The sequence below is a fragment of the Methylotenera sp. E1MeOHC1 genome (genome assembly GCF_058745595.1).
The window spans coordinates 230,686-288,356 of record NZ_CP196025.1 but is presented as its reverse complement, the minus strand read 5'-3'; the positions used below and the strand labels follow the sequence as shown (position 1 = coordinate 288,356).

Genomic DNA, 57,671 nt, shown 5'->3' with positions numbered 1-57,671 from the left:
GTGCCCCACCCTCAGCAAAATCTCCGCCCAAAATACCAGACTCTTGGTTTAAAAGTTTAGCTAGCTGCGCGACTGACAGTGCGTAGTTAACCGAGCGATTCCACTGCATAATGATGTCAAAATTATCAAACACCATAAATGCAGGCCCTTGCCAGCCTTGTGGCAACAAGAGAGAAGCCATCGCTGTGCCGTTCAACAATATATCAGGGACTTGCGCATCGACAGCATGATTACTCACCACCACCTGTGATGCTACTGGATTCACTTTCTCGGCCACAGTATCAACATCCGCAGCTACCGACTCTTCACTACTTTCAAGCGGGTAAGCTTGCACCCCTAATTTAGCCCATGCTTGTGGCGTTTTCTTGATCGCCAACTGCGCACTTTGCCAATCAAAGCTCGCGGGCAATTTGACCTCCAGCATCACAGGTGCACGTGCTTGCCAGCCGATACTCGCAAGATAATGTGCGGCGGAGGCAAAAGCATCTGGCAACGAATTGGTCACATCTATCAGCCCATCCGCATCACCATCCACGGCGTAAAGCATAAAGGTAGTCGGCATAAATTGCATGTTGCCAAAAGCACCAGCCCAAGAACCTTTAAAGCGCTCAGCGTCAACATAGCCAAGGTCTATCATCAGTAGTGCATCTAACAATTGTGCTTTAAAGAAATCAGCGCGGCGCCCTTCATAAGCCAGCGTAGCTAATGCAGACAGAATATCAATATTGCCTTGCACATTGCCGTATTGAGTCTCCATACCCCAGAATGCAATTAGTATCTGCTTGGGGACACCATACTGTGCTTCAATCTGTGCCAACAGCGCCTCATGCTTAAGCAACAAGACGCGTCCTTTTTGCACTTTTCTATCGTCAACACGTTGAGCAAAATAATCTAAAAATGGACTGATAAACTCAGGCTGCGCCCTATCCAGTTTAATCACGTTCGGCAAATACACTGTATGGCTTACAAAGTTCAGTGTAGTTTCATCCGCCATACCAAGCGCCTTGGCTTCATATCTAATATTTTCAAGCCAAGTATAGAAATCCTCTTTCGCCAACGCATTACTAGCAAACAGCAACGTATAGCTCATCAACATTAATTGTAAATATTGCAGCATAGTCGGGCGTTTAATCATGCGCCAGCTCCGATAACAGCGCTTGATAGCCTACTTGGTAGTTTGGATATTGCAGCACAAAGCCTGCTGCCAGCATGGCTTGGTTACTTAGCCGCTTTCCGCCATCGGCTACGGTCGCCGCAACGGGCGTTAATTTTAATTGCGCTGCTATCCAATTAAGTACTTCATACTGCCTGACAGGTTGAGAGTCAGTCACAATATAACAAGGCTTAATCTCTTTGCCAGCAAAAACCTGCTGCATTAAATGCACCACAAAATTGGCAGCATCATCCCGGTGGATGCGATTAGTCCAGCCATCGTTAGCTGGCCAACGCTCTGGTGCTTTTGCCAGATTAATCATGCGCAAACGCCCTGGGCCATAAATACCAGATAGCCTGAGTGCCGTAGCGCCACAAGATAGCGTATTTAATAAAGACTCAGCCTCCAGTAAGCGTTCACCACCAAAATCGGCTGGAACGGCAGCGACCATCTCATTCAATAGCTCATCTGTTTGCTGGCCATAAACGCGCGTACTTGAAACAAAAAACACATGTTTCAATTGCAGATTGTCACACTGCGTTAGCAATACATTGCGCAGCCCATCCACATAAGCCTGCTGGTATTGCGCATCGGTTTGACCACTAGCAGCTACGCAATACACTAGAACATCGGGGTGAATCATGCGTAAGGCATCTAACGAAGTAGGCATCGTCACATCGGCTTGAATCATTTGCGCCTGCGCTGCTTCCCTTAGCGTTCTGGCAACAGCGTACACTTCTGCGCTGGAATCAGTTAGGCGTTTGGCTATGGCGCTGCCTAAATCACCATAACCTACGATTAATACTTTTGATGGCGGCGTATTATGCATGTTGCTGCAGATACCTTTCGGCAAGAAATAGCGCAACGATAGTCTTGCTATCGGTAATTTTACCTTGCAGCACTAATTGAGTCGCCTCTGGTAACGATAGATCAAATACCTCTAAAGCTTCATCCTCATCACATTGGCTAACGCCGGCAACCAAGTTCCGTGCCAGATAGATATGTATCACTTCATTAGAGTAGCCAATACATGGATGCTGCTCGCCGAGTTTTACCCAATCATTGGCAACATATCCCGTTTCTTCCAACAACTCTCGCTGGCCAGTCTGTAATGTCGCTTCATTTGCATCTATCTTGCCTGCTGGCAGTTCAATGAAGACCTGATGCAATGGGTATCTAAACTGACGCTCAAAGACGATATTGCCATTAGCTAATACGGCAACAATGACCACTGCACCCGGGTGCGTTACATACTCACGCTGGCTGACATTGCCATTCGGCAAACGTACTTGATCGCGCTTAACACAAAGAAAGTCGCCTTGAGCTAAATTCTCTGTACTAATGCAATGCTCAGTCAAGTCCATGAAAAACCCTTTTAATTGCTGATGTCAAAATAGTGATGTGCTGCAAACCTGTAGCAGGTTGGATAAAAGCAATAATTGATAGAAGATAATAGCAAAAGACTAAAACTTCAAGTAAGGCGGATGATTAACCGATTTTAAGCGCTAACACTAGCATCGGCAGATACTAGCGCAGCGATTAAATGGAAGGATTAGATTGTTCTCTTCCACAGCACTTTATACACAAAGCCTGGGAATGCAAAAACCAAGAATAAAAAGCTGGTGACCGCATAGAACTCCCAGTCCTGCGGTGCAGCCTGACCGAAGGTTGCACGCTCTGCATACTGCGCTAGAACACCCACCAAGAAGTAGAGGATGATAAGCTCAAGCAAGCACCAAGCTATATTTTTGGTGCCAGTTGCAGCCTTGAGCGGAATAATATAAAACAGCTTATCTGAAAACCAAGGCAGGTTCGCAGCCAAGAACATAATGCCCAGCAATACCCAAATAGTCATTTAACTTAAACTTCTGCTGATAGCATAGAAACAAATAGTCATTAACCCTTGCGGCATGATGCCAATCGCTAATAAAGCTAAAGCATTCATGCTTAGAATAACGCGCATATCGAACGGCGCAGTAATCGGGCTATTATCTTCTGGCTCATCAAAGTACATCAATTTGATAACGCGTAGGTAGTAAAACGCACCTATCACTGCCATTAATACAGCAAATACCACCACCCACAAGAAGCCAGCCTGCAACGCTGCCTGTAACACAGCGAACTTGGCATAAAACCCCAATGTTGGTGGAATACCTGCCATGCTAAACATCACGATTAACATTAAAAACGCCACCCAAGGGCTGCGCTGATTCAGGCCTTTTAAATCACTTAAGTTCTGTGCTTCAAAGCCCTTGCGTGATAGCAGCAAAATAATACCGAAACCGGCCAGCGTCATTACCACATAGCTCGCGATATAGAACAAAGCAGAGATATAACCGTTACCACTTGCACTCATCAAGCCCAGTAACACAAAGCCCACGTGAGAGATTGTAGAGTATGCCAACATACGTTTAAGGTTAGTTTGGGCAATTGCCGTCACGTTACCTATTACGATAGAGAGCACCGCCATAATTAACAGCATTTGTTGCCAATCTACAGCCATCGTCTGTAACGATTGGGCTAGCAAACGAATCACAAAAGCGAAAGCTGCTAACTTAGGCACGGAGCTAATCAACATGGTCACAGCAGTTGGTGAGCCTTCGTAAACATCTGGCACCCACATCTGGAACGGTACCGCACCCAATTTAAATGCCAAACCAGCTACAATAAATACCAAACCTAATACCAACACAGCATGGATGCCACTGCCATTCATCAACACATGGTTAATGTCAGAGATATTTAAGCTACCAGTCATACCGTAAATCATACTCATGCCGTACAGCAGCATGCCTGATGCCAAAGCACCCAGCACGAAATACTTCATGGCGGCTTCAGTCGCGAGATGATTATCACGATCGAGAGCAACTAAAGCGTATAGGCTAAGAGATAGCAACTCTAAACCAACATACAGCGTGAGCATGCTCTGACCAGATACCATGATCATCATCCCCACTACGGAGAACAACACCAGAGCATAAAACTCACCACGGAACATATTGCGTAATTGTATGTATTGTCTGGTGTACACAAAGATTAATGAAGTACCAATGTATATCATTAACTTCAACACATCAGACATTGCGTCATCGACAAAAGCGCCTGTAAATGCATACCCTACGCTTGGTACATGTGTAGTCACTGTGAAATAGGCAGCTAACAGTAAGCCCAGCTGAGAAAGTCCATAGATAGCAATGCGATTAGACTGTTTTAAAAACAAATCTGTAATCAATACTAGCATCGCCATCCCTAACAGGATGATTTCAGGTAAGGCGGTAATGAGGTCGTAACGTATATTTTCCATGACTTATAAGCCTGCTGGCAGCTTGCTATTTGCTAGATGTGAAAGAAGTTGAGTAACCGTTGCATTGGTCATATCTGTGAGTGGCTGCGGGTAGATACCTACTGCCAGCACTAATACAGCCAAAATCGCTAATATTAAAAACTCACGTTTGTTTAAATCTTTAAGTGCTTGCACATTGGCATTGGCAACTTCGCCGTAAAACACACGCTTAACCATCCATAAAGTATAAGCAGCACCAAAGATTAAGGTAAATGAGGCCAAGAATGCGTACCAGAAGTTGACTTGGATTGCGCCTAAAATCACCATAAACTCGCCAACAAAACCAGAGGTACCAGGTAAACCACTGTTGGCCATTGCAAATAATACTGCAAACGCTGCAAACGCTGGCATCGTGTTTGCCACACCACCATAAGCATCGATCTGGCGGCTATGTACACGGTCGTACAGCACGCCTACACACAAGAACATGGCCGCTGAAATAAAGCCGTGAGAAACCATCTGCACAACAGCGCCTTCTAGCCCTAAGTTATTAAAAATAAAGAAACCTAAGGTCACAAAGCCCATGTGTGAAATTGAAGAGTAAGCAATCAACTTTTTCATGTCTTTTTGCACCAGTGCTACTAATGCAATATACACAATCGCAATCAGTGACAAAGTAATCATGAAGCCTGATAAGTAATGCGCAGCATCTGGTGCAATAGGCATAGCAAAGCGTAAGAAACTGTAACCACCTAATTTCAGGGCAATTGCCGCTAATACGACTGAACCGCCAGTTGGCGCTTCGACGTGCGCATCCGGCAACCATGTATGCACTGGCCACATAGGAATTTTTACCGCAAATGCTGCAAAGAACGCCAAGAAAATAAGCACTTGCACGTTTAAAGGCATCGGCAATTGGTAGTAATCTGTAATCGCGAAGCTACCGGTTTGATGGAACATATAGATAAACGCAACCAGCATCAACAGTGAGCCAAGCAGTGTGTACAGGAAGAACTTAACCGTTGCATATACACGGTTAGGGCCACCCCAAATACCAATCACTAGGAACATTGGGATAAGCATCGCCTCCCAGAACACATAGTAGAGAATTGCATCTAGGGTACTGAACACACCAATCATGAGACCACTCATGATCAAGAATGAAGCCATATATTGCGCCACACGCTTCTCGATTACTTCCCATGCTGAAATCACAACAATCACAGTAGTAAAGCTAGTGAGTAAAATTAGAGGAATCGCAATACCATCAGCACCTAAGTGGTAATGGATATTGAAAGACATAATCCACAAAAAGCGTTCCTGGAACTGAAATCCGCCATCTGCAAAGTTAAAGTGTGTATACAGCGGGATTGTGACCAAAAAGCTCACAACACTGCCAAACAAAGCTAACCAGCGTGTGAGATTAGGCTTGCTGTCATTCGCGGTAAAGAGTACCAACACGCCTGCCAAGACTGGCAGCCAGATGGAAAAACTAAGGATATGTTGCAAAAAATATTCAAGCATTTTTTATACTTTAGAAAAGAATTAAATCTTTAAAAGACCAAGAGATAGCATTAAAAACACGCCAATAATCATCGCGAATGCATAGTGATAAATCAAACCTGTTTGTAGCTTGCGCACCACACCAGATAACTTGCCAATAAGATTGGCTGTACCGTTCACCATAGCACCATCAATCACTTTAACATCGCCGATTTGCCAGAGTTTATTACCTATAAACCTTGAGCCTGCAGCAAAGAAACGATCGTTAAAACTATCAAATCCGTATTTGTTTTCTAAAATCTGATTAATCATGCTGAATTTAGCCTGAATCGCCGCAGGAATATCAGGACGCTTCATGTAAAAGTACCATGCAAGCACCACACCAGATGTAGCTAATGCAAACGGCAGTGTCATCAATCCATGAACAGCCATGCCTACGGGTGAATGGAAAATGGTATGCCAATGGTGTGCAAGCTCATGCATTGCAGGGTGCGCATGTGCATCGACAAAAATAACGCCTTTAAAGAAGTCACCAAACAGCATCGGTTCTATTGCAAAGTAACCAATCGCTAACGATGGTACTGCCAACAAGATTAATGGCAGTTTAACTACCCAGCCCGGCTCGTGCGGGTCATCGCTTGGGCTTAAGCCATGATGATGCTCTTCATCGTGATGGTCGTCATCATGGTGATGCGCATCATGTTTAACTTCACGCCATTTCTCTTTACCGTGGAACACCAAGAAGTACATACGGAAGCTATAAAAAGCGGTGACAAATACACCGGTTAACACGGCAAAGTATGCAAACCCACTACCAGCTACTGTAGAGAACTTAGCTGCCTCGATAATACTGTCTTTAGAATAGAAACCTGACAACAACGGTGTACCAATTAAAGCTAATGAGCCAATCAGAGAGGTAATCCATGTAATCGGCATGTACTTTTTAAGATTGCCCATGTTGCGGATATCTTGATCATGATGCATGCCCATAATCACAGAACCAGCACCTAAGAATAGCAGTGCCTTAAAGAATGCATGGGTCATTAAGTGAAAAATAGCTACTGAGTAAGCTGATGCACCTAATGCCACTGTCATATAGCCTAATTGCGACAGCGTAGAGTAAGCCACCACACGCTTAATATCGTTCTGAATGATGCCCAAGAAGCCCATAAACAATGCAGTGATACTGCCGATAATAATCACGAACGATAATGCAGTTGAAGATAGCTCAAACAATGGTGACATACGCGCCACCATAAAGATACCAGCAGTTACCATCGTTGCGGCATGGATCAACGCTGAAATTGGGGTTGGGCCTTCCATTGAGTCCGGCAACCATACGTGTAAAGGCACTTGTGCAGATTTACCCATTGCGCCAATAAACAGCAAGATGCAAGTCACTGTGATCAACGACCATGATGCATTGCCAATCAGATTAATTTTAGTGTCTGCCATAGCAGGCGCTACTGAAAACACGGCAGCGTAATCAAGGCTACCGAAGTGATATAGCACTAAGCCTATGCCAAGCAGGAAGCCAAAGTCACCTACACGGTTCACTAAGAATGCTTTTAAGTTAGCATAGATAGCGGTTGGGCGTGTGTACCAGAAACCAATCAATAAATAAGAAACCAAACCTACTGCTTCCCAGCCAAAGAATAGTTGCATGAAGTTATTGCTCATCACCAACATCAGCATTGAGAAGGTGAACAGCGAGATATAGCTAAAGAAACGTGCGTAGCCTTTATCTTCGTGCATATAGCCGATGGTATAAATATGGACCATTAATGAAACAAAGGTTACCACTACCATCATCATGGCACTTAGCCTATCGATTAAGAAGCCGATTTCAAATGAGAAATTTCCGCTCTTCAACCAAGAATATACAGTCTCATTATATGGCTGGCTAACCATGGCGTCTTTTAGCACATACACTGACAAGGCAAAAGAAATCGCCACACCAGCTATGGTCAGCACATGGGCAGCGGCTCTAGGCAGATACTTGCCAAACAGGCCGATAATAATTGCGGCCAATAAAGGAAGCAAAGGGATTGCAAGATAGATTTGTTGCATACTCATGCTAAACACTTAGCCTTTCAAACTGTCTAAATCGTCAACGTTGATGGTGCGTAAATTTCTGAATAGCACCACCAATATCGCTAAACCGATAGCAGACTCTGCAGCAGCTACCGTTAAAATGAAAAACACAAAAACTTGCCCTGCAATATCATTCAGATAATGTGAGAAAGCAATAAAGTTAAGGTTAACGGCCAACAACATTAACTCAATCGCCATCAATAAAATAATGACATTTTTACGATTTAGAAAAATACCAACCACGCTAATCGCAAACAGCAATGAGCCTAAAATCAGATAATGAGATAAACCGACCATTATTTAGCCCCTTTATCATCAGCCTGCGCTGACGCATCGACCACATCATTTTTTTCCACGACAGCATCCATTTTTACAATTCTTAGTCGGTCTGCTTTTTTAACCAGCACTTGTTTAGCAGGATCCATAGACTTGCTGTCTTTACGATCACGTAAGGTCAGTGCAATAGCCGCCACAATCGCCACTAGCAAAACAACTGACGCCAATTCAAAGGGCAGTAGGTAATCGGTATATAACACGCGACCTAGCTCAGCCGTATTGCTGTAATCAGCAGGATGAGCAGCGGGTGCAGCAACCACATCAGTACCAAAATTACGTGCGCCTACAATCATTACCATTTCTACTGCCATCAAGCCACCAACAGGCAAGGCCACCGGCAAGGCTTTCCAGAAACCTTCACGCAATTTATCTAGATTGATATCCAGCATCATCACCACAAACAAGAACAGCACCATCACCGCACCCACGTACACCAACACCAGCGCGATAGCTAGGAACTCGGCCTCTAGCAGTAGCCAGATGCCTGCCGCCGTAAAGAACGCCAATACAAGGTACAGTGCCGCATAAACAGGATTACGCGTGGTAATCACACGTAATCCTGCAATCAGCAGGATGATTGCGAGCGTATAAAAAACGATGTCTTGAAAATGCAAGCCAAAAAATGTCATATTTTTAAATGGTTATCTGTTAAAAGTACTTAAACGATGTATGAAGGCTTTACTATTAATAATTAGCACCAGATGCTTAAACTTATTATTGTTTAACTAAATAGTTTGTTATCTAAACTGCTTACTATCTATATTGCTTATCTTGCGCTCGATCAGCAGCAATTTGTTTTTCGTGCTTATCGCCTACCGCTAATAGCATCTCTTTGGTATATAGTAAGTCACCACGCTGCTCACCGTGGTAATCAAACACGCGTGTCTCTACAATAGAGTCCACAGGGCATGATTCTTCACACAAACCGCAGAATATACATTTAGTTAGGTCAATATCGTAACGCGTGGTACGACGCGTATTATCTTCACGCTGCTCAGACTCAATCGTGATAGCAAGTGCGGGACACACTGCCTCACACAACTTACATGCGATACAACGCTCTTCACCATTTGGGTAACGACGCAATGCATGCAAACCACGGAATCGATTTGATTGAGGGGTGCTTTCCTCTGGGTATTGAACCGTAATTTTAGGTGCAAAAAAGTAACGGCCTGTAAGTGCCATACCCTTTAGCAACTCCCATAACATTAAGCTGCCTAATGTTTGTTTAATCGATTTAATCATAATTTAATTTATTCAAAGCCTAATCACTAACACTAGTGAAACAAATGAGCCCAAGGAGTTTGCATCATGCCACCTACAAACACGATCCACACAATAGTAATTGGAATAAACACTTTCCAGCCTAAACGCATAATCTGGTCATAGCGATAGCGCGGAAAGGTTGCCCTAAACCATAAGAATAAGAATAAAAGGAAGCCAACTTTAGCCAGCAACCATAAGAAACTATCTGGAATAAACGGTACAGGCGATAACCAGCCGCCCAAGAACATCAACGCTGCCAGCATTGACACTAGAATCATGTTTGCATATTCAGCCAAGAAGAATACAGCAAACGCCATACCTGAGTACTCAACGTGGAAACCCGCAACAATTTCAGACTCACCCTCGGCTACGTCAAACGGTGCGCGGTTAGTTTCAGCAACTGCACTAATAAAGTAAACAATAAACAAAGGGAACAATGGGATAAAGTACCAATGCCAGAAACCGCCCTCTTGTCCTAAAACAATTTTGCCTAGGTTTAAACTATTAGCACACATCAACACGCCTACCAGTGCAAAACCCATCGCAATTTCGTATGAAACGATTTGTGCGGCTGAACGCAAGCTACCCAAAAATGCATATTTAGAGTTAGATGCCCAACCCGCGATAATAACGCCATATACCGCCACAGAAGTCATGGCAAGAATATACAGCAAGCCTGCATCTACATCCGCGAGTACCATATTCAAATCAAACGGCACAACAGCCCAAGCTGCAAATGCGGGAGCAATTGCCAATACTGGCCCTAGTAAAAATAAGGCTTTATTGGAAGCGGTAGGTAAAATCACCTCTTTAAATAGTAGCTTGATACCATCTGCTAGCGGCTGCAATAAGCCAAAGTAACCAACGCGGTTAGGCCCAATACGCACTTGCATATAACCGATTACTTTTCGCTCGGCTAAAGTAAGGTAGGCCACAGCGCCCATCAACGGCAATACAATTGCAACAATTTTAATCAAAGTCCAGCCAGTGATTTCAACTGCTGGCCAGTAACTACCGAATAGATTTGATAACCATTCCATTAGGCACGCACTTCCGTAATGTTTTTATTAATATCTTGTAACTGCTGTAGAGATAGCTTTTCAATCGTGATATCGCCCATCAAATCACCAAGGCCAACCGTCGCCTCGTGCGCAGCTGCCACACGTACACAACCCATCGCTACATGATCATCCAAACGTACGGTTAATACAGCACTACCCTTATCTTGTTTCACCAATACATGGTCACCTTCAACCAAGTCTAAAGCTGCTAACTGGCGGCCGCACATACGTGCCATTGGTTTGATGTTATATTTGGTTTTTTGTAATGGTGGTGAGCGTCTTACAATCGGGTCAGACTCGTATTGCGGCACTTCACCAATACGTTGTAGACCATCATGTTTGATATTCACTTGAATCTCAACGAGTTCTCTCAAGTTGTTATTCAGGCTACGCCAAACCACAGCAGATGGTTTCTCGCCTGCAAAAATCGCATCTTTAACTTGCTCGCTAGATTCAAAATCAAACCCAGCTAAACCTAGCGTATTCGCTAATACACGCAACACTTTCCAAGCTGGACGGGCTTCACCTAGAGGTCTCACCGCTGCGGCAAAACTCTGTACACGGCCTTCCATACTCATGAAAGTGCCTGATGTTTCTGTGAACGGCGTGATAGGTAATAAAATATCAGCATTATCTAATGCTTGTGATTTATAAGCAGTCAATGCAACCACACACTCAGCTTTTTCCATCGCGGCTTTTGCTAATGCGGCGTGCTGACAATCAAGTTCAGGCTCAATATTCAATAACAAATAAGCTTTACGTGGCACTTCAAGCATCGCACGTGCATGCATGCCAGTGCTAGATGGCATTACGCCCATCATATGCATACCAGTGCTATTTGCTGCGGCTGGCAATATGCCGCCTTTAGCACCAGAAATGCCGCCAATGGCCTCTGCCAAGCTGTACATTTCTGTAAAACGTGGGTCACTTAATGCCATGTTACCCAAGAAAATACCAACTTTTGGCGCGATTAAATCATAGTCTTTACCTTGACCAGCCAAACTCTCTGCAATTGCCTGTGTGTTTGGGCGTACTTTAATATCATCCAATAGCGCAGTGAGTGATGGTGGTAGGCATAGTGACAAACGTTGCAAGCCAGACATCGCTTTTAATATTTGCCCCAGCACATTCACCATGTCGTTTGGTCGCACAATCACTTTATGCGCAATATCCATCAACGGATCATTATCTAATGGACTCACCACAGACAACTCTGCACCATTCGCTACCGCCCTACGGAAGCGCTGCGCCAATAGCGGATGTTCATTGCGTAAATTAGAGCCAATCACAATAATACGGTCTAATTCTTCAATTTCATGGATATTGCAACCCATCCATGGCGTGCCTAAACGCTTACCATCTAGTCTAAAGTCAGTTTGACGTAAACGATAATCAACGTTGCCGCTGTTTAAACCATTTGCCAATTTTTTAGCTAGGTAACCCTCTTCCATCGTGCTGTTTGGAGAGACAAGCACACCTAAAGCCTCACCGCCGTGTTCGTTAGTGATGTCTTTCAACTGACCTGCAGCGAATTCAAGTGCAGTTTTCCAATCTGTTTCCACCCAAGCACCATTGTGCTTAATCATTGGCACTTTAAGGCGGTCAGGACTATTAAGGCCTTCGTATGAGAAGCGATCACGGTCGGACAACCAGCACTCGTTGATGCTTTCTTTTTCACGCGGTAATACACGCATGACTTTATTGTCTTTTACATGCACTTCGATATGCGAGCCCAAGCTATCATGCGCAGCAATACTTGGTCTACGGGTTAACTCCCAGCTACGTGCTGAGTATCTGAACGGTTTGCTTGTTAATGCGCCAACTGGGCACAAGTCAATAATATTGCCAGACAATTCTGAGTTAACACTCTTATCTACATAGGCAGTAATTTCAGCATGCTCGCCACGACCAATCATGCCCAACTCTTGCATGCCGCCTACTTCTTTTAAGAAGCGCACACAACGCGTACATTGAATACAACGCGTCATGTCGGTGCTGACTAATGGGCCAATGTTTTTGTTAAATACCACACGTTTTTCTTCAGTGTAGCGAGAGCCGCTCACACCGTAAGCCACAGCAACGTCCTGTAAATCGCACTCGCCGCCTTGATCGCAAATTGGGCAATCTAACGGGTGATTAATAAGTAAAAACTCCATCACGCTTTGCTGCGCTTCGATCGCAGCTTTTGAGCGTGTGAATATCTTCATACCGTCGGCAACTGGCGTTGCACACGCTGGTAATGGCTTGTTAAATTTCTCTACCTGCACCAAACACATGCGACAGTTTGCTGCCACCGACAATTTAGGGTGGTAGCAAAAACGTGGAATCGCAATACCGACCTTATCAGCCGCATCAATAATGGTGCTGCCGTGCTCGACTTCTATCGATTTACCATCTATTTCAATATTCAACATTATGTATTTTTACCGTCTTTACAGTTATTTACCGTCAACCATGCTCTTGCCGTGTTGAATATAGTATTCAAACTCAGGCCTGAAGTGCTTAATAAAACTTAATACTGGGGTTGCCGCCGCCTCGCCAAGCGCACATATCGTACGACCTGCAATATTGTTACTTACATCCGTGAGCAAATCTAAATCTTCCATTTTGCCCTGACCTTTAACAATACGGTCAATCACACGATAAACCCAACCCGTACCTTCACGGCAAGGCGTACATTGACCACAGCTTTCCTCATAGAAGAAATAAGCCAAACGATGTAATGTTTTCACCATGCAAGTTGTATCATCCATCACAATCATGGAGCCAGCACCTAAGCTAGATCTAGCTTTGCTTAAACCATCGTAATCCATGGTCGCGCCTAAAATTGCTGATGCAGGCATTACCGCAGTAGATGGTCCACCAGGAATCACCGCCTTCAATTGGCGGCCTTTCCAAATACCGCCAGCCAAAGCTAATAACTCGGTAAATGGCATGCCCATGTTAACTTCGTAATTACCTGGTTTTTCTACATGACCAGAGATAGAAAACAATTTGGTACCGCCAGAATTTGCAACACCTAAATCAGCAAATGCCTGACCGCCATTTTGCATAATCCAAGGGATGCTGGTGTAGCTTTCTGTATTATTTACATTGGTGGGTTTACCAAACACACCATAACTTGCTGGAAATGGTGGTTTAAAGCGTGGCTGGCCTTTTTTGCCTTCAATGGACTCAATCAGTGCAGTTTCTTCACCGCAAATATAAGCTCCATAGCCGTGTACTGCATACAAATCAAAACTGAAATTTGTACCGAATAGATTTTCGCCTAGATAACCAGCCGCTTTTGCCTCATGCAACGCAGCCTCAAAAATTTCATAATCCTGCCAGATTTCGCCATGGATATAGTTATAGCCTACACGTGCACCTAAGGTATAAGCTGCAATTGCCATACCTTCAATCAATTGATGCGGATTGTAACGAATGATGTCTCGGTCTTTAAAAGTACCAGGTTCGCCCTCGTCTGTATTACAAACCAGATATTTCACGCCATCAAAATAGCGCGGCATGAAACTCCATTTAAGACCAGTAGGAAAGCCAGCGCCGCCGCGACCACGTAGACCTGAAGTTTTTACCTCAGTAATAATATCGGTAGGCTTAACTTTTTCAGAGACCACACGTTTTAGTGCGGCATAACCACCCAACTTCAGGTAGGTTTCTAATGACGCTGGATTTTCCTCAGTCAACGTACGTAGCGTAACTAAAGTTTGTCCAGCCAAATCTGTTTTCACAACCGGTTTGCTAGAAGCGACCATTATTTAAGCCCCTCTATAATTGCATCCACTTTATCTGTGGTTAAGAACTCGTGCATTTCAGTGTTATTGACGTGCATTAAGGGCGCACCACCACAACAGCCCATGCATTCACCCTCTTTTAAACAAAACTTACCGTCTGCTGTCACTTCATTAAAGCCTACGCCAAGCTTGCCCTGCAAGTGACTGACGATTTCATCGGAACCGCGCAGCATGCATGAAATATTAGTACAGATGGTTACCTTATATTTACCCACTGGCGACAAATCATACATATTGTAAAAAGTTGCCACTTCCATTGCTGCAATTTCAGGCATGCCTAAATATTGCGCCACCTCTGTAATACTTTCTTTTGACAACCAGCCACGTTCAGTTTGCACGATACGTAACGCACTCATCACCGCAGCCTGCCGTTGATCAGCAGGATATTTGGTCAACTCATAATCTATTTTTGTGGTTGCTTCTGGGCTTAACATACTAATTGATTCCTACTCCATGCAGCGCAACAGCGCACATGGCAATGACGAAAATGCTAATAACAACGAAGAAATGTTACAGACTACGTTCATCGGTCGATTTCCCCGAAAACGATATCTTGGGTACCGATAATGGCCACTAAGTCAGCAATCATATGACCTCTAGTCATTTCATCTAAGGCCGCTAAATGCGGGAACCCCGGTGCTCGGATTTTCAAACGATATGGCTTATTGGCACCATCTGACACCATATAGATACCGAACTCACCTTTAGGATGCTCAACCGCTGCATACGCCTCACCAGCTGGCACATGAAAACCTTCTGTGAAAAGTTTGAAGTGGTGAATCAAGTCTTCCATGTTGGTTTTCATACCTTCACGGTTCGGAGGCGCCACTTTATTATCTGATGTAATCACAGGGCCTGGATTTTTACGTAACCAATCCACACACTGCTTGATGATGCGGTTAGATTGCCTGAACTCCTCCATACGCACCAAGTAACGATCGTAACAATCGCCATTAACGCCTACTGGAATATCAAAATCTAAATCTGCATACACTTCATAAGGCTGCTTCTTACGCAAGTCCCACTCAATACCTGAGCCGCGTAACATTGGGCCAGTCATACCAAGTGCTAAAGCACGCTCTGGGGTTACCACACCAATGCCAACGGTACGTTGCTTCCAGATACGGTTATCCGTCAACAATGTTTCATACTCATCGATATAAGTCGGGAAACGGTTGGTGAAGTCTTCAATAAAATCTAAAAGCGAACCTTGGCGGTTCTCGTTTTGCGCTTTAACTGTTTTAGCATTGCGCATGGATGACACTTGGTATTGCGGCATTGAGTTCGGCAAGTCGCGATAAACACCACCTGGACGATAGTAAGCAGCGTGCATACGCGCGCCAGAAACCGCCTCATACACATCAAACAAATCTTCACGCTCACGGAACGCGTACAAGAACACCGTCATTGCACCTACGTCCAGCGCATGGGCACCCAACCACAACAAGTGATTGAGCACACGAGTAATCTCATCGAACATCACACGAATATATTGCGCGCGCACAGGGACTTCAAGCCCCAACATCTTCTCAATAGCCATGACATAAGCATGCTCATTGGACATCATGGACACGTAATCCAACCTATCCATGTACGGTACGCTTTGTAAATAAGTACGGTTTTCAGCTAACTTTTCAGTGCCACGGTGCAACAAGCCAATATGCGGGTCAGCACGTTGAATCACTTCACCATCCAACTCCAACACCAATCGCAACACACCGTGCGCTGCCGGGTGCTGCGGGCCAAAGTTCATGGTGTAATTTCTAATTTCAGCCACGGTGCGCTCCTTCATTACGAATCACGCGTGGCACGTTATTGCGCAACTCAATAGAAACCGGCTGGTAGATTACACGTTGCTGCTCAGGGTCATAACGCATTTCGACGTTACCTATCATAGGGAAATCTTTACGGAACGGGTGACCAACAAAACCATAGTCAGTCAACAATCGACGCAAGTCTGGGTGGTTTTCAAACATAATGCCATACAGGTCAAACGCCTCGCGCTCAAACCAGTTAGCCACAGACCAAACATTTACTAAAGTAGGCAAGATTGGGAAGTCTTCATCTTTAGCAAAAACTCTCAGACGCACGCGATGATTCAACGAAACAGAAAGAAAATGACAAACTACCGCATAACGCAAGCCATCGTAACTACCTTCACCGTACTCTTGATAATCTACGCCACACAGATCAATTAATTGCTCAAATTTTAAAGTAGCATCATCACGCAACAACTGACAAACAGCGAGATAATCTTCGGCACGGCACTCGATAGTAACTTCACCAAGAGCAACCGTTTGCTTGGTAACTTTCTCACCAAGTACCGTCTGCAAACTGGCTAATAGCTGATCTAATTTAGCTGACATAATTTTGTTCTTAATTTAACAGACCCATTAACTTAACGGGCGATAGTGTTTGTACGTTTAATTTTATTTTGCAACTGAATAATGCCGTACAACAACGCCTCTGCTGTAGGCGGACAACCTGGCACATAGACATCAACAGGAACAATACGATCACACCCGCGCACAACCGCATAAGAGTAATGATAATAACCACCACCGTTAGCACACGAACCCATGGAGATAACCCAGCGCGGCTCAGCCATTTGGTCATACACTTTACGCAATGCTGGTGCCATTTTATTGACTAAAGTCCCAGCCACAATCATCACATCAGATTGTCGTGGACTAGGACGGAATACGATACCAAAACGGTCAAGGTCGTAACGTGAGGCGCCTGCATGCATCATCTCAACCGCACAGCAAGCCAAACCAAAAGTCATCGGCCATAACGAACCGGTACGGGTATAGTTAATCACCGTATCCAGTGTAGTGGTGACAAACCCTTTTTCTAAAACACCTTCAAGACTCATGATTCAATTAATCCCATTCCAATGCGCCCTTCATCCACTCGTAGATGAAGCCAATCACAAGCACGCCTAAAAAAACCATCATAGCAAGGAAACCAAACAAGCCTATTTCCTGCAACACAACAGCCCACGGGAATAGAAATGCAATTTCCAAATCGAACAAAATAAACAGGATAGCAACAAGGTAGTAGCGCACGTCAAATTTCATACGTGCATCTTCGAAGGCTTCAAAGCCACATTCATACGGGGAGTTTTTTGCAGAGTCAGGTCTGCTTGGGGAGACTAGTTTAGATAGGATTAGCGGGCCAACACCAACTGCCAAACCCACAAGAATGAACAACAATATTGGAAAATAATTTTCTAGCACTAACAAACCCCAGACTAAATTACTAAAGAATTTGCAACAATTAAAAGCAAAGCACTATTGCCGGCAGAACCAACCAACTTTGAGACTAGATATTCACTACTTTCAACCAAAAAATCAAAACTGCTAAATGGTGCCGACGGAGAGACTCGAACTCTCACGACTTTCGTCACTACCCCCTCAAGATAGCGTGTCTACCAATTCCACCACGACGGCACATGCTTAAACTACATGATTATTTTGGCACAGCCTCTGTATTGGTTGTTTCAGCTGTAGCAGCTGAAACAGGTTTAGCAGCGTCAACCGCCTGAGTTGACATTGCTTTAACCACACTACCGCTACTAGCTTTATGACTAGACAAGTAAGCCAAAGTTAAGCTGGTAACAAAAAATACGAATACAAAGCCCGCCGTTGCGCGACTCATAAAATTAGACGAGCCAGACACACCGAACAAACTACCAGATGCGCCGCTACCGAAAGATGCGCCCATATCAGCGCCTTTACCATGCTGCAACAACACCAAGCCAATTACACCAGAAGCCGCCAACACATGAATTACTAATACTATATTTTCCATTTTTTACCTTATACACCACCGCAACACTCAGACTCAAACCTTACCAAATCAACGCGTTGACTGGTACAAAACCTAAGATGCCGCCTGGCAAATCCCTTCAAATTCTTGTGCGCTTAATGAGCATCTACCAATTAAGCCACCATCTATATCCTGCATATTAAATAATTGTACCGCATTTTGTGGATTTACGCTCCCCCCATAAAGGATTTTCAAGCTGGCTGCCGCCTCTTGGTTATGGCTTGCAATCCTATGCCGAATAAACTCGTGCATACTCTGTGCCTGATCTGGCGTAGCTGCCAAGCCGGTGCCAATTGCCCAAATAGGTTCGTAAGAAACAACCGTGCCAGCAAACACATCCGCACCGTATAGGTTAATAATGGTATCAATCTGCTTTGCAACCACCATTTCCATCACGCCAGCTTCACGTTCGATTAGGGTTTCACCTACACATAGTATTGGCACCAAGCCATGTGCTTTGGCTTGCATAAATTTAGCGGCAATATTTTCATCAGACTCGCAATAAGCGGTTGCGCGCTCTGAGTGTCCAATAATGACGTGGGTAGCGCCAAAGTCTCTCAACATGCTTGCACTTACTTCACCAGTAAACGCACCGACTACGTCTTTACTTAGATTTTGGGCACCCCATGCGATGGGGGTGTTTTGCAAAAGACTTTGCGTTTGCGCAAGGTACGGATATGGGACACAGACAATCACTTCAACATTTTTGAGTGTATTTAATCGATCAATATAAGCTTGCAGAAGCTGTTGATTCGTTGCTAAGTTGCCATGCATTTTCCAATTGGCAACTACTATTTTTCTAGGCATGCTACCCCTAATTTTTCTTGAGTTTTAAACTAAAAGTATATGGCTTACGTACTTTAGGCCGGCGAGTTTAAGGGTGACTTTATCACCGTTATTTAATTCGCAACGACCGTGCAGCATTGTAACTTAATTTTAGATGATGGGATTTAGGCAAGAATAATAGTATGATTAATCATGATAAGAAAACTTGCAGCTATAGCCCTACTCGTCATTTCACCTTGTTTTCATGCATTTGCTGACACGACATCTAATGGATTTTGGGATGATGTTAAAAACACGTTATCCGAAACATGGAACAGCAATGAGTATGAGCTATACGTGCCTGTCAGCACATGGCACAACCGCCAGTTCTATGATAAAGAAAAAATAGATGGCTACAATGAGCAACCATGGGGCCTGGGAATTGGTAAATACAGGTACGATATCGATGGTGATTGGCATGGCATATACGGAATGGTGTTTGCGGACTCACACAACGAGATGGAGCCTGTAGCTGGGTACGCCTTTCAAAAAATGTGGCATGCAAATAATGATTTTCGCTTAGGGGCTGGCTACACGATAGGTGCAACTTTACGTCAAGACTATCACTACCTGCCAATACCTGTGATTGCACCTGTTGCTTCTATTGAATATAAACAATTCGCGGTGCAATCTACTTACATTGTTGGCGGGCAAGGTAATGGCAACATTTTATTTACCTGGCTCAAATGGCAACTTAAATAGCACTGGGTGCATTTTCCGCACCTCTCGCTGCTGACTTAAACAACAGCCTAGCATAACCCTATCGCAACAGGCTTGAATGCCTTGCCCAATCAATCTTGGCTTAATTGATTAATTGCGCTGCGTACCGCAGTTACCAGCTCTGACGCAGTCAAACCGAGCGGCCCTATACCTTGCTCGACTAGAAAATCCGCCGCCGCGCCATGTACATAAACGCCAAGCTTAGCTGCATGAGTCGGCATCAAGCCCTGCGCGATTAAACTTGCGATAACGCCAGTCAACACATCACCGGTGCCGCCAGTAGCTAGCGCTGGATTACCAGTGCTATTAATAAAATAAGTACCATCTTGCTCAGCAATCACTGTACCCGCACCTTTAAGCACGCAAATTACTTGCAGTGACTGTGCCAATGCAATAGCGGTTTCAACACGTTGGTTTTGAATATCTGCCGCGCTAATAGCCATTAATCTCGCCGCCTCACCTACATGCGGAGTGATGACCGTTTGGGCATACCGACTTTTCAACAACTCAGCAAGATGATGATGTTGAGCGACTAAATTCAACGCATCCGCATCCAGTACTAAAGGGCATGCCTGCGTGAGCCAAAAAGTTAGTACGGTAATAGCTTTATCTGATTGACCCAAGCCCGGGCCGATTGCCACTACATCTAACTGCGGCAATGCTGCAATCGCATCTGACGTACGCATCATGATTTCTGGATGCAGAAAATCCACCGGAGGTGCTGTGTCACAAAGCATAGCGGCGTAAACCCTGCCTGCTCCAGACAGTAATGCAGCCCTTGTCGCCAGCAATACCGCGCCGACCATGCCGCAATCTCCGCCAATAATCGCAACACTGCCAGATGTGCCTTTATGCGCATCGACTGCACGCACCGGCAGCGTGGATTGCAACATTGGCTTGGTAAGTAAGTGTGGGTCTATTTGCATAGCGCGATTAAACGTTTACATGCCTGATATTTAATTGTACTTTTTGCGCACCGTTGTAGCTATTAGTTTGCAATTGATAGGCCGCTTGAATCTGAGTATCTAAAAACTCGGTTTGATTAAAATAAATCGCATCAATCACAGCTGCCGACGGGCTAGATAGTGCCTTCAAGCTGAGTTTCAAATGTTTTTCAGCCAATATACGCTGATTAACCACCTCAAACTCATCATAGAACAATGGCGGCGGAAAACCCTGCCCCCACACCTGATTTTCTAGCGTTTGCGCGATAGCGTAGGTCATATCACTCGCGCTTAAGCTACCGTCAACTTCTAGTACGGCCTCTAAATCCGCCTCGGTCAGCAGGCTTCTGACTACCGCTTCAAAACTCAATTTAAATACATTGAAATCTTCAGCTTTTATTGTCAACCCAGCAGCCATCGCATGACCGCCAAACTTCAATATCAAGTCAGGCTGATGTTTACTGAGTAAATCCAAAGCATCACGCAGATGCAAGCCGGCAATTGAACGCCCAGAACCCTTAAGCAAACCTGAACCTCCATCGGCAAACGCAATGACTGGGCGATGGTGGCGCTCTTTAATGCGGGACGCTAAAATCCCAATCACGCCTTGATGCCAATCAGGCTCATAAATACTAATGGAGTATTGATCTGCAATCGCGATATCATCAAGCGACACATTTGCGCTCTCTTGCATATCCGCTTCTATACTGCGTCTTTGCTTATTTAAATCATGCAGTTGCTGCGCGAGAATGACTGCATCTTTTTCAGTGCCTGCCAACAAGCATTGAATGCCTAAGGTCATATCATCTAATCGACCAGCTGCATTTAACCGTGGTCCCACATAAAACCCTAAATCTTGCGCCATGGCTTTTGCTGGCTCGCGCCCCGCAATTTGAAGTAAAGCGGCAACGCCATGACTACATGCGCCGGCACGGATTCTGCGCAAGCCCTGCTCTACCAAAATGCGGTTATTTTCATCCAGCTTCACCAAATCCGCAACTGTACCCAAAGCGACTAAATCCAGGAGTTCGGTTAAGTTTGGTTCAGTACTGGACTGGTAAGCGCCTTGATCACGCAACTCTGCTCGCAAGCCTAGTAAACAATAGAACATCACCCCCACACCCGCAAGATTTTTGCTGGGGAAAGTACAGCCGTGTTGATTAGGGTTGACAATGCAGGCGGCCTCTGGCGTTTGTGAACCAGGTAAATGGTGGTCAGTAATCAATACTTGCATACCCATTTCGTTGGCGACGGCTACGCCATCGACACTGGCGATACCATTATCTACCGTTACTATCACATCTGGCGCTTGCGTTGCTGCAAGCTTGACGATTTCCGGGGTGAGGCCGTAACCGTACTCAAAACGATTAGGCACCAAAAAATCTACGTTAGCGCCAAATAAACGTAAGCCTTTTACGGCAACAGCAGTGGCTGTGGCGCCATCTGCATCATAGTCACCAACCACTAACAGTTTTTTATTGGCTTTAATTGCCTCAGCCAGCAACTTAGCCATGGTCTGGTTATGCGTAAGCTGCTGCGGCGGCAGCAATGCACTCAAATTAATACTAGTTTGCGCAACATCGGACACCCCACGGGCAGATAACAAACGAGACATCAGCGGCGAGATACCAGATGATTGAAGGCTCTGCACTATGGCAGCAGGCGCATTACGTTGTGTGATGGAGGTCATACTAAATAGGCACTCATAGGTTTAGTTGTTCGCCAGAACTTATAAAGATCAAGCGGCCTGATTGTTGCCACTAAGGTTTTTTCATAGCAGGCTAGGTTAAGCACCAGTTGCGTGATACTACGATTTTTTAGCCCGTTTAATAAAGCCTGAAAACTATCTTCAGCCAGCAGTAAATCCTGCGCTAATTGCAAACGTACATGCGTGCGCCCCGCCACATGCGACATCACACTTTGTAATGATGCGGCTATATCTTGATACGCCAAGTCAGAGCGCTTAGCTAAGCCTTTATAAAAAGCGCTGTTTCCGACCAAGCAATCAATATCGCTATCAGGCTTTACAGTTGCAGGCATCACTCCACCACCAGATAGCCAAATGCTATTCACCGCAACCTCACCTGCGCCTTCACGCTCAGTATTAGCAGCATGTGCATGTAATAGCATCTGAACTTCATTCAAGTACGCCACCCATTCGCTTGCTGTACTACCCAGTGGCATAAAGTGGGCAACATTTTTACCCATCGCTATTGCTGGCAGTGCAGTTTTAATTTGTGGCGGTTGCGTTAAAGACACGTACCATGCACCAGACTCACCTAAAGAAAACTTTAAACCATCTTGTGCAAAGTGCGCATTAAAACTGGCAATCATCGCTTGCGCATGCGCTCGCGATACCGGTAATGGACAAGGCTCACTTAAGCTAAAACTGTCACGCTGCAGCACCAAATGCACAGGGTCAGCACGCAGCCAGTAGTCCGCACCTACATCCAACCCATCTTCCGCCGCGGCAATAGCAGCAATGGGGTAATCTGGCATAAGCTCTAAACCGCTTTGCGCACATACTAATGCTTCCAGCGGCAAATCCTCTTCACTAACGCTAGCTTTAGCGAGTAAATACGCCAGCACGCTACTTTGAGGCTTTGCAAACAGTTGCCCCGTCGATACACAGTCTATAGTAAGCTTCACTAAGTTATTTTCAGTTGATAGTTAAGCACTAATTTTACTTGCAACCAGCCCGATATGGGGTAGATGACATAAAAAAACCTAGTAGCATTTACTGCTACTAGGCTGAATCACAAAGCAAGTACATGGGGCAACCATGCGCCATTAGCTCTTAGTAATAACGGCGGTCATCTCCATCATAGCGGTCGTAACGCTCCTGATCTTTCCAATCGTGCTTTTTATGGCCACGATAACCTCGCCATTGGTCATTGCCACGGTAACCCGGCTCAATATAGCTGACTTGTGATGTTGTATAACGGTTTGGCGCCACCATCACATTTACATCCACAAAACGTCCAGGGTGCTCAGCTGTCACCGTGTTATATGTTCTGCCGTTGTACTCATAAGTAACAAAATAACCTGTATTCACAGTTTGCCAGCGGTCTACTTGATAACATACATCTACAGGCACGTTACGCGTTACCACTTCATTAGGACGGTTATTTGCGATACGATCACCCGCAATAGCGCCAACACCAGCACCAACTGCTGCGGCAGCAACACGACCACTACCTCTACCTACTGTATTACCTAACAAACCACCAGCAATACCACCGATGATTGCACCCGTGATAGAGCGATTACCTTGAGAATAGCTCTGTTGCTGATACTCGGTACGACACTCTTGCTGTGGCGTATTGATACGCTCGGTTTGCGGTGTGACTGAAATCACACGTGCAGTATCAACATATTGATCACTGGCCAACGCTGGCGTTGCAAACACTGCTGCGATTAATGCAGGCACAGCCATCGCCACGCGCGTGCTATTAACAACGTTCAACTTAAAATTACGCATTTTACTTCTCCTCTATTTCTAGAATTTATTAAGCCACTGAATCAGGCCAATTAGTAGCGGCCATGCTCAGTTAACGCGATTGATTTAAATTGGCTTACCTGCAATTGTTAATAATTTGTAACTAATGATTTTACTTAGCGAAAGCCACAAGGCCTTAAAGTGACTTACTCATCACTTTCTACATCCATATCAGGAATATGATTAAACGCGATACGCATCGGTGCATCCTTGAGCGCCTCATGCGCGCCGCCAAAGTAAATTGTGTTTTTGCCAAACTTTGAATTAAGGCTATCAATTGCCTGACTTAACTTCTTCTCACTTTCTAACGGCGCTACCTGGAACAAATCACGCGCCACTTCATCAGCCGTGACCAGCCCAGAAAAAGACACGCCAACCGCATAAGGTTCGGCATTAGTTGTTGGATATTGCTGCATAAAAGTTTCTAGCGCTTCAATCAGCCTTAAAGTGTTATCGGTGGGTGACAGCGCACTTTCTTTTTGCCAGCTCGGCTTATTTCTAAACTTCACCTTAACGCTGATTCTTGAAGCAAGTAAATCGTAGCTACGCATACGCATGCATGCCTTTTGTAGCAATCTGTGCAACACTGCTCTTACGCCAACCTCGTTGCGCTGCTCAGGCGGCATCACATGTGAATGCCCTAAACTACTACGTGCATTTTTCACATAATATGGCTCAATACCGCGCAACTTATCATACATACGCTCGCCTTCTACACTACCCCACGCCACCTGCAACTGTTGCCGATTAGCAGCATACAACTGCTCCACAGTCGTAATCTTATAGCGGTTTAAACGCGCCTCCATCTGCTTACCAATCCCGTTTAAATCGCGTAACCTTAAGCCATATAGTCGCTGCGGTAGCTCATGCGGCGCTATCAACACGCAGCCATCAGGCTTTTGCATGTTAGACGCTACTTTTGCCAAAAAAGTATTAGGTGCAATGCCAATAGAGCAACGGATAAAATCCCCAGCTTTTTTCGCAAGCTCAGATTTAATCTTCGCCGCCAACTTCAGCGCATTTTCTGGTTGCTGCTGACTACCTGTAAGCTTACAAACCATCTCATCAATAGAAAGTACTTTTTCTACATGCGTACAGCTTTCTACAATATCAATTAAAAAATGATGATACTGCACGTAAACGGGTGGCCTCGCTTCTACAAACATGATATCTGGGCAAAGCTTGCGTGCCTCACTGACCAGCGTACCGGTTTTAATACCAAACGCTTTTGCTTCATAGCTGGCAGCAATACAGCAAGTGGTTTCTGCCATCACAGCGAGCACACCGATAGGCTTACCTCTCAATTCAGGCACCAACTGCTGCTCAACTGAGGCAAAATAAGAATTAAAATCTACATATAAAGCGTTTAACTGCATGGATAATGGCGATTAGAAATATTTAGAAAAAATGAATGTTTAGCCCGATGTTATGACTAACAATACAGCAGATAATTAGCGCCAAGCATAAAATACAGCTTAAACACTCAAAGCATTATTATAAGGATTACATCATGAGTCAGGAACAAATTGCAGTATTTGCCGGCGGTTGCTTTTGGTGCACAGAGCCAGTATTCAGCCAGCTTAACGGCGTAAAAAAAGTCGCATCAGGCTACATCGGCGGCCACACTACCGACCCAACCTACAAGCAGATTTGCAATGGCGATACCGGCCACGCAGAGGCGATTCAAATCACTTACGATGAAGATTTAATCAGCTTTGAAACACTGCTGGAAATATTCTTTGTATCGCACGACCCCACCACGCCGAACCGCCAAGGCAATGACATTGGTACGCAGTATCGCTCTGCCGTATTTTGCCAAAATGAAGCACAACGCACGGTAACTGTGAATATGATAAGAGCATTAGATCAACAACATATCTGGGCTAACCCAATTGTGACTGAGGTCAATGCTGCTGAAGTGTTTTACCCGGCAGAAGATTACCACCAGTACTATTTTGATAAGAACCCAAACCAGCCTTATTGTATGGCAGTTGCCGCACCTAAAGCGGCAAAGATTCGGGCTAAGTATGCGCAGCTAATTAAGGATTAAGCATGTTAGGCTTAGTGTTAATCGATTACAGCAATTGGTAGACTTGAACACTAGTTTATATTAGATATTTTTGCACCAGTTATAAAGAAGAATCAATGAAGCCTTTCCTCATTGATTCACTGTCACTGCTTCGATATTATTATGTCTAGCAGAGAGGGCGGCTACCATAACCTTTACTTATACAAGATATTGCAATTAACTTTGTATTAGATTGATTAATAAAAGTCCTATGATTATGTTAATAATCACAATCAAAACAAATGAAACAGCGTTACTCACCATACTGTTTCTTAATATTTTTCCCGTATCACTTAGATATTTATTTGAAAAAGCCAATGGTGATAATACAAATACCGTTGATAAAAACATTTCTTCATTTTTATGCGAAATCATCTTTAAGAAATCACCGTATCCCTGCGATAGAAATCGCATGGCGAGCGCAATATTGCATATTAAAAAACTCACATCTAGTGCCAAAATAATCCTAAACAAAACTGAGTTTGATACGCTCTCCATGGCAAAAAATACTGCAATTGACACAAGACACAAAACACATACAAACGCGCCACTCAATAACCTCCTACTAATAAAACTCATTCCCAATCCTTAATTGCCACTACACTTTAAACTCATACGAAGGTAGTAGCGTGTTTCATTAATCACGCAAACTACTTTTTTTGCATGACACTCAATCGTTGCAACAGGCACCTGTCAACTCAACAACAAAGCCAAATTGCAAACAGAATGTATTAAACATACATGCTACTCAATTCTGAATACCTTCACTGTAAATTGTTGTTAACTGAATAGTTAACAACAATGCAGTCAACAACAATTGACATAGGTACAGTACAAATAATTTGTAGACTAAGCGTTTGATTAATTGCAAAACAAGACTATTAAGATAGTGTCTAGTAAACTAGTGGCAATTCACCCATTAATCACCACTATGTCTCTTGGGAGGTCTTTTTTACCGAGACGTTTACCGTGGGCATCGTATATAAAATCTGTAGCCTTCGTCTTTTTCACCAGACTTTCTAAGGTTCTGTAATCTGCCCACATCCATGCTTTATCTGAGGTGCGGTCTATTTTTGACTCCCATTCTGGAGCTAGATAAAGACCAGTGCCAATCAAAGTTTCCCCATATGTGCTCACAAGTGGCCATATGCCTGTCTGGTTTTTACGTCGGAAGCCAATCAAGCCCAAAAACAAATCAATGGGGTCAGACTCCATTGATTTCTGTTATTAGCCATTATTCCGTTTAAATTCATCTGATTTTCTATCCCCACCTTTAGCCAACTTACCACCTCTGCGGTTAAGCTGACCTGCAATTTTCTGCTTAAAATGCTCGCTGCCTAAAACCCATGCTTTATTTGTAGCCTCACGCATCTGCGTTAAACAGATCTCATCTATCTGCCCAGTAAATAAACTGCGATATTGTGTTTGCCTTGCTGCCTCATCTTGCCCTAGTGCGTAATACATGGGTTGTGGAGTAATCAACGCATCATATTGACCTAATGCATTTGCACGGTAGCTACTCCAAGGATATTCTGACGGGTGTTGTACCATATTCGCCCGTACGGGGTTAAGTTCAATATATCGATAACATAACAAAGCATAGGTATCGCTATCAATCAGACTGGCTTTGTATCGACCCTCCCATAACGTACCACTGCGTTTATAGGTGTAGTTGAAGTATTGCACGTAATATCGCCCCAGCATTTGCATCATTTTAGAGATGCCGTCTGTTTTGTTTGGGGTGGCAAGCAAGTGTAGATGGTTCGTCATCAATACGTAGGCGTGAATGTCACACTGATGCTTTTTAGCGGCATCGGCGAGTTTACCCAAAAAGAAGCGATAATCTTCTTCGGCAATAAATACAGGTTCACGATTATTGCCACGAATAATAATGTGTTGTGGATGACCAACCAACACAAAACGAGGAAGACGTGCCATGACAATGATCTGCTATTTGAATTAACGAAGCGCCAAGAATAAAAGCATATTTGGACGGAATCAATGGAGTCTGACCCCGTTGATTTTTACCCGTTAAAACCTGTAAGCATTAAATAAGCAAAAAAACTAATGGCTATAATCCAAGAAAAAGCTATAAGAATGTTTTCTTTCGGATATTTTTCTATTCTTTTTACAGTCCTAATAAGCCAAATTAAGGTTATTAGTAGCAATAGTGGGTCTATGTAAAAGAACATTAGTGAGATGGCTATATAAGAATCCAAATCATCACACAAGCTTGGATAGTCACAAGAGTAAATCCTCCCAAAGAAAACAGTTATAACCCCCACAATTTTTATGAGAAGGCATATAGCAGATAATATTAAATAAGCTTTCCGAAACATATATTCTCTCTAGATGCTGATACTGGTCTATTTCTTATGTGCTGATAAATTAGGGGTACTGTATATCTGCTTAATTAGTGGATTTACTTGGCTCCCTACACCAAGACTCTGGCAGTTTTCAAATTTTCCGCAGTCTTTAACAGGGGAGCGCACCAAGCTAGTGGCTTCCGCTTTAGTTACGCTTCCAATTGCATCGTATAAAATGAACTTTCCGTATTCAGTTTTTGTTACCTTCTCAGCTAAATTTGTAACTGTGCTACTGCTAACACGTGGGGTTGCTGTTGCCCCTGCTGCTACTTTAAATAAGGTACTTACATAGTTTTTATAAGCATTAGCGTTTGTATTTGGGTTGTCAGGCTCTTCGCCATTTTTAGCATGTCCAAATTTAGGGTCATAATGCGTTCCATATTTTTGCACATGCGCAAAAGAGTCGCCGAATGAGTGTAGCACTTGTTGTACAACTGGTTGCGACAAATAAAGGTTTTTTGTCGTCGGGTCGTTTTCGTATTGTTTCAATCAATGGGGTCAATCAATGGGGTCAGACTCCATTGATTCATATTTTTAGCCATTACTCTGCTTAAACTCATCTGACTTTCTGTCTCCACCTTTAGCTAACTTATCAGTTCTGCGGTTAAGTTGGTTGGCAATCTTTTGTTTAAAGTGCTCACTGCCTAAAACCCATGCTTTATTCGTTGCCTCGCGCATCTGCACTAAACTTATCTCGTCTATTTGAGCGGTAAATAAACTGCGGTATTGTGTTTGCCTTGATGTCTCATCATGCCCTAATGTGTAATACATGGTGTGCGGAGTAACCAACGCATCATATTGACCTAAGGCATTCACACGGTAACTACTCCAAGGATATTCTGACGGGTGTTGTACCATATTTGCCCGCACGGGGTTAAGTTCAATATAACGATAGCATAGCAAAGCATAGGCATCGCTATCAATTAAGCTGGCTTTGTACCTGCCCTCCCATAGTGTGCCGCTACGTTTATAGGTGTAGTTGAAGTATTGCACATAATATCGTCCCAGCATTTGCATCATTTTAGAGATGCCGTCTGTTTTGTGTGGGGTGGCTAGCAGGTGAATGTGGTTGGTCATCAGCACGTAGGCGTGAATATCGCATTGATGCTTTTTAGCAGCATCGGTGAGTTTGTCCAGAAAGAAGCGGTAATCTTCATCAGATGTAAATACTGGTTCACGGTTGTTGCCACGAATGATAATGTGTTGCGGATGGCCAACCAATACAAAACGAGGAAGACGCGCCATGATAATCATCGACTCTTTGAGTTAATTAATGAATAGGTAAGGATAACAGCTTGCTTTGCTAGAATCAATGGAGTCTGACCCCATTGATTACAGATGCACGCTGTTGCCTGCGAGTAAGGCGCCTGTGTTGCTAAGGTCGCCTGCTTTGAGCTTGGCGTACACTTGGGGGACTAAGGCTTGCGTGGTCGTGCCATCAGGTAGTGTGATGGTTTGCTCAACTAGCCAGACGATGTCACTGGTCAGTTGTGCGACTTGTAGGTCACTCAGTGCTATCCCTAGGGTTAAGTGGAGGGCTTTAGCAAAGGTGACGCCATTCATCATCAAGGCTTGGTATTGCGCTTCGTCATCGGCATAGCCTACCAAAAAGCGTTGCCCTGTGAGTTGGTTGATTTGTTCGCGAATGAGCTTTTGTTCGTAGAAGCCGTCGCCTAGGCGTTTGCTGCCTGAGCTTACTCGGTAGAGTCTTTCTGTTTGTAGATGAAGGGTGTGGCGTTTTAGCATTGGTGAATTAAATTAGGTTTCCATGCGGCGTACTGCGCTTTGCGCGAGTATCGCCTTACTTAGTGCTAGTTAGCCTTTGGTACCCATTGACCATCTTCATTGATTTCCAGATTCTTATAAGGGTCGATGTTTTGCAAATAAACATCCATATCAGGAATGCGCCAATCTTCATCACCACAAAGCTCTTTCCATATCCAAAGGTAAAAGGTGTGATAGTCACCTTTGATGTACTCCTTGACTGGGTGTTCATAGCATGGGTAAAGAAAGAACTGCCCTACATTGCCTATCCAGTCAAACGCTTCGTTATCGTTCAGGTTGATGAGGAAGCGCAGGCCTTCTTTGAAACGTTCGTACCAGTTACACCTGTCCACTCCTTTTTCAGCATCGGACTTGCACTCCAAAAAAAGTGGACGAGTATATTTCCGTATTACTTTCCTTACCGCTTGTTCGTCATCCGGTTCAATTGCCCAAAGTTCCTGTTCAGTCGGGCCGGATGGACACCCCCCCAATGCACGAGTAAGTAAGCCTTTCACATCCCAACACGCCCCAACAATGAATTCATCTTTATCTATCATAGCTATTTATCTCACTAATTGTAGTTTGGGGTCAATAACGGGGTAAGCCGTATATGGCTTACCAATGGTTGTGTTGAAACGCACCTCAACCATGCTAGCTCCCATATGTTGCGCCGTGCCTTTGGTATAACCATCCCCTACAATTCTGCCCATGTCGAATTTAACTACTCCATCTTTGTAAAAACTCGGATTCGCCAAATACATTTTCTCCGCCTGCATAATTGCATCGGACATATCACTATTTGAAGCCCAACGCGTAGCATCACGTAAAGTACGTTCTGGCGTTGCATTAGGCATATCAGGCAATATGCCACGCACAGCCCGATCTATCAATTGCTGGTCAGTCAACTGCTCACCATGCCGTGATACAAAGTGTCCTCCCGATGTGGTTTCAAGTTGCAGCAGCGCTTTAGTGATTGCCAAATCTTCCGCCGCATTGATAGCATCACTACTCAAGCCCGCAGCTTTTGCACTAAGTCTAGCATCAGCCCCTGCTTGGGTAATAGCTTTGCCCATCGCACCAGCACCAATAGTTAGCCCAGCACCACCCAGCGCATCACCTGCTGCTACTTCACTCGCAAATATCCCCGCTTGGTTCGCGCATAGTGGCAGATTAGCTAAACATGCCTCTACGGAAACACCTATTTTAGCGGCAATCTCTGGTGCGGCACGCACTAGAACTGCGCCGACTTCAGCACCAGTTAAAATCCCTAAACCAAGTAAACCCAGTTTGGCTAATGGTGCACCAGCGGCATTGTTTTTGGCTTCAATCTGCTGCGGTGTTAAACCATAGTTGGTGTCTAGCAGCTTGTTGGAATAAAGCGAAATATTCTGACTATTGATACTTGAGTCGTTGTATTCTGCGGCATGTTGTGTGGAATAGTTTCTGTAATCCCATGTAAAGCCAGTAGTAGTATCTTTACCGCTCATACCGATAATAGACGTTACTAATTGGTCTTGTTTACCTTCGTCATAAGTATTGGTAGCTGCGTTCACCCAGCGCAATAATTGTCTTTCAATACGCGCTATGGCTTCTTCTTCAGTAATAATTTCACCATTTTTAGCAGCGGCATCCTTCAGGGCTTTTGCGTATTTCTTAGCAAGGTCAATTTCTCGTACATGCAACTGCCTATTATTAGTATCCACCACCAGTGCTGTGGTTGCCCCTGCGGTGCCGCCGATAGCACTACCGATGCCTAGGCTGGTGAGTTCAGCCAATGCTTGTGATATTGTATTGGCACCTTGTTCACCTAAGCCTGCATTTTGCAAGGCTTCTGTCACTTTGCTTTGTAAGTCATTCAAGAGTGGTGCTGCACTTGCTACCACGCCTGCTCCTGCCGCTCCACTGAGGTCTCCTGTGAGTAAGCCGCCTAGTGCTGTGTGTAGTGCAATGCGGTAAATACCACCTTCATCCCATTTTGCAGCTTCTTCTGGGTTGGTGTTTTTAAGTTCATTAAACTTATTGCTCGCAAAGTCCCCCACCGCCTTCGGCGCTACCTGACTAAACGCTTGGGTGATTTGTATCTGTGCGTTGAGTTCTCGTTGTATTTGTTCTTTATCAAATATCGGGGTTAAGGTACCAGCGAGGTTGTTGCCTTGGCTGTCTACTGCTATTGCTGAGGTGTTGCCTTGTGCATCGGTAGTAAATTGAGTTTGCACATCACGGTTAAGTGTGGCTAGTGTGGTTGTAGTGTCTTTGCCTGTGTTTGTTTGTTGCGTGGTGGTGTCGGTGATGTTGACAGTGCCTCCACTAATGCCACTGACGGTGATGCTATTGCTGTCGTCACTTAAGTTTGCAGTGCCTGCACTTGCAGTTGGGCTATTTTTATAGCCTGTTCCATCAGGTTGTTGGTTAAGTCCTACCCCTGCACTAACACTTAGTCCTTTGGCGCTGAACTCTGCACTGTTCTCAATATTTGAAGTAGTGAGGGTTTGTGTACTCAGGGTGTTTTTATTGTCCTGTATCGCTTTATCCGTAGAGGAAATCACCGCCCCTGTGAGGTTGGTATTGCCATTGACGTTAACTTGAAACCCACCATCGCCAGCCATGATTCCGCTTTGTTCATTCACACTGGCATAGTTGGATTTTGTTTTACTACTGGAGGCACTGATAGACCCACCATAGCCACCTGCACCTATCGGGATGCTGACACTGATACCTGCACTCTTTTGCTTGTCTTTGTATTGGTCTGTGTCTTGTAGGCTTTCTATACTGAGATTGCCTGACCCACTGGTACCCACATTGGCAACCACTTGATTACCTGTGACTTGCGCACCTTTGATAGTGGTATCGGTACCGCTTTCCAATGTGACTTTGTCGCCATCCTGATTACCGCTTTGAATAATGGTTTCTGTCCAGCTAGTACCGTTGCCGGTGGTTTTGCCTTTGCCTTGTGAAGCACTGGCAGTGACGGCAAAGCCATTGGAGCCAAAACTAACGCCTAGGCTGGCGCTGCTGGATTTGTTTTTTCCATCAAGGGTGTTTGTATTTTGTGCTGCTTGTAGGGTGATTTTATCGTCAGCTTTAAGGGTGACATCATCATTGGATTTTACTTGGCTACCAATGATATTAATGTCAGAGTCTTGACCAGCACCACTGGCGACAATGGTAATGTCACCACCTGCGTTGAGTGTGCTACTTTGTGCAGTGCTACTGGTTTGCGTGGTTTTGCTGCTGCTTTTTGAGGTTCCAATGGAGAGGCTGATGTTAATGCCTCCTACTTGATCAACTGCATTCGCTTCACGCACATTAGTCATGTCGTTAGGTCCAGTATTTCCAGCAGTTGGAACATTACCATACTGGTCCACTTTGCCTAATGCATCAGAAGCATTCATCGCTGCCAATGCTGTAGTACCCGCAGCTAAGGCTTGCATTCTACCGTCACTGGTTTGGCTGGCGGCTTGGCTCATTTGCTGCGCTGTTTGAATGGCGCTGATGACTGGGTTACTAATCGCTAGCGTTAATCCAGTTTGCTTAAACTTGGTCTCTTGTACGGTTTGGCTGGTGTTTTGTGAGGCGATAATATTCACTTGCTGCGCGTTAATGTTGATGTCGCCTTGCGGGGTTAATATATCGCTCGCTTGTTGGGTATAGGTTTTACCACTGCTGATATTGACATCGCCTTCTACACTGCCGACCGTACTGCCAGTTTGGCTGGTGCTTTGTGTAGTTTGTTTAGTGCTAAGCTTACTGGTGCCTAGGCTAACGCTAGCGCCGCTTGTGCTGAGGCCGCTGGATTTAGTTTTACGTTCGTGTAGCTCATAAGCAGTGTTTTGTGCATTTGTGATATTGATATTATTATTGGCGTTTAAGGTTGTACCGTTATCACTGACGATATTGCTGCCACGTACAGTCAGGTCGTTTCCTGCTTGCAAGGTGATATTATCTGCGCTGAAGTTACTGCTGATGCTGTTGTCAGACTCAAACACATCGCGCTGGGTTTTGGTTTTGCTACTGAAGGTGCCGCTTTTCTTCACTTTGCGTGCTGTATCAAAGTTGCTGGTTTCTCGGCCTTCGGTGATGTTAATGTCTTTACTTGCAGTGACCTTAATCGCGCCTGCTTCACTGGTGACACTAGCGGCTTTTGCATTAAAGTCGTTGCCTGCGTTGAGGGTGATGTCGCCATTGGTTTGGATGGTACTGCCGATGTCTTGCGTGCCGCCATGTTTTACGTAGTTTTTGGCGTTACGGATACTGCTGTTCTGCTCTGCGATGGTCACTGTACCAAGGTTAATATCTTGGGCTGCATTGATTTTCGTCACTGCACCTTCGCCACGGTTGATGATGGTAGCAGCCATCAGGTTGGCATCATTCCCTGCATTAGCGACTAGTATCGCATTGGGGTTATTCATGTATAGTCCAGCAACCCGGTCTAGGTTAGTGCGGCTAAAACTGCTGGCACCGCTGCTGTTTTGACTGCTTTGCGTAGTGCTACGCAGGTTGATATTGTTACCTGCTTCTAGCAACATGGCATCTTTAGCCATGACTTGACCACCGATGATATTGATGTCATTGCTGGCTTTGAGTAGCGTAGCGTCTGCTTGTATCTTCCCGCCTAGATTTTGGATGTTTTGCGCATCAAGGCTGATAAAGTTGCGGCCTACAATAGTGCCTTGGTTAACAAGGTCGCCAGATAATTGCATGGTGACGCTGTTGCCAGCCATGATGCCTGTAGTGGGCTGGAGGTCCCCTGCTTGTAGTTTAACGTAGACTTGTGGCACTAGCGCCTGAGTGGTGCTGCCATCTGGCAAGGTGACGGTTTTTTCTACTAGCCACATGATGTCGCTGGTTAATTGGGCGGTTTGCGCTGCGGTGAGCGCTACCCCAGGAATCAGTTGTAATGCACGTGCAGTAGTAATGCCGTTATCCATCAAGGCTTGGTACTGGGCTTCCTCTGAGGCATAGCCAGCTAAAAAACGCCGCCCTGTGAGCTGATTGATTTGTTCGCGAATAAGTTTTTGTTCATAGAAGCCATCGCCTAGGCGTTTTTGCATGGTAGCAGGATCAGACGCTAATTGGCTCAGCATATAATCGGAGCTTAGCCAGTTACGGTAGTTAGTAAAACGTGGGTTGCTTTCTATCAGATAGCTCGCGGCTACGTTTGGGCTAGGTTGAAATAGGCTCCCAGTCGCTACTGGCACAGCCGCTGAAGTAACTGTAGTGCCGCTGCCAGTGGGTGTAGTACTACCCTCTAATCGGCTAGTCGATAGATTATAGGTAAGTACGGTATTGGCTGGGTTGTATGCACCAATCACATCGACATCATAATCATCGTCATTACCGTCCCAGTCATAATAATAGGCAGTACCGCTATAGCTGGTGGTAGTTTGGCCTTCTGAATTTAAGTTTTGGACTGTGGCGCCACTTACGTCAAGATTGCCACCAGCAATGATCTGGCTATCGCTATTGAGCACTGATCCGCTGAACGTCATATTTCCACCAGCAAGTATCTGCCCAGGTGTGGAGGAAACTACTTGCGTCTCGTAGGTGGTTTTGGTGCCAAGGTAGCGCGTGTATTCACGGAAATTATATGGAAGACCATAAGTTGAGCCGTAGCGCCACTCGACATTGACATTACCGATTTGAAAGGCTGGATAATCCCCACTTTCTAAAATCACGCTTTGATGCCTTGGAGTAAAACGATCAAAGCCGCTGGTTCCAGTCTGCACCACTTGTGTGACCAAATCAGCATTTAAGTTCTGTAAATCGGTTACCGCGAAGGTGGCATTTCCAAGTGCCTCAATGGTTGAGCCATCATTGATGAGTGAATCAGCAGACCCGATGGCTGCGTGATTATTGTCTAGGCTACCGCCAATGGCAAGATCACCAATACTGAACATCAGGCCATTGCTGCGATTTTCAATGGTGGTAGCGCCAATATCAAGTTGAGTACGGGCTGCAATAGTCGCACCAACTGTATTGCTTAAATGAGCGACTTTTACGGATAAATGATCGCCAAAGATACTACCAGTTTGGGTATTGATGAGTGTGTCAGCGTTAACAAGCGTATCAACGCCATCAATCAAGCCGCGGTTTGTGAGCGTAGCTGTCGCGTTGACTTCAGTGTCAGCGCCGACGATTTCACCTAAAGCAGTATTGATGATATTTTGCGCACTGATATTAAGTGATTGACTGGCAAGCAAGGTAGATTGATTAGTAATATCGCCTGTGGTTTGTAGGCTAAGGTTACCGCCAGCTTGCAGTTCGCCAGTGTGGGTATAGTCTGAAGCGAGGTTAATGCTAATGTCACCATCAGCTTTTACGCTGCCACTGCCAGCTAACGCAACTGTATCCAGCTGAATATTGGTTTTGGCACTGAGACTACCTGTATTTTGCAATAGCCCGTCGGCAGTAATGCTAACCTCACCCACGCTAGCGCCTATCGTACCAGCATTACGCACGCCAAGACCTGCCTCGGTACCTACCATACTGATTTTACCTGCGTACATGCCGCCTAAAGCAGCTACATCAACCGCAAAAGCAGGGGCAGTACTGCCGGAATCTGGGCTTATAACGGTGACGCTGGTGTGGTGACCGTCTTGATCCACGCTCACTTGATTGGTACCTGTGGTGACATTCAATGCGTTCGCCCAAATACCAGCGTTAATCTCAACGGCACGCGCTATCACATCGGTAAAATTGGTTTGTGAGGTGTCTAAACCGTTACCATATATATTAATGTTACCGCCCCCCACACGATAGCCTAATAAACTACCACCGTTCAGAATAGGCGTACCAGTAGTTAAGGTGGCACGATGCGCATTAATAAAACCACAGCCATTACAGCTAATACCCGCTGGGTTGGCAATCACCACTTGAACGCGACTGCCTGCTACTTCGATATACCCATTAAGTAAGCTAGGGTTTTGGCTGTTCACTTCATTCAGAATCACTTTTGCAGCGCCGCCTGCAAGATAGGGGTTGGCCTGCACCCATCCACCTAACTGAGTTTCGATATTGGCGCGGCTATTATTAAGAATGACCCCATTACTGTTTACATCAAACTGACTGTAGGTATTGCGTGAAACGCCAGCAGCACTCGGAGTTTGTATATTGACTAACGGGGTGCCGTTGGCGGCATTCATCACCATTGGACGTTGAGAGCTAGGTGCTGCTTGATCGGCAACGATATCAGCGCTAGCCGCTGCTATGTTCAGAGGGTGCGGAATTATCACTGCCATGCCAAGGGCAAGCATGAGATTAAAAGCTATCGGTCTTAAGGTATGGCTTTGTTGTAACGTTGGTAATCGAATGATACTTGTTGCAACGGTTTTGTCTGCGGCGGCTTTACCCAGATGTGATTTAACATTTTCTGCGACAACCATCATACCGCCGCGCACAGCGTTAAAAATTATACGGTAGCGATGTTTATTCATCAACAATTTCCTTTTAAATACATCGTGTGTAAATACAAGAGCTAACCAACCCTATACCAGTGCCATTTTATTGCAGACCGGTTTCAGCTAAGAACCGACCAAAACACTCATTGACGATAACTGCAGCACTAGCATCTACTGCTTTGTAGTTTTCTGCTTTCCAGTTCTCTAGTGGCATTTTTTCCTTTGCAGTGCTACCACAGCTGACAGTCTTAATGGCCTGTCGCTTACCCTCTTTTTGTTCCAGCAAAGTTACCTGTAGGTGATAGTTCAATGCGTAATCTTGACTCGTAAGAAAAGATACGTAGCCCAACTCCCATAATGGTGTGTTAACAGCAATCGTCAGCTCGCGTCCTGCCGAAGCCGAAGCTGGCGAACGATTATCAAAATATTCAGAAAGTTTTCTGGCAAGGGCCAAGTCAGCACCTTTACCCGCACTTACGGCATAACTATCAGGTAATGCTTTTGAGAGCTCTCTGCCGAATGTCTGACCAATGTTCATGTTGTTTTGTAGCTGCTGCATGTTTCTAGCATCCCCTGCACTACCGGCCACACTCCCAGCTACAGACGACACCACAAAGTTACCGATCGCTTGTGCTTTTGTACGCTCTGCAAGCTGCGCCGGTTTAGCGATTGGCGCAACAATTATGCGGCTATTTAATATCGAATCCTTTAGTGCATCTTTCGATGTTAATGGTGTTGTTGAACACGCAGTTGCTGTCAATGCTAGTAATGCTGACAAGGTGAGTTTATATGCTGGTGCTTTCATTGCTTGATTGTTCCTATTGTTAAACTTAATGAAAAATGTGTGGGTAGATCTAATATGAATAATTGAGGTTAAAACCAGCCGTGGTGCTATGCGTTTCAAACCCTTGCGGCTTGTTAATTGGCTTTGCCACAAATACGTCGTAACTCAAATAGCCGAAACGACTACCAAGCCCGCCTCTTAAACCAAGGGCTGTGCCGGCTAAGTATTGACCAAGCAAGTTTTTGGCGGATTGACCGCCCACCTCACCATAATCCAGCCCCCAATACATTGCCTGACCAGAGCTAGCGATTGATGCAACAATCTCGTTGCGTATAAACCAGCCATGGTCAGCTAATAGGGTTTGCTGACCATCAAAACCACGTACAGTAAAACGGTTACCAATGCTAAATCTGTCTTGTGGCGTAAGTGGGGTGTAGTTAGCTTGCCCGCGTAAGTTGGCGCTGTATTGCAAAGCCTGTGCACCCCAAGGTGCATTAACATTAAATGGCACACTTAAGCTTAAATCACCGATTAACATCTCCATGCGTGATGTACCTTCACCAAACTCCTCTTCAGGCGCTTTAAGTGAGTTTTTAGCGCCGGTGCCACGACGATAGGCAAGGTTGTAATCTAGAATGGCACTCCATAGATACCAACTTTGATTAACTCCTAGCTCCCAACCAGCGGTACGACGTCGCTGCACTTCAATTTCAGTATCATCAATGTAGTTACTAGATTTACGTAAAAAACCTTTTAGTGAGATAAAGGTCTTGTTGATTTTGTTACGGTAGACTAGCCGCGTTGCTTTCACATCACCCTGCTGGGAAATACCACTAAATACATAGCGTTGGTTAGTGCCGGCTACCGTTTGGTGGAATGTGCTGTGCGATGCATTTGTACTTAATAACCAATTGTTTACGGGAATAGAGTAATGCGCACTATGGCTCTCATTGCCCCTTCTCCCTGAATCGCCACCGCCTAGATCATGGTTGTAATTCACGTAAAATAAGTCATTGAGTGATAACAAATTATCGCCTGATAGGGTAATGCCGCCTTGATACTTGCCCGTGCTATTGACCCCGCTATCATCCAGATTAAGCGACACTCTCAATGGAAAGCGCTGGTGGTAGCTAATCACCAAGTCACTCAAACCTGGCTGAGATAAATACTGCTCCCCTTTCAAGCCAGACTGTGCCGGCTCGATTTGAATATCCACCTCAGCGGTAGGAACACGTTTAAAGTTTTCTAGCGCTTGCTCAATATTACGTAGATTAATAATATCGCCCGTATTGATTGGCACACTGTTCCAAGCTGACACTCGCTTACTTGAATCTGGTGTAAAGCGCACCGAACCCAATCTACCAGGAACGATGGTTAATTGAAGATGGCCTGACTTGAGGTCTTGTGGAGTCGCTAATACGCGTGTGGTGACATAGCCTTGTGCGATGATGGCATGTTGAACGCGCGCCATCACTGCATTAATACCCACCGCACCAAGGCAACGCCCTAGAATTGGCTGGTTAACTTTATGCGCATTGGTAAGTACTTCATCTAAGGCAAACTGAAACTTGCTGGCAGCATCCCCTATCAACTCAATTCGATGAATAGTAAAACAAGGGGCTCAGTTTCTGGGATCTGATCGTTGACTGTTGTAGCAGCGTCTTTAAGCTTTTCAGCAGCTTCGCGCGCATCTGGCTTAATTTCTTGCTGTTGCCGTAATAAGCGCAGGCGCTCTTGCTGGCGGTTTTGCTCTTGTGCGTTAGTGTCTGCTTGATTAATTGCCTCTGCAGATAATAGTTGTAACGGTGCAAAAAAGCACAGCGCAGCAAGGCAGCGCCTGATTGTTTTAATTGTTATTATTTTCATAAAGCTCTGATAGCGATTAGCGCTATTTTTATTTTTTGAAAATAATATCCGACAACATCAGGCTGCAGTTGTCCCGAACTACAAAGTTAACAATTGTTTACAATACACGCCAGCTTACAATTGAACACACCATCACAAGGGATTGATTAATTGAGGATAAGATACACTTTGGAATAAACCAACAAACACAATAGCAAACATAGCGCTTAATCTTTTGAGCGCTATGTTTACCCTAACGATGCATCACACTAAGAAAAAACTGTGATTAAGAAGAGCTTGTTATTACGGGCACACCTATTGACGCTAAAGTTAATTAACCAGCGTACCGAATACTTTTTTCAACAAACTGCTTGCTTGGCCGACAGGGTCTTTACGGATAGCAGCTTCTTCTTTCGCCATCATTAAATAAACACCATCCAGTGTTTTTTGGGTGACGTACTGCTCTAGATTAGCTTGCTCTTTTTTAACAACACCGTACTTGCTGCCCATCTCTGCAAATTTATTGTATTGCTGAGCAAGTTGTACGTTCTCTGTGGCTTTTTTCACGATTGGTAAAAACTTCTCAGCCATGGGTGCTGAGGTGGTTTTTTTGAAATATTGTGTTGCGGCATCATCGCCACCAGTTAAGATTGCTTTGGCGTCAGCAACACTCATCTTTTTAACTGAATCAACCAGTAAAGCTTTTGCTTCTGGCACGGCCGCTTCTGCCGCACGATTCATTTTAAGCACCAACTCGTCAGCCTGCTTACCCATACCAAACATACGCATGGCTTTTTCGGCTTTTTGCATCGTCTCGGGCAGTGGAATTTTAACTTCTTTATTGCCGAAAAATCCGTCTGTTGCACTTAGCTGGCCAACTGCCTTACCCGCAGCTTGAATCAGCGCCTCTTTTAGCCCGCCGCTTGCCTCTGTGTTGCTCAAGTCATTTACACTTAAAGCGTTTGCATGCGTTGCGAACAATATAAAACTTAAAACTGCCACTAGGTAGCGCATAGACTTCTCCATTCATTATCCCCAATTGGGATTAAAAATTAACGATACTATTCTAATTGCATAGTATGACAATTAATTGATGTTAACAATACAACGCAATGGATAGCTATGCGCTAGCCTGCTAGTTATTTTTTGGCCTTAGGCTTAGCGTGCGGAGTGACATGCCAAATTTCCCTTGCATAATCGCCAATGGCACGATCACTTGAAAACTTAGCCATATTCGCTACGTTTAAGATAGCCATACGCGTCCAGTCATCTGGATTTTGATATAGCTTACCTACGCGCTCCTGTGCTTCGATATAGCTAGCATAGTCTGCCAATAACAAGTACTGATCGTTATTTAACAAATTATCAACAATCACTTTATAACGGCTAGGCTCATCAATCGAGAAATAACCATCCGCAATCATGTCCAGCACGTGCTTGAGCTCTGGGTTGTTATTGTAATAATCGCGAGGCTGGTAACCGCTTGCTTTTACTTCAGCCACTTGTGGCGTCGTTAAACCAAAGATGAAGATGTTTTCATCGCCCACCTCCTCTTTAATTTCCACGTTGGCACCATCTAGCGTGCCGATGGTTAGTGCACCATTCAAGGCCATTTTCATATTGCCGGTACCACTCGCCTCTGTACCTGCAGTAGAAATCTGCTCAGAAAGGTCACTGCCCGGAAATAAAATCTCAGCAGCTGAAACTTCATAATTTGGGTAGAACACTACTTTCAACTGATCGCCTACGGCAACGTCTTCATTCACAATGGTGGCAACATCATTAATCAAACGAATAATATGTTTTGCCATCCAGTAACCAGGTGCTGCTTTACCGCCAAAAATAATGGTACGTGGCGTAATCCCTTTATCACCGCGACGAATACGGTTATACAAGGTAATCACATGCAACACATTAAGCAGTTGGCGCTTGTATTCATGAATACGCTTGATTTGTACATCAAACAAGCTATTTACATTTAACTTAACGCCGGTTTTAGCTTCAATTTTTGCAGCTAATCTTTGTTTGTTGGCAAGCTTCACTTGCGCAAATGCTTTTCTAAAATCCGCATCATCAGCGAGTGGCGTAATTTTTTTAATTTGCGTTAGGTCTTTCTTAAAGCCTGAGCCAATCGCTGCCTCAATCAAGGCAGTTAAGCCCGGGTTAGCCTGATTTAACCAGCGACGCGGTGTAATACCATTAGTCACATTTGTCAGTTTTCCTGGGAAAATTCTGTCAAAATCAGCAAACAGCGTGCTCTTTAACAGCTCACTATGTAAGGCCGCTACACCGTTTACTGTGTGACTGCCAACCACTGCCAAGTGTGCCATACGCACGCGGCGGCCGTGATCTTCATCGATAATCGACACACGTTTCAACAGTTCAGGGTCACCAGGGAAGTGGTGGTTTACCATCTGTAAGAAATCATGGTTGATTTGATAGATAATTTCCAAGTGACGCGGCAACAGGCGGCCAAACAGATCTACTGTCCAAGTTTCTAGCGCCTCGGGCATTAAAGTATGGTTAGTGTAAGCAAAAATCTTAACCACCAACTCCCAAGCAAAAGCCCACGGTAATTGGTATATATCCACCAATTGATACATCATTTCGGCCACGCCGATAGAGGGGTGCGTATCGTTGAGCTGAATCGCTATTTTTTCTGGCAGAATTTTCCAGTCATCTTGTGTTTTTATGTCATGCGTACTTAAAAAGCGACGCAAAATATCCTGAATAGAAGCAGAAACAAAGAAGTATTGCTGTTTTAAGCGCAGTTCTTTACCCAGCACCGACGTGTCATTCGGGTAAAGTACTTTTGAAATATTCTCGGTCGCATTACGCTCTTCTACCGCTTTTTCGTAATTACCGTCATTAAAATGCCTTAAATCAAACTCGCGCGCGGCTTTAGCTGACCATAAACGCAGATTGTTTACAGTATCTGTACCATAGCCTGGCACCGGCACATCATAAGCCATCGCAATCACATGCTCAGCATCCACCCAATGCTGAACCTCTTCACCCAGATCATTCGGATACTTAACCACATGCCCGTGGAACTTGATGTTATAAGTTGCTTCAGGACGCTGGAATTCCCATATATTGCCATAACGTAGCCAATTATCTGGGTTCTCTACCTGCTGGCCACTTTCAATCGTTTGCCTAAACATCCCATATTCATAACGAATACCGTATCCCGCTGCCGGAATATCCATCGTAGCCATTGAATCAAGAAAACACGCCGCCAAACGGCCCAAACCACCATTACCCAGTGCTGCGTCGGTCTCAAACTCTACCGCGTTCTCCAAATCACGGCCTAATGCAGCCATTCCGTCTTTAAGCTCTTCATTAATGCCCAAATTTAGTGCGGCATTACTCAGCATGCGCCCAATCAAAAACTCTAATGACAAATAGTAAACTCGCTTCGGGTCATCGCGATAATAGGATTCTGCCGTCTGAACCCAACGCTCTACGACATGATCACGTACGCTATAACTTGCGGCGTCATACCAGTCACGTGGCGTTGCAGCCTCACTGGTCTTGAAGCTAGAGTATATTAAATGATTTTTCAAAGCCTGCTGAATTGGCCCGAGTTTAGGGATTGCAATCGACTTAGCTTTGACTGTTTTCTTAGGTTTAGCTTTAGTTTCGGCTGGAGTTTTCATTTTATATAATCTTAAATTATTGAATGGTATTGTTATTTTAGCAAAAATTGAGCCAGCTTTATGACAGTTCTCTGAAAGTTACACGGTACGCAGTGGTTTTGAACGACAATAAAAAAACCGCCGAGCTTACGCGGGGCGGTTTTCTATTTAACAACAATAAGTTAGCTAATTAAACTATTCATACGTTTAACAAAACTAGCAGGATCTTCCAAAGTACCGCCTTCTGCCAGCAGTGCCTGATCAAACAACACATGCGTTAAATCTGCGAATACTGCCTCTGCAGATTCAGCTTCTAGGCGTTTTACCAATTTGTGACTAGGGTTAATTTCTAAAATCGGCTTACTTTCTGGTGCATTTTGACCAGCCGCTTTTAAAATACGTGCTAAGTTGCCAGACAAATCTTGCGCATCACTCACCAAGCATGCAGGAGAGTCTGTTAAGCGATGGGTCACGCGCACGTCTTTTACTTGGCTGCCCAATGTTTGCTTAATTTTCTCAACCAAGGTTTTTGATTCTTCTTCGATTTTCTTTTGAATCTCTTTTTCAGTTTCAGATTCGAGCTTGCCCAAATCCAAATCACCCTTAGCGATTGATTGCAGTTTCTTACCTTCAAACTCAGTCAGGCTACCAAGCAACCACTCATCCACGCGGTCGCTCATTAGCAATACTTCAATGCCTTTTTTACGGAAAATCTCTAAGTGCGGGCTGTGTTGTGCTGCGGCAAAACTGTCGGCAGTAATGTAGTAAATCACATCTTGCTCAGCCTGCATGCGTGAAATGTAGTCTTTAAACGATACGTCCTGTACGTCAGTATCAGCCTTGGTTGAAGCAAAACGTAATAAGCCTGCAATCTTTTCCTTATTTGCGAAGTCTTCGCCTGGGCCTTCTTTTAGCACACGACCGAACTCATTGTAGAACTTAGCGTAGTCTTCTGGCTTGTTTTCAGCCATATCTTCTAACAAACCAAGTACCTTTTTCACTGAACCAGCTTTAATCGCATCCACATCGCGGCTAGACTGTAAAATCTCGCGCGATACATTCAACGGTAAGTCAGAGGTATCAATCACGCCACGTACAAAACGCAGATATTGCGGCATCAACTTTTCAGCGTCTTCCATAATAAATACGCGTTTAACGTAAAGTTTAATGCCGTGACGATGATCACGGTCGTATAAATCAAACGGTGCTTTGCTTGGTACGTAAAGTAAAGAAATGTACTCTTGCTTACCTTCTACACGGCTATGGGTATAAGCTAACGGGTTCTCAAAATCATGTGACACATGCTTGTAAAACTCTTGGTACTCTTCTTCTGTAATGTCATTTTTGCTGCGTGCCCACAGTGCTGATGCTTTGTTGACGGTTTCATCTTCATCAGTTGCAACCTCAGCGCCATCTTTCCATTCAGACTTTTTCATCACAATTGGCAAAGTAATATGATCTGAATATTTGCGGATGATGGTTTTAAGTTTCCAGTCGCTTAGGAACTCATCTTCACCTTCACGCAAATGCAAGGTAATTTCCGTACCACGGCTGGTTTTATCTGCGGCTTCAATCGTAAAGTCGCCCTCACCTGCAGACTCCCAACGCACAGCTTCCGTTGCACCAGCACGACGCGTAGTCAAGGTTACTTTGTCGGCAAGAATAAATGCTGAGTAAAAGCCCACACCAAATTGGCCAATTAAATTGGCATCTTTAGCCTGATCACCAGTTAAGGCGTTAAAAAACTCTTTAGTACCGGATTTAGCAATGGTACCGATGTTTGCAATTACTTCGTCACGACTCATGCCAATGCCATTATCGGCAATGGTGAGGGTACGTGCTTCTTTATCAAAAGCGATACGAATTTTTAATTCACTGTCATTTTCATACAAGGCACCGTTGGCTAATGCTTCAAAACGTAATTTATCTGCAGCATCTGATGCATTTGAAATCAGCTCACGCAACACAATTTCTTTGTTGCTGTATAAAGAGTGAATCATCAACTGCAAGAGTTGTTTCACCTCAGCCTGAAATGCCATTGACTCTTTTGGATGAATTTCTTGTTGTGCTGTCGCAGTGGACATAAATTAAGCTCCTAATGTTAAGAATGAAAAACAATAGTAGCTATGTGGGGATTAGCAGAAGATTTTCAAGCGACAAGCCTAAAGACATGTTTAAATTATTATCACAAACAATCAATGTCATGAAACTTTCAAACTATAATCACAAAATAAACAGTATTATTGTTTCACATAACACTCGCTCAAAAAACTGCATCATTTATGAACAATCAATCAAGTAACTCCCCCGCAGATAAAGCACTACTTGCGGCAATCGACCTAGGCTCTAATAGCTTCCGGCTGGAAATTGGCCGGCTGGATAGCGGCCATATTGAGCGTGTGGAATACATCAAGGAAGCAGTAAGACAAGGTGGCGACCTAGATGAGGAGCGCAATCTAACTGCTGAAGCAATAGAGCGCGGCGTTCGCTGCTTAGCAAGGTTTGGTGAGCGCCTGCAAGGCTTTGATGCATCACACGTACGTGCTGTTGCAACCCAAACATTGCGCGAAGCTAACAACCGTGACCACTTTCTAAAACTGGCAAAAAAGGCTCTCGGCTTTGAAGTTGAGGTCATATCTGGCGTGGAAGAAGCTCGTCTTATCTACCAAGGGGTAAGCCGCTTTTTACCGCAATCAAATGAAAAAAGACTAGTGATAGACATCGGCGGGCGTTCAACCGAATTCATTCTTGGCTGCGGCTTTGAATCAAGCCAAACCGCATCTCTGCACGTGGGGTCTGTAGCGTGGGCACTCAAGCATTTTGCAAACGGTGAATTTACTGAAAAAGCATTTACACGCGCAGAAATATCGGCTGAATCTATCTTTGAAACTCTAGGCAGCCATTTCAACAGCACGCACTGGGATGTGGCTTACGGCGCTTCCGGCACTGTAGGCGCAGTGGCAGACGTGCTAACACAATACGGCAAGCCAGCAGATGCTGTCAGCAAAGAAAGTCTATATTGGCTGAAAGAAGAGCTACTCAAAGCAAGATACGTGGATAAGCTTCGTTTGAATGGCTTAAAGGAAGACCGCAAACCGGTGATTGCTGGCGGCCTTTCCGTGCTGATTGCCGTCTTTGAGTTCCTTAACATAGACACCTTAAACGTAGCAAAAGGTGCGTTAAGACATGGCTTGCTATATGACATGCTGGCGCGTGAAAACGATATGCTGGACCTACGCAATACATCGATTCAACGCTTAGCACGCAAATTTGACGTAGACGAAACACATGCCAACACGGTTGCCGAGGTTGCTGAAAAGCTCTTTGAAAAGATAAGCGACAGCACTACATTTGCAGACGGCGAATACTTTAAACACGCACGTAAATTGCGCTGGGCGGCTCAACTACACGAAATTGGCGGCATTATCTCCCCAGTTGATGCGCACTTGCATGGCGCTTACATCCTAGACCACACCGAACCAGTTGGCTTTTCGCAAGGTGAGCTACATTGCTTAAGCTTAATTATCTTAGGACATCGCGGTAAGTTAAAGCGACTAGAGGCTGATTTCTCAGACCGTATCCTAGTGATGCAATTAATTTGCATGCGACTGGCCGTTATCTTATGTCACGCGCGACAAATGCCTAATCTACGCGGCATGCAATTGGCATTAAATAATAATGGTTTTAAGCTATCACTGCCAAAATCATGGGCAAGCAAGTATCCACAATCTCACTACCTGCTGGATGAAGAGACATTAGCATGGCAGAAAATAAACTGGCATTTTGAGCTAGTAAATACGATATAAAACTGTCACAAAAAATTCATTTGCGTTCCAAAATAAACGGTATAAACTGTTTATATCGTTTATTTGGAGTGCAACCATGTCAAAAATCAATTCAATACAGGCTGAAGCGTTAAAATCAACCCCTGAAAACGCAACTAGCGCAGAAACAAACAAACCTGCTGCTAAGGCAGCACCAGCCAGCAAAGCTGCTGTAAAACCGGCTCCAGCAAAAACTGTCGCTGCTAAACCTGTTGCAGCAAAAACAACAGTCACTAAACCAGCAGCCAAAGCTGCTGTAAAAACCAGCGTGACCAGCACTAAAAAAACTGAAAAAGCCGCTGACAAAACCAAAACACAAAAAGAAAAAACGCCAAAACTAAAAATGGAGCGTGATAGCTTCACCATGCCTAAAACTGAGTACGCGCAATTTGCAGTGCTTAAAGAGCGCCTCACTAAATTGGGCCAGCCAGCTAAAAAGAGCGAGCTACTACGCGCAGGGATTATGCAGTTAAGTGCCATGACTGATGCCGCATTAAAAGCGGCTATGAGTAAAGTGCCTGCCATTAAAACTGGCAGACCTAAAAAGAAATAAGCGCAAATTATATTGAAGGCTGTTCGCGTCATTGCTGGTGAGAATAAACCACCAGTCATGACGCGATACGCCCAAGATGTGGGTCAATGATGTTTATCTATAGAGCAGCCATACCGTATAGATGCACGCTAGATTTGAGTCGCGCTCAACTGCTCTTATAAACCACGCAAACTGGCAAACCACACCAACTAACTAGTGTGGTTTTTTGGTCTGATAAGCGTTAACTTCATCCACGGTTTTGATAACTTCTGCACGTAGTACTGGGTCTGACTGTGCTAGCTGCAAAGCTTTTTCAGCCGCCTCTTTGGCTGCCACCGCATCACCTTTAAGCAATAATACGTTGGCCAAATTGTTATAGGCGGCTACAGAGTTGGGGTATGCAATCGTCGCATTGCGGAAAGCACTGACTGCATGAGAGTAATGGCCTAACGCATAAGCACTATTCCCTAAGCCCATTAGCAGTACCAAATGATTAGGCCAGCGTTTAGCGGCAGCATCATATGCCAAATAAACATCGGTTTTATTTGCATTGCTCTCAAAAGCCACTATCGCTTTGGCAACTGCATCAGGATCATCGGCCTTAGGTAAGCTGCCTGGCTTTAACGCGACAAACGCCCAATAACCACTGCGCGCCCAAGTGCGCTGAAATGCACTCAAACTCATTTCAAAACGCTCAAAAGTGCCTGAACGCAACCAAACAAGCTCGCGGTCAAGGCTGTAGCCAACCACTACCGCATAATGCCAAGAAGGCACCCAAGATAAGCCTAGATTCTGCATCACTACCACCACATTACCGGCTGCAACCTCTGCCAGCACAGCATCAAGCTTAGGCGCCAACTTTACAGACAAGGCGCCATGCCTGCGTGCAGCAGCCAGCATTTCAATCTGCAAACTACCCTTGCGAGCAGGAATGTAAATCTCTGGTACCAGTTGATCCGGCGTCACGTGAATATCAACGGCATTGAGCGCAGTTGCTAATGCGGCCGGCCCACAGTGATATTGCGATTGGGGAAAGAAAGGGGTTTGGATCAGCTCATACTGCCTAGGAAGTGATGGGTTTTGTACTGCCTCACGCACGCCGGTTGCAGCACAGGCATTGAGCAATAAACAAAAAGCCAGCATGATTAACTTACGAAACATGCTGGCTTCTCGCTGTAACAAAACCTGACTAAGCTAATACACGATTAGCGAATAGAACGTGTAAATGGATACACTTTAGTAAAACCAAGGATATCAGTCAGCAACAGCACTAGGAACACCAAAATAATGGCTCCAATAATGCCGCTGCCAGCTGGCGCATTTTCAATCTGCGTTGCCATCGTGCTTGCTTCTTCATCTGTAAGTGAAGCAACACGACTGCGTGCTTGTGCTGGGTCAATGCCATGCTCAATTAACGCAGCCTGTACATCCTGACGAGACAAGGCAGTGATGATGCGCGCACGGTCTTGGTCAGCGGCGCTTGAGAAAACACTCTCCGCAACTTGCGCCGAACTAATCATAGCCGCCTGAACGGTTTGCACAGAACCTGTAAATAAAATAGAAGCCGCAAGAAATGCACTGAAAAAACGCTTAACAAAAATCATGGCAAGTACCCCTTATCATTAAAATTTAGTTAAAAAGATGGTTTAAATCTTACAGCCCACTTAAGCGACTAACTGCAGGCTGTCGATTAAGGCCATCACTTACGAGTATTAAATATGCCTACAGAACTAAAATAGCACAGTTCAATAATCGTGTATAGGCATATGCATGGCGAATAATCTAGCGAGATACCGTTTACGTTAATCAAAAGCCAGGCTGTTTCACGGCATCAATGTAGTAATGTGATATGCCATCCAACTTACGCTGTTTTAGCCACCAAACAGCCCCCTTCTTTACTACGCATGCGCTTTGATGCAAGCCCAGCAGTTTACTTATGAACAGGCCAAGGTTAGGCTGATGCCCCACCAGTACGATAGTTTGCGTGCCGTCCTGATTTGTAACTTCTTGCATCATGTGGGCCACATTACTATCCACGCTTAAGCAGTCAGCAATTTTAATTTCCATCTGATTTAAATCATGCAAGGCATGCGCTGTTTGCAGACAGCGGCGTGCTGGGCTACATAGTAGCTCGGCATGCTCAGGCAAGTGCTTATACAGCCACTTTGCAATTTTGGCCGCATCTTTACGGCCGCGCTTGGTTAATGCACGGTCATGGTCATGGCCGCTTTCACTTTGCACTTCCGCTTCAGCATGTCGCCAAATGATTAAATTTGCCATGGTTTAATTAAACAGTTTAGTTAAACAGTTTTGTTAATCCGTATATTTATGCAGCAATTGCAGTTGTGCACTATTAACACGTATAGGCTCACCTGGCTTAGCTTTATGGGCTTGCATAGCAATAGGCTGATAGCTGCCGTCCGCATTTAATATCCATGCATCATGATTATCGTCTAGATACATTTGGCAGCACTCCTGCAAAATCCGCGCACGATTTTTTGCATCGATAATCGGCCATGCAATTTCAACACGGCGCATCATATTACGGTTCATCCAGTCAGCACTGGACAGCCACATATGCTCGACTTCTGCGATTTTGAAATAAAACACGCGCGAATGCTCAAGCAAGCGACCAATCACTGAACGCACACGAATGCGACCATTCAAGCCTGGCGCGTCAATCGGTAAAATACACGCACCACGCAAGATCAAATCCACCTCCACCCCAGCACGCCCAGCTTTAACTAACGCCTTCACCAGAGCCTCGTCCGTTAATGCATTCATTTTCAAAATAATAGAAGCAGGCTGCCCGGCCTTGGCACTCAGTTCTGCCGCTCTAATCTTAGCCAGCATCTGTTTATGCAAATTAAATGGCGCCACCAGCAGTTTCTGCATACGGGGTAATTTGACCTGGCTGGCAATATGCCTGAACAAATGCTCCATATCGCGGGTAATCTGCGCATCAGCGGTAAGCATGCTCACATCAGTATAGAGCCTTGCTGTTCTTGGATTATAGTTGCCGGTTGAAACATGCCCATAGTATTGAAGCCCAGTAGCTTCACGGCGCATCACCAATAACATTTTGGCATGGGTTTTTAGCCCCACAATGCCATACACCACTTGCGCGCCCACAGATTCTAAATCCTCGGCCCAGTTGATATTTGCCTCTTCATCAAACCTAGCTTTAAGCTCCACTACAGCCATCACCTCTTTGCCACGGCGTACTGCTTCTTGCAGTAGCTTCAGCATACGTGGGTCTGAGCCTGTACGATAAATGGTTTGCTGGATAGAAAGCACATCGGGGTCATGCACGGCCTCACGCAAGAAATCAATGACTGACTCAAAGCTCTCGTAAGGCTGGTGGATAAGAACATCACGCTGTTTGAGCTGTGAGAAAAATGACTGATTGGGGACTAGCTGCTGACTTATCTGCGGCTCATATGGCTTAAATTTGAGGTGGTCACCTTCAGCTAAATCTGCCAACTGCATCAGGCGCGCTAAATTAACCAAGCCATTCACGCGATACAGCGACTGTTTAGGTAAATCGAATTGCTGCAGCAAGAGCTTAGCTAGCTTTTCATCACAACCATGTGATACCTCCAAACGCACCGCTTCACCAAAATGTCGTTGTACCAAGCCTTTTCTTAACGCTGTACGCAGGTTTTTTACATCCTCTTCATCCACGGCCAAATCAGAATGCCGAGTTACCCTAAACTGTGAGAAACATAACACCTCACGGCCAGTAAATAAGCTAGCTAAATGTGCACGAATAACACTAGATAAAGACACAAATTTTTGTTGCTTGCCACTCAAGTGCTTAGGCAGTTTAATTAAGCGAGGCAACGCCCTTGGCACCTTCACAATGGCAATATTATTATTGCGTCCAAATGCGTCGGTACCCCCCAGTGACACAATAAAATTTAAAGACTTATTGGCCACTTGCGGAAAGGGGTGAGAAGGGTCAAGCGCAACTGGCACCAGTAACGGACGCACGCTGGACTCAAAATAACGTGCGACCCAACGCTTTTGCTCTAATGTACGCTCAGCGTTAGACACCAGATACACACCTGCACTCGCCAGAGCAGGCATTAAATCTGTATTAAAAATCTCGTACTGTTTTTCTACTAAAGTATGCGCAGCTTTGGATATTTCTAAATAGCTTTGTACGTTAACATCGGTCTTTTTTTCATTATCACGCATGGCGTCTACATGCGGCGCGGCGCGTACTTCAAAAAACTCATCCAGATTGGAAGACACAATGCAAAGAAAACGCAAACGCTCTAGCAGAGGATACTCCGCATTTTGCGCAAGACTCAGTACACGTGCATTAAACGCCAATATACTGATATCTCGATTAAGTAATTTAAGCGGTGAATTAACTGAACGCATGATATTTTCTAATTAGTTATTTCATTCAGCATAAGCGACAATTATGACAGTGTCATGAAAATTCATCAAAACCGTCATCTATGTGAAATATGTGAAAGCTTAGCAAATAGACACAGCTATTTTATTGGGAAAACAAACGAAAGCGTTACGCTACTCTGGTAATGACTACGGCCTCAAGTAGAGGTTCACTCAGCTTGTGCCAAGCTGTTTGTGATAAATGCGACTTGTGTAAAGGCTTGTGCATCTAATGATGAGCGGCCTAGCAAACCACCATCTATATCCGGCATGGAGAGCATATCATGTGCATTATCGGCAGTCAGGCTGCCGCCATAAAGGATGCGCACTTGCTGCGCAAGGGCTAAGTCTCGTGTAGAGATAAGCTGCCGAATCAGCACATGCATTGATTGTGCTTGCTGTGGGCTTGCATGTAACCCAGTGCCAATCGCCCACACCGGTTCATAAGCCACCACAATATTGAGAGATTTAGCGCACGCCAATGCTTCATCATCTAACGCGTTTAACATATTCAGTAATTGCTGCCGAATTACCGCTTCAGCCATGCCAGCATCACGCTCTTGCTGTGTTTCACCCACACAGTAAATGGGCGTTAATCCGCAAGCTAAAGCACGTAACAGTTTTGTAGCAATCACCTCATAACTATCTAAATGCAACAAGCGCCGCTCAGAATGCCCAATAATCACAAAGCGGCAACCAAACTCGGCAATCATTGCCGCTGAAATGCATGAGGTATAAGCGCCCTCCTCAAACTGACTTACATTCTGCGAGCCCCACAAAATGTTGCTACCAGCTAATAACTGCTGCCCTTGAAACAAATAAACGTAAGGTAAACAAAGTGCAAAATCTACCGCATCCAGCGCTTGTAGATTTAATTTCAATTGCTGTAATAGCTGCTGATTACCCGCAATGCTGCCGTGTAACTTCCAGTTGCCAACAATGAGTTTTCTACGCTTAACCATGCAAACAATCGTCTTTCATACCCATTACATACGGTGAAAATTAATCGCTAATTTGATGCTGAGATTACGCATTATGGCACGATCACTGCATCCAGAGTGATGTGGCAATCACACTCATTTGAGCAAGAAAGATTTCAACGCCAGCGCGGAGGCCGTAAATCCAAACGGTGCGGTGACACATACGCTAGAGCCGTAACCTGCGCAATTTAAGCCAGTCACGCCTGTATTAGTTTCTACCTCACAGGCAGCGTCAGGCTTAATCACAGACTCGTCAGAATATACTGCTTGTATGCCAAACTTATCGGATTTTTTGTTGTTAGTGGCTTTAGGGAATTGATAGTCACGGCGTAACTGATTGCGTACTTTAGCCAGCAATCTATCACCGGACACATGAGCAAGGTCTGCTGCTTGTATGCGCGTAGGGTCCAGCCTGCCACCGGCCGCACCTACGGTCACTAGCGGTAGTTTATGCGTGCGACAAAAAGCTGCAATCGCCACCTTTGCTTTGGCATCATCAACGCAGTCAATCACAGAATCATATGGCTGACTCAACATCACAGCTACATTCTCCATCGTTACAAAATCTTCGATTTCGTACACGTTAGCAAGGGGATTAATCTCAAGAATACGCTCACGCATTGCGGTCACCTTGGCTTTACCAAAAGTGCGGTCTAAAGCATGCAGCTGTCGGTTAACGTTAGACTCTGCGACGTTATCTAAATCGATTAAGGTAATATTACCTACCGCATTGCGCGCCAGCGCTTCGGCTGCCCAACTACCGACACCACCGATGCCAATCACGCACATATGCGCAGATTGCAATTTAGCCAAGCCATCTGCACCGTATAGCCTTGCCACGCCACCAAAGCGACGTGCCATATCGGGTTGATGCAAAGAATCGAGTGCGGTTACTACAGACATTATATTTCCAGCACAACGAAAGCTGCTGCTAGGTTTTTTTCATCACTAATACTGATATGCGTTTTAATGATATTTCTTTCATCTAAAAACGCCTGCAATATTGGCGCCAACACCAGCATCGGCTTACCTAAAGCATCATGGCCTACTGCAATGTTTTGCAAAGTGGCAGGTGCGCGCAAGCCAGTACCTAAAGCCTTGGAAAATGCCTCTTTGGCAGCAAATCGTTTCGCCAGAAAACGTGCTTTAATTTGCGACTGCTGATAACTCTCTAGCTCACTCTCGGCCAATATTCTGCGTGCGAAAGCATCGCCAAACTCTGCAATAGAGTCTTTAATACGCGTGACCTCCACAACATCAGTGCCTATTCCAAAAATCATCAACTGCCTTTTACCTTAATATGGGAATACTATCTGGGGGCAAACTGCTGCATTAAAGATTTCATCTCACGCACGGCATTGTCCCAACCCACAAACAAGGCATGCGCAACAATGGCATGGCCGATATTTAGTTCCTCAAAGCCGTACATACGCGCAATATGATGCACATTATGGTAGTGCAAACCATGCCCGGCATTGACTACTAAGCGTGCGTCTTTTGCATGCTGCAGCGCACGCTCGATACGATCAAGCTCCGCTATTTGCGTGCGTTCTGATTCTGCATCAGCAAACGTGCCGGTATGCAATTCAATCACCGGCGCCCCCGTTTTAACCGCGGCGTCGATTTGTGCTAAATCTGGCGCAATAAATAAAGATACACGAATGCCTGCATCACTTAATTTTTTTACAGCGTGCTGCACTTTATCAAACTGGGTAACGACATCCAACCCACCCTCAGTAGTGCGTTCTTCACGGCGCTCAGGCACCAAGCACACATCTTGCGGCATGACTTTAATCGCAATATCCAACATTTCATCTGTCACTGCACACTCAAGATTCATTTTGGTTTGCAACAGTGGGCGTAATGCAAATATGTCTGCATCTTGCATATGACGGCGGTCTTCACGTAGATGTAAAGTAATGCTGTCAGCACCAGACTGCTCAGCGCGTAAAGCTGCTTGTACTACACTTGGATACTTAGTGCCACGTGCCTGACGGATTGTTGCAACGTGGTCGATATTGACACCCAATTTAATCATGCGTCTATCACCTTATAAATCAAAACATTATGGCAGCCCACGCACATCTCACATTGAGCTGCCTCAAGAAACTAGTTAATACCCTTGCAACTCAATCAGTAACTGCCGAGTATGTAGTGGCTTATCGCCTAAATAATGAGCTAACAAATAACGCATCAACTGCTTGCTCTGTTGTTGCGTCTGCTCATCACTGTAATCATCATTCAACATATCAATGAGCGTCTTGCCCGACAGCTGCACGCCATTTTCATAACGTGCCAACGTGCCACGTATTGGATATGCGCCGTGCTCTGCCTCATAGCGATAATTTTGCTGTATAAGAATCGGTGCGCTATTGGCATCTAAGTGTAGCGGTATTGCATAGCCAAGCTCTTGCAGAAACTTTAACTCAAAACGACGCAGCGTCGTGGCCAAGTGCTGCTCACTTGCCAGCGCTTTTAGTGTCTCTGCATAATAAGCAAACAAGGCTTCATGTGGGTCCTCGCGCGGCAGTAGTCTTAGCAACAATTCGTTCAGATAGAAGCCGCACATCAGCGCTTCACCCTGTAGCAAAAGTAAACAACCGTTCCACTCTAAACCGTGCAAAGTTTTAAGCTCTAACTTGCCTGACCATGTCGCCAACATTGGCTGGAAGGCCTGCAACATGCCTCGCATAGCAGAGCGTGGGCGTCTTGCCCCTTTTGCAGTAGTGGCAACTCGCCCAAACTCACATGAAAACAGCTCTACTACCAGGCTGGTTTCTTTAAATGGATAAGTATGCAGCACGTAAACGGACTGATTGTCTTGACGATGAGAACTCACTGACGCCATAAGGTCTATTCAACCACCACGATACAAACACTAGCGTTAATGATATCCATCTTAAACAGCATCAACGTGTAACCATTCCACCAAAAAAACCGACAACCCGACCAATGTGTCGCAGATTAATAACCTAGCGACTTGAGTGCGCGCGCATCATCTGCCCAGCCGCCTTTAACTTTTACCCATGTTTCTAGGTAAACTTTACCGCCAAACAGTTTTTCCATGTCTTGTCTGGCTTCGGTAGAAATTTGCTTGAGTTTCTCGCCGTTTTTACCAATCAACATCGGCTTTTGACTGTCTTTATCAACAATGATGGCGCAAAAAATACGGCGCAACTTACCCACCACTTCAAACTTTTCAACCTCTACCGCGACTGAATATGGAATTTCATCGCCTAGCAATCTAAATATTTTCTCACGCACCAACTCTGCCGCAAGGAAGCGCTCATTCTTATCCGTCAACTCATCTTCAGAGTAAATCGCCTCTTGCTCAGGCAAGTAGCTACGGATAGATTTTAATAACTCATCTAAGTTAAGGCTCTTTTTAGCGCTGACTGGCACGATTTCTGAGAATGGAAACTCCAAATCGAAATCTTGAATCAACGGCAGTACGTTGCCTTTATCACCCATTAAGTCCAGCTTGTTCACCACCAAGATAGTCGGTGTTTTATCAGACAATAACTGTAATACCTTGCGATCAGCATCGCCCAACTTCATCGGCTCAATCACAAACAGGACTACATCGACTTCTGTTAGCACCTGGGTGACCGTTTTATTTAAACCTTTGTTCAAAGCATTTAAGTGCTTTTGCTGAAAACCTGGCGTATCTACAAACAAATACTGCGTATCATCTGTCGTATGTATGCCTAATAGGCGGTGGCGTGTAGTTTGCGCCTTACGTGAAGTAATTGCTAACTTC

53 protein-coding genes and 1 tRNA gene (2 of these 54 only partly in view) are annotated in these 57,671 nt (G+C 44.8%); 4 read left to right on the top strand and 50 right to left on the bottom strand.

Going from position 1 to position 57,671, the window contains the following annotated elements; genetic code table 11:
* From ACSSU7_RS01250 to tpiA (ACSSU7_RS01150), 21 genes are all read right to left on the bottom strand, one after another.
* Positions 1-1,135, bottom strand: the 5' portion of a protein-coding gene (locus ACSSU7_RS01250; RefSeq protein WP_492516941.1) for a lytic murein transglycosylase. It extends 185 nt beyond the left edge of the window; the window shows 1,135 of its 1,320 coding nt (coding positions 1-1,135); it begins with the start codon at positions 1,133-1,135; the stop codon falls past the left edge of the window.
* On the bottom strand, positions 1,128-1,982 hold the full coding sequence (locus tag ACSSU7_RS01245) for an NAD-dependent epimerase/dehydratase family protein (RefSeq protein ID WP_492516940.1): 855 nt from the start codon (positions 1,980-1,982) through the stop codon (positions 1,128-1,130). Before ACSSU7_RS01245 ends, ACSSU7_RS01250 begins: the two co-directional genes overlap by 8 nt.
* Positions 1,975-2,517, bottom strand: a complete 543-nt coding sequence (locus tag ACSSU7_RS01240; RefSeq protein ID WP_492516939.1) for an NUDIX domain-containing protein — start codon at positions 2,515-2,517, stop codon at positions 1,975-1,977. The genes ACSSU7_RS01245 and ACSSU7_RS01240 overlap by 8 nt, the downstream gene beginning before the upstream one ends.
* A gap of 188 nt (positions 2,518-2,705) precedes the next feature.
* Entirely contained in the window at positions 2,706-3,008 is a 303-nt protein-coding gene (locus ACSSU7_RS01235) for a DUF2818 family protein (RefSeq protein ID WP_492516938.1), read from the bottom strand.
* Entirely contained in the window at positions 3,009-4,457 is a 1,449-nt protein-coding gene (nuoN, locus tag ACSSU7_RS01230) for an NADH-quinone oxidoreductase subunit NuoN (RefSeq protein WP_492516937.1), read from the bottom strand. It abuts the gene before it with no gap.
* A 3-nt stretch (positions 4,458-4,460) separates the two neighbouring features.
* Positions 4,461-5,960, bottom strand: a complete 1,500-nt coding sequence (locus ACSSU7_RS01225; protein ID WP_492516936.1) for an NADH-quinone oxidoreductase subunit M — start codon at positions 5,958-5,960, stop codon at positions 4,461-4,463.
* 21 nt (positions 5,961-5,981) lie between these two features.
* On the bottom strand, positions 5,982-8,015 hold the full coding sequence (nuoL, locus tag ACSSU7_RS01220; protein ID WP_492516935.1) for an NADH-quinone oxidoreductase subunit L: 2,034 nt from the start codon (positions 8,013-8,015) through the stop codon (positions 5,982-5,984).
* Between the two features lie 9 nt (positions 8,016-8,024).
* Positions 8,025-8,330: an NADH-quinone oxidoreductase subunit NuoK gene (gene nuoK / locus ACSSU7_RS01215; RefSeq protein ID WP_135278285.1), complete on the bottom strand. Its 306-nt coding sequence runs from the start codon at positions 8,328-8,330 to the stop codon at positions 8,025-8,027.
* The gene (locus ACSSU7_RS01210) at positions 8,330-8,998 is read right to left on the bottom strand and encodes an NADH-quinone oxidoreductase subunit J (protein WP_492516934.1); all 669 of its coding nucleotides are present in this window, start codon (positions 8,996-8,998) and stop codon (positions 8,330-8,332) included. The genes nuoK and ACSSU7_RS01210 overlap by 1 nt, the downstream gene beginning before the upstream one ends.
* A 124-nt stretch (positions 8,999-9,122) precedes the next feature.
* Positions 9,123-9,614 (bottom strand): NADH-quinone oxidoreductase subunit NuoI, encoded by a 492-nt coding sequence (gene nuoI, locus ACSSU7_RS01205; RefSeq protein WP_492516933.1) that lies wholly within the window; start codon positions 9,612-9,614, stop codon positions 9,123-9,125.
* 32 nt (positions 9,615-9,646) lie between these two features.
* Positions 9,647-10,675, bottom strand: coding sequence for an NADH-quinone oxidoreductase subunit NuoH (gene nuoH / locus ACSSU7_RS01200; protein ID WP_019897878.1), 1,029 nt, complete (start codon positions 10,673-10,675; stop codon positions 9,647-9,649).
* Positions 10,675-13,110 carry an NADH-quinone oxidoreductase subunit NuoG gene (gene nuoG / locus ACSSU7_RS01195; protein ID WP_492516932.1) on the bottom strand — a complete coding sequence of 812 codons (2,436 nt, stop codon included), beginning with the start codon at positions 13,108-13,110 and terminating at the stop codon, positions 10,675-10,677. Before nuoG ends, nuoH begins: the two co-directional genes overlap by 1 nt.
* A gap of 24 nt (positions 13,111-13,134) precedes the next feature.
* Positions 13,135-14,451, bottom strand: coding sequence for an NADH-quinone oxidoreductase subunit NuoF (nuoF, locus tag ACSSU7_RS01190; protein WP_492516931.1), 1,317 nt, complete (start codon positions 14,449-14,451; stop codon positions 13,135-13,137).
* On the bottom strand, positions 14,451-14,924 hold the full coding sequence (gene nuoE, locus ACSSU7_RS01185; RefSeq protein ID WP_492516930.1) for an NADH-quinone oxidoreductase subunit NuoE: 474 nt from the start codon (positions 14,922-14,924) through the stop codon (positions 14,451-14,453). The genes nuoF and nuoE overlap by 1 nt, the downstream gene beginning before the upstream one ends.
* Positions 14,925-15,013: 89 nt before the next feature.
* Entirely contained in the window at positions 15,014-16,267 is a 1,254-nt protein-coding gene (locus ACSSU7_RS01180; protein ID WP_492516929.1) for an NADH-quinone oxidoreductase subunit D, read from the bottom strand.
* Positions 16,260-16,856, bottom strand: a complete 597-nt coding sequence (locus ACSSU7_RS01175; protein WP_492516928.1) for an NADH-quinone oxidoreductase subunit C — start codon at positions 16,854-16,856, stop codon at positions 16,260-16,262. The genes ACSSU7_RS01180 and ACSSU7_RS01175 overlap by 8 nt, the downstream gene beginning before the upstream one ends.
* A 32-nt stretch (positions 16,857-16,888) precedes the next feature.
* Positions 16,889-17,365 carry a NuoB/complex I 20 kDa subunit family protein gene (locus ACSSU7_RS01170; RefSeq protein ID WP_015832544.1) on the bottom strand — a complete coding sequence of 159 codons (477 nt, stop codon included), beginning with the start codon at positions 17,363-17,365 and terminating at the stop codon, positions 16,889-16,891.
* Between the two features lie 7 nt (positions 17,366-17,372).
* Positions 17,373-17,729 carry an NADH-quinone oxidoreductase subunit A gene (locus ACSSU7_RS01165; RefSeq protein WP_029144011.1) on the bottom strand — a complete coding sequence of 119 codons (357 nt, stop codon included), beginning with the start codon at positions 17,727-17,729 and terminating at the stop codon, positions 17,373-17,375.
* Positions 17,730-17,857: 128 nt separating this feature from the next.
* Positions 17,858-17,942: transfer RNA gene (locus tag ACSSU7_RS01160), tRNA-Leu, on the bottom strand.
* 19 nt (positions 17,943-17,961) lie between these two features.
* The gene (gene secG, locus ACSSU7_RS01155) at positions 17,962-18,303 is read right to left on the bottom strand and encodes a preprotein translocase subunit SecG (protein WP_492516927.1); all 342 of its coding nucleotides are present in this window, start codon (positions 18,301-18,303) and stop codon (positions 17,962-17,964) included.
* Between the two features lie 72 nt (positions 18,304-18,375).
* Positions 18,376-19,128 (bottom strand): triose-phosphate isomerase, encoded by a 753-nt coding sequence (tpiA, locus tag ACSSU7_RS01150; protein ID WP_492516926.1) that lies wholly within the window; start codon positions 19,126-19,128, stop codon positions 18,376-18,378.
* Between the two features lie 171 nt (positions 19,129-19,299).
* Between tpiA (ACSSU7_RS01150) and pagP the strand changes: the two genes are divergently transcribed.
* Positions 19,300-19,848 (top strand): lipid IV(A) palmitoyltransferase PagP, encoded by a 549-nt coding sequence (gene pagP, locus ACSSU7_RS01145; RefSeq protein WP_492516925.1) that lies wholly within the window; start codon positions 19,300-19,302, stop codon positions 19,846-19,848.
* 89 nt (positions 19,849-19,937) lie between these two features.
* On the opposite strand, the gene ACSSU7_RS01140 is transcribed toward pagP, so the two are convergent.
* From ACSSU7_RS01140 to ACSSU7_RS01120, 5 genes are all read right to left on the bottom strand, one after another.
* The gene (locus ACSSU7_RS01140) at positions 19,938-20,792 is read right to left on the bottom strand and encodes an NAD(P)H-hydrate dehydratase (RefSeq protein ID WP_492516924.1); all 855 of its coding nucleotides are present in this window, start codon (positions 20,790-20,792) and stop codon (positions 19,938-19,940) included.
* 7 nt (positions 20,793-20,799) lie between these two features.
* Entirely contained in the window at positions 20,800-22,500 is a 1,701-nt protein-coding gene (recJ, locus tag ACSSU7_RS01135) for a single-stranded-DNA-specific exonuclease RecJ (protein ID WP_492516923.1), read from the bottom strand.
* The gene (locus ACSSU7_RS01130) at positions 22,497-23,459 is read right to left on the bottom strand and encodes a hypothetical protein (RefSeq protein ID WP_492516922.1); all 963 of its coding nucleotides are present in this window, start codon (positions 23,457-23,459) and stop codon (positions 22,497-22,499) included. Before ACSSU7_RS01130 ends, recJ begins: the two co-directional genes overlap by 4 nt.
* 148 nt (positions 23,460-23,607) lie before the next feature.
* Positions 23,608-24,291: a glycine zipper 2TM domain-containing protein gene (locus ACSSU7_RS01125; RefSeq protein ID WP_492516921.1), complete on the bottom strand. Its 684-nt coding sequence runs from the start codon at positions 24,289-24,291 to the stop codon at positions 23,608-23,610.
* Positions 24,292-24,455: 164 nt separating this feature from the next.
* Complete coding sequence (locus ACSSU7_RS01120; RefSeq protein WP_492516920.1) at positions 24,456-25,685, bottom strand: Y-family DNA polymerase; 1,230 nt, start codon at positions 25,683-25,685, stop codon at positions 24,456-24,458.
* Between the two features lie 134 nt (positions 25,686-25,819).
* Between ACSSU7_RS01120 and msrA the strand changes: the two genes are divergently transcribed.
* Positions 25,820-26,359, top strand: coding sequence for a peptide-methionine (S)-S-oxide reductase MsrA (msrA, locus tag ACSSU7_RS01115; RefSeq protein ID WP_492516919.1), 540 nt, complete (start codon positions 25,820-25,822; stop codon positions 26,357-26,359).
* A 195-nt stretch (positions 26,360-26,554) separates the two neighbouring features.
* Here the strand turns inward: msrA and ACSSU7_RS01110 are convergent, their stop codons facing one another.
* The 14 genes from ACSSU7_RS01110 to htpG form a co-directional block, all read right to left on the bottom strand.
* Positions 26,555-26,956, bottom strand: coding sequence for a hypothetical protein (locus tag ACSSU7_RS01110; RefSeq protein WP_492516918.1), 402 nt, complete (start codon positions 26,954-26,956; stop codon positions 26,555-26,557).
* A gap of 333 nt (positions 26,957-27,289) precedes the next feature.
* Complete coding sequence (locus tag ACSSU7_RS01105; protein ID WP_492516917.1) at positions 27,290-27,592, bottom strand: hypothetical protein; 303 nt, start codon at positions 27,590-27,592, stop codon at positions 27,290-27,292.
* 12 nt (positions 27,593-27,604) lie between these two features.
* On the bottom strand, positions 27,605-28,315 hold the full coding sequence (locus ACSSU7_RS01100) for a transposase (RefSeq protein WP_492516916.1): 711 nt from the start codon (positions 28,313-28,315) through the stop codon (positions 27,605-27,607).
* Positions 28,316-28,743: 428 nt separating this feature from the next.
* A complete protein-coding gene (locus tag ACSSU7_RS01095; RefSeq protein WP_492516915.1) occupies positions 28,744-29,232 on the bottom strand; it encodes a hypothetical protein in 489 nt (162 codons plus the stop codon).
* Between the two features lie 45 nt (positions 29,233-29,277).
* A complete protein-coding gene (locus ACSSU7_RS01090; RefSeq protein ID WP_492516914.1) occupies positions 29,278-29,988 on the bottom strand; it encodes a transposase in 711 nt (236 codons plus the stop codon).
* A gap of 87 nt (positions 29,989-30,075) precedes the next feature.
* Positions 30,076-30,489 carry a hypothetical protein gene (locus tag ACSSU7_RS01085; RefSeq protein WP_492516913.1) on the bottom strand — a complete coding sequence of 138 codons (414 nt, stop codon included), beginning with the start codon at positions 30,487-30,489 and terminating at the stop codon, positions 30,076-30,078.
* 65 nt (positions 30,490-30,554) lie between these two features.
* On the bottom strand, positions 30,555-31,064 hold the full coding sequence (locus tag ACSSU7_RS01080; RefSeq protein WP_492516912.1) for a hypothetical protein: 510 nt from the start codon (positions 31,062-31,064) through the stop codon (positions 30,555-30,557).
* Positions 31,065-31,070: 6 nt separating this feature from the next.
* Positions 31,071-37,940: a hemagglutinin repeat-containing protein gene (locus ACSSU7_RS01075; RefSeq protein WP_492516911.1), complete on the bottom strand. Its 6,870-nt coding sequence runs from the start codon at positions 37,938-37,940 to the stop codon at positions 31,071-31,073.
* 67 nt (positions 37,941-38,007) lie between these two features.
* A complete protein-coding gene (locus ACSSU7_RS01070; RefSeq protein ID WP_492516910.1) occupies positions 38,008-38,709 on the bottom strand; it encodes a hypothetical protein in 702 nt (233 codons plus the stop codon).
* 49 nt (positions 38,710-38,758) lie between these two features.
* Complete coding sequence (locus ACSSU7_RS01065) at positions 38,759-40,279, bottom strand: ShlB/FhaC/HecB family hemolysin secretion/activation protein (protein ID WP_492516909.1); 1,521 nt, start codon at positions 40,277-40,279, stop codon at positions 38,759-38,761.
* A complete protein-coding gene (locus ACSSU7_RS01060; RefSeq protein WP_492516908.1) occupies positions 40,276-40,554 on the bottom strand; it encodes a hypothetical protein in 279 nt (92 codons plus the stop codon). The genes ACSSU7_RS01065 and ACSSU7_RS01060 overlap by 4 nt, the downstream gene beginning before the upstream one ends.
* Before the next feature lie 309 nt (positions 40,555-40,863).
* Positions 40,864-41,547 carry a DUF4197 domain-containing protein gene (locus tag ACSSU7_RS01055; RefSeq protein ID WP_492516907.1) on the bottom strand — a complete coding sequence of 228 codons (684 nt, stop codon included), beginning with the start codon at positions 41,545-41,547 and terminating at the stop codon, positions 40,864-40,866.
* 125 nt (positions 41,548-41,672) lie between these two features.
* A complete protein-coding gene (locus ACSSU7_RS01050) occupies positions 41,673-44,192 on the bottom strand; it encodes a glycogen/starch/alpha-glucan phosphorylase (protein ID WP_492516906.1) in 2,520 nt (839 codons plus the stop codon).
* 161 nt (positions 44,193-44,353) lie between these two features.
* A complete protein-coding gene (htpG, locus tag ACSSU7_RS01045) occupies positions 44,354-46,255 on the bottom strand; it encodes a molecular chaperone HtpG (RefSeq protein WP_492516905.1) in 1,902 nt (633 codons plus the stop codon).
* A 198-nt stretch (positions 46,256-46,453) separates the two neighbouring features.
* Here htpG and ACSSU7_RS01040 point away from each other — a divergent pair, with 198 nt between their 5' ends.
* Together ACSSU7_RS01040 and ACSSU7_RS01035 are read left to right on the top strand one after the other, a co-directional pair.
* On the top strand, positions 46,454-47,977 hold the full coding sequence (locus ACSSU7_RS01040) for a Ppx/GppA phosphatase family protein (protein WP_492516904.1): 1,524 nt from the start codon (positions 46,454-46,456) through the stop codon (positions 47,975-47,977).
* A gap of 76 nt (positions 47,978-48,053) precedes the next feature.
* Entirely contained in the window at positions 48,054-48,548 is a 495-nt protein-coding gene (locus ACSSU7_RS01035) for a hypothetical protein (RefSeq protein WP_492516903.1), read from the top strand.
* A gap of 192 nt (positions 48,549-48,740) precedes the next feature.
* Here ACSSU7_RS01035 and ACSSU7_RS01030 read toward each other — a convergent pair whose 3' ends face one another.
* The 10 genes from ACSSU7_RS01030 to era all read right to left on the bottom strand — a co-directional run.
* A complete protein-coding gene (locus tag ACSSU7_RS01030) occupies positions 48,741-49,688 on the bottom strand; it encodes a PA2778 family cysteine peptidase (protein ID WP_492516902.1) in 948 nt (315 codons plus the stop codon).
* A 44-nt stretch (positions 49,689-49,732) separates the two neighbouring features.
* On the bottom strand, positions 49,733-50,131 hold the full coding sequence (locus ACSSU7_RS01025; protein WP_492516901.1) for a PA2779 family protein: 399 nt from the start codon (positions 50,129-50,131) through the stop codon (positions 49,733-49,735).
* Between the two features lie 202 nt (positions 50,132-50,333).
* Complete coding sequence (locus ACSSU7_RS01020) at positions 50,334-50,807, bottom strand: SixA phosphatase family protein (protein WP_492516900.1); 474 nt, start codon at positions 50,805-50,807, stop codon at positions 50,334-50,336.
* A 33-nt stretch (positions 50,808-50,840) separates the two neighbouring features.
* Positions 50,841-52,916 (bottom strand): polyphosphate kinase 1, encoded by a 2,076-nt coding sequence (gene ppk1 / locus ACSSU7_RS01015; protein WP_492516899.1) that lies wholly within the window; start codon positions 52,914-52,916, stop codon positions 50,841-50,843.
* A 185-nt stretch (positions 52,917-53,101) separates the two neighbouring features.
* Entirely contained in the window at positions 53,102-53,893 is a 792-nt protein-coding gene (gene tpiA, locus ACSSU7_RS01010; RefSeq protein ID WP_492516898.1) for a triose-phosphate isomerase, read from the bottom strand.
* A gap of 114 nt (positions 53,894-54,007) precedes the next feature.
* Complete coding sequence (locus ACSSU7_RS01005) at positions 54,008-54,814, bottom strand: tRNA threonylcarbamoyladenosine dehydratase (RefSeq protein ID WP_492516897.1); 807 nt, start codon at positions 54,812-54,814, stop codon at positions 54,008-54,010.
* Positions 54,814-55,191: a holo-ACP synthase gene (gene acpS, locus ACSSU7_RS01000; protein ID WP_492516896.1), complete on the bottom strand. Its 378-nt coding sequence runs from the start codon at positions 55,189-55,191 to the stop codon at positions 54,814-54,816. The genes ACSSU7_RS01005 and acpS overlap by 1 nt, the downstream gene beginning before the upstream one ends.
* 29 nt (positions 55,192-55,220) lie before the next feature.
* The gene (gene pdxJ / locus ACSSU7_RS00995) at positions 55,221-55,949 is read right to left on the bottom strand and encodes a pyridoxine 5'-phosphate synthase (RefSeq protein WP_492516895.1); all 729 of its coding nucleotides are present in this window, start codon (positions 55,947-55,949) and stop codon (positions 55,221-55,223) included.
* A 75-nt stretch (positions 55,950-56,024) separates the two neighbouring features.
* Positions 56,025-56,759: a DNA repair protein RecO gene (recO, locus tag ACSSU7_RS00990; RefSeq protein WP_492516894.1), complete on the bottom strand. Its 735-nt coding sequence runs from the start codon at positions 56,757-56,759 to the stop codon at positions 56,025-56,027.
* A gap of 116 nt (positions 56,760-56,875) precedes the next feature.
* A protein-coding gene (gene era, locus ACSSU7_RS00985; RefSeq protein ID WP_492516893.1) for a GTPase Era crosses the window boundary here: on the bottom strand, positions 56,876-57,671 show its 3' portion. The gene runs 134 nt beyond the window's last position; 796 of the gene's 930 nt are visible here — the last part of the coding sequence; the start codon falls outside the window, past its right edge; its stop codon occupies positions 56,876-56,878.

Bases quoted from the DNA above. Each gene is read 5' to 3' on its own strand.
- ACSSU7_RS01245 (WP_492516940.1), bottom strand. From the start codon at position 1,982: ATGCATAATACGCCGCCATCAAAAGTATTAATCGTAGGTTATGGTGAT.
- ACSSU7_RS01240 (WP_492516939.1), bottom strand. From the start codon at position 2,517: ATGGACTTGACTGAGCATTGCATTAGTACAGAGAATTTAGCTCAAGGC.
- ACSSU7_RS01235 (WP_492516938.1), bottom strand. From the start codon at position 3,008: ATGACTATTTGGGTATTGCTGGGCATTATGTTCTTGGCTGCGAACCTG.
- nuoN (WP_492516937.1), bottom strand. From the start codon at position 4,457: ATGGAAAATATACGTTACGACCTCATTACCGCCTTACCTGAAATCATC.
- ACSSU7_RS01225 (WP_492516936.1), bottom strand. From the start codon at position 5,960: ATGCTTGAATATTTTTTGCAACATATCCTTAGTTTTTCCATCTGGCTG.
- nuoL (WP_492516935.1), bottom strand. From the start codon at position 8,015: ATGAGTATGCAACAAATCTATCTTGCAATCCCTTTGCTTCCTTTATTG.
- nuoK (WP_135278285.1), bottom strand. From the start codon at position 8,330: ATGGTCGGTTTATCTCATTATCTGATTTTAGGCTCATTGCTGTTTGCG.
- ACSSU7_RS01210 (WP_492516934.1), bottom strand. From the start codon at position 8,998: ATGACATTTTTTGGCTTGCATTTTCAAGACATCGTTTTTTATACGCTC.
- nuoI (WP_492516933.1), bottom strand. From the start codon at position 9,614: ATGATTAAATCGATTAAACAAACATTAGGCAGCTTAATGTTATGGGAG.
- nuoH (WP_019897878.1), bottom strand. From the start codon at position 10,675: ATGGAATGGTTATCAAATCTATTCGGTAGTTACTGGCCAGCAGTTGAA.
- nuoG (WP_492516932.1), bottom strand. From the start codon at position 13,110: ATGTTGAATATTGAAATAGATGGTAAATCGATAGAAGTCGAGCACGGC.
- nuoF (WP_492516931.1), bottom strand. From the start codon at position 14,451: ATGGTCGCTTCTAGCAAACCGGTTGTGAAAACAGATTTGGCTGGACAA.
- nuoE (WP_492516930.1), bottom strand. From the start codon at position 14,924: ATGTTAAGCCCAGAAGCAACCACAAAAATAGATTATGAGTTGACCAAA.
- ACSSU7_RS01175 (WP_492516928.1), bottom strand. From the start codon at position 16,856: ATGTCAGCTAAATTAGATCAGCTATTAGCCAGTTTGCAGACGGTACTT.
- ACSSU7_RS01170 (WP_015832544.1), bottom strand. From the start codon at position 17,365: ATGAGTCTTGAAGGTGTTTTAGAAAAAGGGTTTGTCACCACTACACTG.
- secG (WP_492516927.1), bottom strand. From the start codon at position 18,303: ATGGAAAATATAGTATTAGTAATTCATGTGTTGGCGGCTTCTGGTGTA.
- tpiA (WP_492516926.1), bottom strand. From the start codon at position 19,128: ATGCCTAGAAAAATAGTAGTTGCCAATTGGAAAATGCATGGCAACTTA.
- pagP (WP_492516925.1), top strand. From the start codon at position 19,300: ATGATAAGAAAACTTGCAGCTATAGCCCTACTCGTCATTTCACCTTGT.
- ACSSU7_RS01140 (WP_492516924.1), bottom strand. From the start codon at position 20,792: ATGCAAATAGACCCACACTTACTTACCAAGCCAATGTTGCAATCCACG.
- recJ (WP_492516923.1), bottom strand. From the start codon at position 22,500: ATGACCTCCATCACACAACGTAATGCGCCTGCTGCCATAGTGCAGAGC.
- ACSSU7_RS01125 (WP_492516921.1), bottom strand. From the start codon at position 24,291: ATGCGTAATTTTAAGTTGAACGTTGTTAATAGCACGCGCGTGGCGATG.
- ACSSU7_RS01120 (WP_492516920.1), bottom strand. From the start codon at position 25,685: ATGCAGTTAAACGCTTTATATGTAGATTTTAATTCTTATTTTGCCTCA.
- msrA (WP_492516919.1), top strand. From the start codon at position 25,820: ATGAGTCAGGAACAAATTGCAGTATTTGCCGGCGGTTGCTTTTGGTGC.
- ACSSU7_RS01110 (WP_492516918.1), bottom strand. From the start codon at position 26,956: ATGAGTTTTATTAGTAGGAGGTTATTGAGTGGCGCGTTTGTATGTGTT.
- ACSSU7_RS01105 (WP_492516917.1), bottom strand. From the start codon at position 27,592: ATGGAGTCTGACCCCATTGATTTGTTTTTGGGCTTGATTGGCTTCCGA.
- ACSSU7_RS01100 (WP_492516916.1), bottom strand. From the start codon at position 28,315: ATGGCACGTCTTCCTCGTTTTGTGTTGGTTGGTCATCCACAACACATT.
- ACSSU7_RS01090 (WP_492516914.1), bottom strand. From the start codon at position 29,988: ATGGCGCGTCTTCCTCGTTTTGTATTGGTTGGCCATCCGCAACACATT.
- ACSSU7_RS01085 (WP_492516913.1), bottom strand. From the start codon at position 30,489: ATGCTAAAACGCCACACCCTTCATCTACAAACAGAAAGACTCTACCGA.
- ACSSU7_RS01080 (WP_492516912.1), bottom strand. From the start codon at position 31,064: ATGATAGATAAAGATGAATTCATTGTTGGGGCGTGTTGGGATGTGAAA.
- ACSSU7_RS01075 (WP_492516911.1), bottom strand. From the start codon at position 37,940: ATGAATAAACATCGCTACCGTATAATTTTTAACGCTGTGCGCGGCGGT.
- ACSSU7_RS01070 (WP_492516910.1), bottom strand. From the start codon at position 38,709: ATGAAAGCACCAGCATATAAACTCACCTTGTCAGCATTACTAGCATTG.
- ACSSU7_RS01060 (WP_492516908.1), bottom strand. From the start codon at position 40,554: ATGAAAATAATAACAATTAAAACAATCAGGCGCTGCCTTGCTGCGCTG.
- ACSSU7_RS01055 (WP_492516907.1), bottom strand. From the start codon at position 41,547: ATGCGCTACCTAGTGGCAGTTTTAAGTTTTATATTGTTCGCAACGCAT.
- ACSSU7_RS01050 (WP_492516906.1), bottom strand. From the start codon at position 44,192: ATGAAAACTCCAGCCGAAACTAAAGCTAAACCTAAGAAAACAGTCAAA.
- htpG (WP_492516905.1), bottom strand. From the start codon at position 46,255: ATGTCCACTGCGACAGCACAACAAGAAATTCATCCAAAAGAGTCAATG.
- ACSSU7_RS01040 (WP_492516904.1), top strand. From the start codon at position 46,454: ATGAACAATCAATCAAGTAACTCCCCCGCAGATAAAGCACTACTTGCG.
- ACSSU7_RS01035 (WP_492516903.1), top strand. From the start codon at position 48,054: ATGTCAAAAATCAATTCAATACAGGCTGAAGCGTTAAAATCAACCCCT.
- ACSSU7_RS01030 (WP_492516902.1), bottom strand. From the start codon at position 49,688: ATGTTTCGTAAGTTAATCATGCTGGCTTTTTGTTTATTGCTCAATGCC.
- ACSSU7_RS01025 (WP_492516901.1), bottom strand. From the start codon at position 50,131: ATGATTTTTGTTAAGCGTTTTTTCAGTGCATTTCTTGCGGCTTCTATT.
- ACSSU7_RS01020 (WP_492516900.1), bottom strand. From the start codon at position 50,807: ATGGCAAATTTAATCATTTGGCGACATGCTGAAGCGGAAGTGCAAAGT.
- ppk1 (WP_492516899.1), bottom strand. From the start codon at position 52,916: ATGCGTTCAGTTAATTCACCGCTTAAATTACTTAATCGAGATATCAGT.
- tpiA (WP_492516898.1), bottom strand. From the start codon at position 53,893: ATGGTTAAGCGTAGAAAACTCATTGTTGGCAACTGGAAGTTACACGGC.
- ACSSU7_RS01005 (WP_492516897.1), bottom strand. From the start codon at position 54,814: ATGTCTGTAGTAACCGCACTCGATTCTTTGCATCAACCCGATATGGCA.
- acpS (WP_492516896.1), bottom strand. From the start codon at position 55,191: ATGATTTTTGGAATAGGCACTGATGTTGTGGAGGTCACGCGTATTAAA.
- pdxJ (WP_492516895.1), bottom strand. From the start codon at position 55,949: ATGATTAAATTGGGTGTCAATATCGACCACGTTGCAACAATCCGTCAG.
- recO (WP_492516894.1), bottom strand. From the start codon at position 56,759: ATGGCGTCAGTGAGTTCTCATCGTCAAGACAATCAGTCCGTTTACGTG.